This window comes from Bradyrhizobium sp. CCGUVB4N, from assembly GCF_024199945.1.
Lineage (GTDB): Bacteria > Pseudomonadota > Alphaproteobacteria > Rhizobiales > Xanthobacteraceae > Bradyrhizobium.
Window position 1 is genome coordinate 8,913,150 of record NZ_JANADP010000001.1, and the last position, 54,975, is coordinate 8,968,124.

Here is a 54,975-nt window from a genome sequence, read left to right on the forward strand (position 1 = left end):
TCTGCCAGACCGCGGAGTTGAGGATCAGAAGCGATGGCAGCTTCATGTTGCCGGTGCCGCGCAGCACGCCGGCCATGGTGTTGAGCAGCCAGGGCAGCAAGGCGCCGCCGAAAAACACCTGCGTGTAGGCGATCGCATGCGTCAGCACGGTGCCACGGCCGCCGAGCATCGTGAGCACCTGAGGTCCGAAGATCAGCATGCCCAGCATGAAGACGAGGCCGAAGCTGATGCCGATCAGCAGCGCATGCGCGGCCAGTGTCCCGGCGCGTTCGCGATCGCCGGCGCCGAGCGCACGTGCGATGGCCGAGGCGACGGCACCGCCCATGGCACCGCCCGACATCGTCATGGTCAGGATCACTGTCGGAAATACCAGCGCCATCGCGGCCAGCGCTTCGACGCCGAGACGCCCGATATAGGAGGTCTCCGCGATCACCACGCAGGTACCAGCGGACAGCGCGACCACGTTCGGCCAGGCGAGCCCCAGCAGCGTGCGCAGGATCGGCCCGTCGGTCAGCGCGCTCCGTGCAGGGCGCGGTGGCGGCGGCAGCGGACGTTCCTGCTCATCGACCGGGATCTCGGCGATGTCCGTCATTTCCTCTCCCGGGCATAAGCGCCATTTGCGGCGCGGCAATGCTTAGGTGTGCCAATTCATTTCCTCGCGCGGAAAGCGCGGTGGGCATTTGTTAGCACGACGGCTGCCGATTGCTCCTGCGTCAGGTGCAGGCGTGCCCCTGCGGGAGCGCATTTCAGCCCGCGGAATTGTGGTTCTTCCTCTCCCCGTTCTTGCGGGGAGAGGGTTGGGGTGAGGGGCCTTTCTCCGCACGTGAGACTGCCGACGGACCTGTGCCCCCTCACCCGCATCCCATCTGCGATGGGATGCGACCTCTCCCCGCAAGCGGGGCGAGGTGAAGCCGCCGCAGCACCGTTCACCTATTCAATCGTCCAGACCAGCGGCGGCCGGCCGGCTGCCGTCGGTCGCAAATGCACGCCGATATGCCGGCCGCATCCCGCAGCAAGCCCCTCGAACAGCCCTTCCAGCACTTTTGCGCAGGCACTGTGATAATCGGCGACATCGTCCATCAGCTTCCAGCTCTGCTGCCGGATTTCGAAGCTGCCTTCGGACTGTATCGTCTCGGCCGTATCGTCCTGCGCGGCGAACAGCGCGTTGAGGAAGGATACAAACTCGCTCGCGCCGCCGCGGCGCATGGCCAGCGGCTCTGCGATCTCGTCGAAGAACTGCATGCCGATCAGCTTGCCGGTGATGCGCAGGAGATAGCCGGCATCTTCGGGCCCGAACAGTTGCACCATCACCGGAGCAGCCGTGCGGACATATTCCATCGCGTAGTTGCGATAGGCCTTTTCCAGCCGCGGCTTCGGCCAGTTTGCGACAGGCAGAGCCGGTGCCGTCTTCGCGTCGAACAGCGGCGCTTCGAGGTGCCGCGCAAAGACCAGGCGCTGGTCGAGCTCGAGCGGATGATCGTATTGATGGTAGTAGCCTTCGAGCCCGTCCTGGCCATCAACGCTCTGCTTGGTGCAGACGAAGCCCAGGCGGAGATCACCGAGCGCGACACCGTTGTTGGCGTGCCAGCCGCGCAGCATTGCGCGCGAGACTTCGCCCGGCACGCCGCAGATCGCCGGGCCCTTCCAGATCCAGCGCGGCGGCGGATAGCGGATCCAGGCCTTGGTGTCGCTCTCATACATGTATTCGACGTGGACACCGCCGATCCAGTTGGAGAGATAATGATACTGAGCCGCCGCCACCGCCGGCGGCAGATGATCGATCCCGAGCTTCTTGAGCCCCGGCAGGAAGCGCTCCTGCTGCTGGCGACGGAAGACGCGAAAGACAAATTCAGCGGCGTCCGCCGTGCCGCGCCGCGTGACCACGGTGAGGATGAGGCCGGTGAAGTAAGCGTGATAGAGGTCGGCGACCGCGCGCCAGCGTTTCCATTGGGCTTGTTGCGCGGCGTCAGCTGCGGTCATCGTTTGCTCCCGGCTTGTTGTTTTGCGGGAGTGTGTCATCGCGGATCGGGTGACGCAATCTCCGCTGTCATCGCCCGGCGAAGACCGGGCGATCCAGTATTCCAGAGGCGATTGTGATGGAGCCGATAGGCCGCGGCGTACTGGATGCCCCGGTCAAGCCGGGGCATGACAGCGTGTGTGCAGCTACACCCGGAAATGCTTGCTGAGCTTCAGGCCCTGCGCCTGGTAGTTTGAGCCGATGCGCTGGCCGTACATGGCGTCGGGGCGCGCGAGCATCTTCTCGTAGACGAGGCGGCCGACGATCTGGCCGTGCTCGAGGATGAACGGCACTTCGCGCGAGCGCACTTCCAGCACGGCGCGAGATCCCAGCCCGCCCGCGCCGGCATAGCCGAAGCCGGGATCGAAGAAGCCGGCATAGTGCACGCGGAATTCGCCGACCAGCGGATCGAACGGCACCATCTCCGCGGCGTAATCGGGCGGCACCTGCACGGCTTCCTTGGAGGCGAGGATATAGAACTCACCGGGATCGAGGATCAGGCTGCCATCGGGACGGGCCGAGATCGGCTCCCAGAAATCTTCCACCGCGTAGCCGGAGCGGCGATCGACATCGACCACGCCGGTGTGCCGCTTGGCGCGATAGCCGACGAAGCCCGTGCCCTTCTCACCGGAGAGATCGACGGAGACGGCAACGCCGCCGGTGAGATCCGCATCGTCGATATCGACGAGACGCTCGGTGGCATGCAGCGCATCGAGCGCGTCGGCATTGAGGATGGCGTCACCGGTGCGAAAGCGCACCTGCGACAGGCGCGAGCCCTCGCGCACCAGCACCGGAAATGTCTTCGGGCTGATCTCGGCATAGAGCGGACCGTGATAGCCGGCGCCGATCATGTCGAAACGACGGGTGCCGTCGGCGATCACGCGGGTGAAGACGTCGAGCCGCCCGGTCGAGCTTTTGGGGTTGGCGGCCGCGACGATCTCCGGCGGCAGCGCAAGGCTCTCGAGCAGCGGCACGATGTAGACGCAGTTGGTCTCCAGCACCGCACCGTCGGCGAGGCTGAACTCGTGCAGCTTCAACTGATCGATGCGCTCGGCGACGGTGGCACCGGGGCCGGGCAGGAAGCTCGCGCGCACGCGATAGGCGATGTCACCGAGGCGCAGATCGAGGCTCGCCGGCTGGATCTGGCTTTCGACGAAATCGTACGCGGGCAGGATGAGGCCCTCTTCCGCCATCGCCGCGATCATGCGGTCGGGCAGGATACCATTGGCGTCGGCGGCAACCGTGAACGTCAACCGGGGGTCCTCATCGGGGGTCAAATACATCCGGACATGCGGGAAATACTAGCCTTTTACGGCTATCCGATGGACGCCTTGACGAAAAGGGCATTGCGGAATATGAGCATCACTTATCCCGTGGTGATTTGAGCCGGCCGGCTTGCAGCCACGTTAAATAAGTCGCTAAACAGGCCGGGGACCTCTGTGATCCCGGCCCGTGGAGATTTCCAGGCCGGTTTTTTTGTGACCGTTTTCGCGTCAACGGTCATGTCGGAGGGTCCTATGTCGAAGTCGCCTGCCACCTACCGTCCCGAAACCCGCCTGGTCCATTCCGGCACCCTGCGTTCGCAATATGGCGAGACGTCGGAGGCGCTGTTCCTGACCCAGGGCTATGTCTACAACAGCGCCGAGGAGTGCGAGGCGCGGTTCAAGGGCGAGGACCCCGGCTTCATCTACTCGCGCTACTCGAACCCGACGATCGCGATGTTCGAGCGCCGCATGATCGAGCTCGAAGGCGCCGAAGCCGCGCGTTCAGCGGCAACAGGCATGGCCGCGGTGACGACCGCGATCCTGGCGCCGCTGAAAGCCGGCGACCATGTCGTCGCGTCTCGCGCGCTGTTCGGCTCGTGCCTCTACGTCATTCAGGATCTGCTGCCCCGCTACGGCATCGAGACCACGCTGGTCGACGGCGCCAATCTCGACGAATGGCAGCGCGCGCTGAAGCCGAACACCAAGACGTTCTTCCTGGAGAGCCCGACCAATCCGACGCTCGACGTGCTCGACATTCCCGGCATCGCCGAGATCGCGCATAGCGGCGGCGCGCGGCTCGTCGTCGACAACGTGTTCGCCACGCCGATCTGGCAGAGCCCGCTCGCACTCGGCGCCGACGTCGTCGTCTACTCCGCGACCAAGCACATCGACGGCCAGGGCCGCTGTCTCGGCGGCATCATCCTGTCCTCGGAGGCCTTCATCGCCGAGCACATTCATAATTTCATGCGCCAGACCGGGCCGTCGATCTCGCCGTTCAACGCCTGGGTCCTGCTCAAGGGCCTGGAGACGCTCGGCGTGCGCGTGCGCGCGCAGACCGACACCGCGGCGCGCATCGCCGACGTGCTGGCGAGCCATCCGAAGATCGCGCGACTGGTCTATCCCGGCCGCGCCGATCATCCGCAGGCGGCGCTGGTGAAGAAGCAGATGCGCGGCGGCTCGACGCTGGTCGGCTTCGAGGTGAAGGGTGGCAAGGCGGCGGCGTTCCGCGTGCTCAACGAGCTGAAGCTTGCAAAGATCTCGAACAATCTCGGCGACGCCAAGAGCCTCGTCACGCATCCGGCGACGACGACGCATCAGCGGCTGACGCCGGAAGTGCGCGCCGAGCTCGGGATCGGCGAAGGCTTCATCCGCTTCTCGGCCGGGCTCGAGCATGCCGACGATCTGATCGAGGATCTGACCGCGGCGCTGGAGAAGGCGTGAGAGCTTCCTGTCGTCCCGGCGAAAGCCGGGACCCATAACCACAGGATTAGGTTTGGCGAAGACTGGTAGTTAAGCGGTCTCCGGTACTAGCGCCGAAATCCACCGATAGATCACGCGGTATGGGTCCCGGCGTTCGCCGGGACGACAAATCACATCGGCCGGTACGTCCGCACGTCCGCGGGCACGTTCACGCCGAGCTTGATCTGGCCGACCGAGCGGATGATATCGTCGCCGAGCAGCTGGGCGAAGCAGGCATAGCCCCAATCATTCATGTGCAGGCCGTCGGCGATGACGAAGCTCTCGACCGGGAGCGCCTGCTTTTCATGCCAGTCGCGCATCACTTCGAAGCGCGGGAAGATACCAACGTGACGGAGCTCGGCGACCTTGCCGAGCAGCTTCACCATCCTGCTTGCCCTTTCGGGACGCTCGGTGACGCGCGGCGAATATTGCGGGTCGACCAGCACGACGTCGGCATCGCCTGCGGCCTGGATGCGGGTGACGCCGTCCTCGACCATCTTGGCGGTGTCGCCGGGATCGAGATCGCGCAGCACGGCGTTGGTGCCGACCTGCCAGATCACGAGATCCGGATGCACGTCGATCACCTCCTTCTGGAGGCGCTTCATCATCTCGGGCGCGTCCTCGCCGCCGATTCCGGCATTGATGACGGTGATGTCAGCGGTGGGATATTGCCGGCGCAGCTGCGCAGCGAGACGGTTCGGATAGTTGAAGTCGGGCGAGCTCGCGCCGTAGCCCGCCGTCGACGACGAGCCGAACGCGACGATCACGACGGGCTTGCCGGCGATGAGCTTGCTCGCGACATGCGGCAGCGAGCCCATCGTGTTCGCACCGCCCTTCGGCGACAGACACGGCACGCGGCTGAAAATGTCGCCGGCGGATTTCGCGACCTGCTTCACCTTGTCGATGGCGCGCGAGGTGAGGCCACGCTGCTCGGCGGAGGACGTCGCGGCAATCGTGGTCTGGGACGGTAATGCCGGTGCGGGATTAGCGCCCTGCTGCGGCGCCGGCGTCGCCTGGGCAGCCTGAGCGCGCGCAGGGGCCCGCAACACCACGGGCGTCAGCATCAGCAGCGCCGCCGCTGCGGGCGCGGCCAGCCATGTCGTCGGGCCAAAAGGGCGGAGAGAACTCATTAACGCTAGACCTCAATTTTGCTGCTGGGCCGGCCCCAGATGGGCGGCGTCGATCACAAACTGTGCCAACGCCCGGCCGATGCAATCATGGACCTGCTTCGCCAGCTCAGGGCCGCGGGAGGGGCTGAACAGGTCGAACTGACCCTGGTCATTCCACTGCCGCATCATCGCGAAGCGGTCGAACAGCGGGACATCATGCTCCTGCGCCACCACCCGCATGTTATCGAGATAAGGCGGCGCCGAGATCATGGTTTCGGTACGCGGGCTGTACTGCAAATTCATCAAGACGACGTCAGCCCCTGCATTTTGCAACGCAGCGACCCCTTCGGTCACGGCGCCGCGGAAATCATCGGGATCGATGGAGCGGATAGCATCCACGGTCCCGGTCTGCCAGATGACCAAAGTAGGTGTTTTTGCTTCCATCAGCTTAACGAAGGTACTGGCGGCTTCCTCCGCTGTCTTCTTGCTCTGTATTTCTACGGATACGTGCACGGTCTCCGCAGGCGGCAGCTTGTCCTTCAGCATGGCCTGCATCCGCGCCGGATAGGAGCTGTCCTCCGAGGATGGAATGGTGGTGGAGCGGCTGCCGATCACCAGGATCTCCAGCGGCTTGCCGGCCTTGACGGTGTCGGCGACCTTGTGGAGCTGGCTGTCGGTGGCGAGCAAATAAGGCGGTAATTCGCAGGCTGCGGGCGCGGCAGGCACGGCTTCGCCGGCGCGCGCCGAAGGCGCGACGAGACCAGCGCACAGCAGGATCAGGCTCAGGAGAACCTTCGCCTTCATCAGCCCCCTCCCGCCAGATCGGCGTTGCCGGCGGCGGCTTTGGTTTTCGTACCGCTCTTGTCGGCCACCTGCTTGTACCACGAAATCACCCAGGCAACGCCCCACATGATCAGGATTCCGGAGAGACTAATCAGCGCATGCATGCCCGGTCCACCGGAGACCTCGGCCAGGATGAAATGGCCGGCGAAGGCGAGGAAGACGCCGAGGCAGAAGATCTCGAGGGAATGGGAGCCGCACAGGATCAGCGGCCGCAGCCAGGGCGATTTCAGGCCCGGCCAGTCGCGCGGCAGGAAGCGCACGGTGAGCGCGGCCAGCGCCAGGAAGTGCGTGAAGCGCAGTACGTCGAGGTCGGTCTTGTCGATCGGATACATCCACTGCTCGAGCCGCTTCGGCATGAGATGGCCGAGCTGCGGCACGTACCAGGTCAGCGTCACGTAGAACGCCGCGACGAGATAAGCGATCGAGATCCACATCGTGACCGGCGACGCCAGAATGCGGGACATGCGTCGCGCACCTCCGAGCGCACACCATGCCCCGAACACGAACAGCAGCTGCCAGGCCAGCGGATTGAACGCCCAGAAGCCGTTCGGATAGGCCGAGAAGTAGAGGTCGAATTCCCAGGTCACCGCATAGAGGGCGGCCGACAGTGCGAGCGTCACGTCGGGCCGCCACTTCATCGACCACAGGATCAGCGGCAGCGCCAGCATCAAGACGATGTACAGCGGCAGCACGTCCATGTTGACGGGGCGGAAGCGCAACAGCAGCGCCTGCACGATGGTGACATCGGGCTGCTTGAGGAAATCCATGATCCCCATCTCTTCGGTGTAGAGCGGGTTCTCGAAGCTGGTCGCGACGTAGGAGATCTCGGCGAGGAAGATCGTGAACAGGAAGACGTGGGCGACATAGATCTGCCAGACCCGACGCAGGATGCGCGCGGTGGCGATGACGAAGCCGCTCTCCAGCATGGCGCGACCATAGACGAACGCGGCGGTGTAGCCGGAGATGAAGATGAAGATTTCGGTGGCGTCGCTGAAGCCGTAATTGCGGATCGTGAACCAGGTCAGCAAATTCGGCGGCAGATGGTCGATGAAGATCAGCCACAGCGCCAGGCCCCGGAACAGGTCGAGCCTGAGCTCGCGCTCGCCGATCGCCGGCAGCGTGATCGCCGGCGCACGCGCCACGGGTTTGGCCTCCGCGGGCTTGGCACCCGCGGTTCCCGCGATCGTCGATCCCGTCACTTGATCGGCAATGGTCATCGGGGCCCAAAAACCCTTCCGCAAATCGCGACGTATGAGGATTGTACCGGTCCCGTCGCCGCCTCGCAAAGCGGCCGGATCACATACGGGTGTACTTTCCTGTCAATTCTGGCGGGACGATGTCGCGAAAGCCGCCTGCGGCGTTTGGTTCCCGGCAGGGTTTTCGTTATGATGGCAGTCATGTACCGCGCCGTGACCCGCCAGATCGAAGTGACCGTCGAGCCGAACTTTGTTCCGGAACAGTCGTCGGCCGACCGCTCGCGCTATTTCTGGTCCTACACCATCGTCATCACCAATTCCGGCGACGAGACCGTGCAGCTCAAGACGCGGCACTGGATCATCACCGACGCCTCCGGCCGGCAACAGGAGGTCAAGGGCGAAGGCGTGGTCGGCGAGCAGCCGACCTTGGCCCCCGGCGAGCGCTTCGAATACACCTCCGGGGTGCCGCTCTCGACCGCCTCCGGCTTCATGACCGGCCGCTACCAGATGGTCAGCGAAAGCGGCGAACGGTTCGAGATCGACGTGCCGACGTTTTCGCTGGACAGCCCGGACAACAAGCGGGTGTTGAATTAGCGGCGGATGACGGTGCCGTAGGGCGGGCAAAGGCGCAACGCGCCGTGCCCACCATTTCCGTCGAAATGCACGAGATCGTGGGCACGCTTCGCTTTGCCCACCCTACGATACCGCGCTACGCGTCCTCGACGCCTGCCTCATCCGGCGTGAACTCGTACACCGATGAGCAGAACTCGCAGGTCACGACGACCTTGTCGTCCTTGACCATCGCCGAGCGATCGTCCGGCGAGAAGCTCTTCAGCATGGAGGCAACCGCATCGCGCGAGCAGGAGCATTGCGCTTTCAGGACAAGCGGATTGAACACGCGCACGCCGCGTTCGTGGAAGAGGCGATAGAGCAACCGCTCGCCGGAGAGATCGGGATCGATCAGCTCGACGTCCTCGACGGTTTCGATCAGCGAGCGCGCCTCGACCCAGGCATCGTCCTCGGCAACGCTGTGCACCTCGAGGCCATCGGGCGCATCGCCGGGATGCAGATCGGCCTGCCGCGCGCGCTCCGGCGCCTTCGGCAAGAACTGCATCAGCATGCCGCCGGCGCGCCAGCGATGCTTGCCGCCGTCGCTCGAGCGCCACTCCTCGCCGACCGCGAGGCGGACGCGCGTCGGGATCTGCTCGGAGCGCAGGAAATATTCGTGGGCGGCATCTTCGAGGCTGCCGCCGTCGAGCGCGACCAGGCCCTGGTAGCGGCTCATATCGGGACCCTGGTCGATGGTCATGGCGAGGTGGCCGCGGCCGAGCAGCGTACCGGAATCCTTGGTGTCACCGAGGCGTTCGGCGTCGAAACGCGCATAGGCGCGCAGGCGATCCGGCGCCTGATAGTCCACCACCAGAAACGACACCGGCCCGTCGGTCTGTGCCTGCAGGATGAAGCGGCCTTCAAATTTCAGCGCCGAGCCGAGCAGCGTGGTCAGCACGATGGCCTCGCCGAGCAGCTTGCCGACCGGCGCGGGATAATCGTGCTTGGTCAGGATCTCGTCGAGCGCGGGGCCAAGCCGAACCAGGCGCCCACGCACATCGAGCGCATCGACCTCGTAGGGCAACACGGCATCATCGATGGGAACCGCGGATGGTGCGCGAACCGGGCCTTCAGACCCGGTTTTCATGTCAGGGGATTGGGAAACCATGGCGCTTTATCTGGGGTCGGAGGACGGGAAATGGAAGGGGGCGCGAGGTGGTGCGTTCCGGATGCAGGTGTCGTTGTACGAAGCAGCCTCAAACTGGATGTCGTCCCGGAGCGCGCGAAGCGCGAACCCGGGATCCATAACCACAGGATGACGTCATCGTGCGAGATGACAACTCCGAGTCCTCGCAAAACCACGGCCTGTGGTTATGGGTCCCGGATCTGCGCTTACGCTTGTCCGGGACGACAGCGGAGGATGGAGCCGCCAGCGCGGCCACACGCTCGCACGTATCTCTACTTCACCGCGTCAAAGCACCAGGCCAAAATGCCCTTCTGCGCATGCAGGCGGTTTTCGGCCTCGTCGAACACGACCGATTGCGGGCCGTCGATCACCTCGTCGGTGACCTCCTCGCCGCGATGGGCGGGCAGACAGTGCATGAACAGCGCGTCGGGCTTGGCCAGCGACATCAGCTTCGAATTGACCTGGTAGGGCTTGAGCACGTTGTGACGGTGCTCACCTTCCTTGTCGCCCATCGACACCCAGGTGTCGGTGACGACGCAATCGGCGCCCTTCACCGCGGCCTCGGGATCGGTGCCGAGCACGATCGGCGCGTTGGTGGCCTTGATGAAGTCGCGCATCACCTTCTTCGGAGCGAGCTCCGGCGGGGTCGCGACATTGAGGTTGAACTTGAAACGTTCGGCGGCATGAGCCCAGGACGCCAGCACGTTGTTGTCGTCGCCGGTCCAGGCCACGGTGCGACCTTCGATCGGGCCGCGATGCTCCTCGTAGGTCATGAGATCGGCCATCACCTGGCACGGGTGCGAGCGCCGCGTCAGGCCGTTGATCACGGGCACGGTCGCATTCGCAGCGAGCTCCAGCAGCGCCTCGTGATTGAGGATGCGGATCATGATGGCGTCGACATAGCGCGACAGCACGCGCGCGGTGTCGGCAATGGTCTCGCCGCGGCCGAGCTGCATCTCGGCACCCGTGAGCATGATCGGCTCGCCGCCGAGCTGGCGCATGGCGACGTCGAACGACACCCGCGTGCGGGTCGACGGGCGTTCGAAGATCATCGCCAGCGTCTTGCCCTCGAGCGGCCTGACCGGCTGATGTGCCTTCTGCTTCGCCTTCATGGCGGAGGAGGCCGCGAGCATGCTCTTGAGCTCCGACAGCGGCAGCTCGTTGATGTCCAGGAAGTGCTTCGGCGTCTTGCTCATCAGCTTGCCGCCCGCTTGTTGCCGGTCAGCGCAGTGCAGGCGCGTTCGAGCCGCCCGACGCTGTCCTCGATCTCGGCTTCGGTGACGATCAAGGGCGGCAGGAAGCGCACGACATTGTCGCCGGCCCCGACGGTGAGCAGTTTTTCGTTGCGAAGCGCTGCGACCAGATCGCCGGAGGGCACCACGGCCTTGATGCCGATCAGGAGCCCCTCGCCGCGAACTTCGCTGACGACATCGGGATGACGGTCGATCACGGAAGCAAGCTTCTGCTTCAGCAGCAGCGACATCTTCTGCACATGGTCGAAGAAGCCGGGCTTGAGCATGACGTCGAGCACCGCGTTCGCAGCCGAGATCGCCAGCGGATTGCCGCCGAAGGTCGAGCCGTGCGAGCCGGGCCCCATGCCGGAGGCCGCTTCCGCGGTCGCCAGCACCGCGCCGATCGGGAAGCCGCCGCCGAGCGCCTTCGCCAGCGACATCACGTCAGGCGTGACGCCGGTGCGCCGATGGGCGAAGAGATCGCCGGTGCGGCCCATGCCGGTCTGCACTTCATCGAAGGCGAGCAGCAGGCCCTTCTCGTCGCAGAGCTGGCGCAGCGCCTTGAGGAAGCCGGGAGGCGCCGAACGCACGCCGCCCTCGCCCTGGATCGGCTCGATCAGGATACCGGCGGTCTGCGGACCGATCGCCTTCTTCACGGCCTCGATGTCGCCATGCGGGATCTGGTCGAAACCGTCCATCGGCGGGCCAAAACCTTCGAGATATTTTGCCGAGCCGGTCGCGGCCAGCGTCGCCAGCGTCCGACCGTGGAAGGCGCCTTCGAAGGTGATGATGCGGTAGCGCTCCGGATGCCCCTTGGAGAAGTGATGATGGCGGACCAGCTTGATCACGCCCTCCAGCGCTTCGGCGCCGGAATTACAGAAGAACACGAAGTCGGCAAAACTCTCGTTGCAGAGACGCGCGGCGAGCTTCTCACCATCCGGGCTCTGGAACAGGTTCGACATGTGCCAGAGTTTTGTCGCCTGCTCCTGCAGCGCCTTGACCAGCACGGGATGGGCATGGCCGAGCGCATTCACTGCAACGCCCGAGGTGAAATCGAGATAGCGATCGCCATTGGTTGCGATCAACCAGACGCCTTCACCGCGCTCAAAACCGATGTCGGCCCTGGCGAAAACGGGGAGCAAATGCGGTGCTGCGCTGTTGGTCATGATGGTCTCTTTGGATGTTTCGGACGGCCTGAGCGTGCGTTGCGCAGCGCATCATTGGTCCGGAAAACGAAACGTGCCGCCTTTTAAGGGCGGCACGCATCGCCATCTTATGCCTGGCACCAATGGTGTCAATGCCGCCCGGAAAGCCCCGCGAAACGCTGATTCCGTAGTCTTGCGGTGCCGGATTTGCGGGTTTTTGGCCACGGAACATGTGGAAGCGAGTCGTCGGACTCTTGCGCGTGAGTCACGCCATATTGTAGCGTTTGCCTTGTCAGATACGACATCTCGTGCAGCGGTTCTGATCCCAAAAGTCCTCATGTACCGGCGTAAACGTTCGGGCGGCTCATTGCGCCCGGCGAACCTTAAGGGATTCTGGCGGCACGGGTTTTTCGAAGCTTAGGCATTCGTCGTGCCGCCCCAGGATGGCAGGCGCGCGGCGAAGGAAAGGTTACAATGACGGTTTTGACCTGGTCCGACGATCGCGTCGAGCAGTTGAAAAAGCTCTGGGAGGCCGGACTTTCGGCCAGCCAGATCGCCGCTGAGCTTGGGAATGTCACCCGCAACGCCGTGATCGGCAAGGTGCACAGGCTCGGCCTGTCGGGCCGCGCCAAGAGCCCGTCCTCGGCAGCTCCGCGGCCGCGCAAGGCGCGTCCGGCGCAGCACATGATGCGGGTGAGCAGGCCCATCGCGCGTGGCAATACCGCGCTGGCGCAGGCCTTCGAGGTCGAAGTCGAGGCTGAACCGGTCACCTACGACAACGTGGTGCCGATGAGCCAGCGGCTGTCGCTGCTCGAATTGAACGAGGCGACCTGCCACTGGCCGGTCGGCGATCCCTCGAGCCCGGATTTCTTCTTCTGCGGCGGCAAGGCGCTCTCCGGCCTGCCCTACTGCGCCCAGCACTCGCGGGTGGCGTATCAGCCGGCAGCGGATCGGCGGCGCGCGCCGGCGAAGCCGGGCACGCGGTAAGCGCATCCAGTTAACCTCGTCCCGGCACAAGGCCGGGACGACCGGGGAAATAAAAAAGCGCGCCATCCAGCGCGCTTTTTATTTTGTCTGCTTGCAAGAGCCTTAGGCCTGCTCGGCCTTCGCAAACCGGTCATCGAGCGCATAGCCCGCACCGCGCACCGTGCGGATCGGATCCTGCTCGCGACCAAGATTGAGCAGCTTGCGCAGGCGACCGATATGCACGTCGACGGTGCGCTCGTCGATATAGATATCGCGGCCCCAGACGCTGTCGAGCAGCTGCTCGCGCGAGAACACGCGACCGGGGTGCTCCAGGAAAAACTCCAGCAGGCGATATTCGGTGGGGCCGAGATCAATCGGCCGGCCCGAGCGCGCCACGCGGCGCTTTTCGCGATCGAGCTCGATGTCACCGAAAGCGAGCACGGTTGCGAGCCGCTCGGGACTTGCGCGCCGCAGCAGACCCTTCACGCGGGCCAGCAGCTCGGGCACCGAGAACGGCTTGACGATGTAGTCGTCGGCGCCGGTCGCAAGGCCCCGCACCCGCTCGCTCTCCTCGCCGCGCGCGGTGAGCATGATGATCGGCAGCTGCTTGGTGTCGGACCGCGTCCGCAGCCGGCGGCACAGCTCGATGCCGGAAAGCCCCGGCAGCATCCAGTCGAGCACGATCAGATCGGGGATGTGCTCCTTGAGGCGGGTGTCGGCGTCGTCGCCGCGCATCACCGTCTCGACGTCATAGCCGTCGCCCTCGAGGTTGTAGCGGAGGAGCTCGGTGAGAGCTTCCTCGTCTTCAACCACCATTATGCGTGCGCCCATTGGGTCGTCGCTCCTTAAGGATTCAAGTATTGGGGACCGTGGTGGCGAAGGTCGTCATGTCGCCCTTCGGTCGCTTGTCGGTGATGGCCTGGCCTTCGATCATGTAGAACACGGTCTCGGCAATGTTGGTGGCGTGGTCGCCGATCCGCTCGATGTTCTTGGCGCAGAACATCAGATGGATGCAGAACGAGATGTTACGCGGATCCTCCATCATATAGGTGAGGAGCTCGCGGAACAGCGAGGTGCAGATGGCGTCGACTTCCTCGTCGCCCTTCCACACCGCCATCGCCGCCGGCAGATCGTGCGCGGCATAGGCGTCCAGCACCGACTTGACCTGCTGCTGCACGAGGTCGGTCATGTGCTCGAGGCCGCGGAACAGCTTGAGCGGATGGAAATCCGTCTCCAGCGCCGCAACGCGCTTGCCCATGTTCTTGGCGAGATCGCCGATGCGTTCGAGATCGGTCGCGACGCGCATGGCGCCGACGATTTCGCGCAGATCCACCGCCATCGGCTGGCGCCGCGCGATCGTGAGCACGGCGCGTTCCTCGATCTTCTTCTGCAGCGCGTCGAGCTCGGCGTCGATGGTGACGACGCGCTGGCCGAGCGCGATATCACGGCGGATCAGCGCGTCGACGGAATCGACGATCATGCGCTCGGCGATGCCGCCCATCTCGGCGACCAGGCGCGTGAGCTCCTGGAGGTCGGTGTCGAAGGCCTTTGCGGTATGTTCAGAACCCATGTCCTGTCTCCTCAGCCGAACCGGCCGGTAATGTAATCCTGCGTGCGCCGATCGGACGGCGACGTGAAGATCTTGCTGGTGTCGTCGAACTCGATCAACTCGCCGAGATACATGAAGGCGGTCTTGTCGGAGACGCGGGCCGCCTGCTGCATGTTGTGGGTCACGATCGCGATCGTGTAATTCTCGGACAGCTCCTGGATCAGCTCCTCGACCTTCGCGGTCGAGATCGGATCGAGCGCCGAGCAGGGCTCGTCGAACAGGATCACCTCGGGCCGCACCGCGACGGTGCGGGCAATGCAGAGGCGCTGCTGCTGGCCGCCGGAGAGCGACAGGCCGGAGGCGTTCAGCTTGTCCTTGACCTCGTTCCACAGCGCGCCGCCGCGCAGGGCCTTCTCGACGCGATCGTCCATCTCCGACTTCGAGATCTTCTCGTAGAGACGGATGCCGAAGGCGATGTTCTCGTAGATCGTCATCGGGAACGGCGTCGGCTTCTGGAACACCATGCCGACGCGGGCGCGCAGCAGATTGAGGTCGAGCTTGGGATCGAGGATGTTGGTCTGGTCGAGCATCAGCTGACCGGAGACGCGCTGGCCCGGATAGAGGTCGTACATCCGGTTGAAGATGCGCAGCAGGGTCGACTTGCCGCAGCCCGACGGTCCGATGAACGCCGTGACGCGGTTGGTGCCGAGCGCCAGATTGATGTTCTTCAGCGCGTGATGCTCGCCGTAATAGAAGTTGAGGTTGCGCACCGTTACCTTGGCCGGGGCTTCAGGCAGAGGCTGCGAGCCGGGATGAACGGCGGGCGTACTGACGGAAACAGACATTTCGCTCATTTTGCGGTCCTCTCGGCGCTCAGGATGCGCGCGCCAATGTTCAGGGCAAGCACGGTCAACGTGATCAGCAGGGCGCCGCTCCAGGCCAACTGCTTCCAGTAGGCATACGGGCTCTGCACGAAGTTGTTGATGGTGACCGGCAGGTTGGCCATCGTCTTGTTCAGGCCCAGGCTGAAGAACTGGTTCGACAGTGCGGTAAACAGCAGCGGCGCAGTCTCGCCGGCGACGCGGGCGGTGGCCAGCATCACGCCTGTGATGAGGCCCGAGCGCGCTGCACGATAGGCGATGCGCTTGATCACCAGCGAGCGCGGCAGGCCGAGCGCAGAGGCAGCCTCGCGCAGCGCGTTCGGCACCAGCAGCAGCATGTCCTCGGTCGTGCGCAGCACGACCGGGATCACGATCACGGCGAGCGCGAGCGAGCCTGCGATTGCCGAGAAGCCGCGCATCGGCACCACCACCGCGCCGTAAATGAACAGGCCGATGATGATCGAGGGCGCCGAGAGCAGGATGTCGTTGATGAAGCGGATCACCGAGGTCAGCTTGTCGTTGCGGCCGTACTCGGCGAGATAGGTGCCGGCGAACAGGCCGAGCGGCGCGCCGATGCCGACGCCGATCACGGTCATGATCAGGGAGCCGACGATGGCGTTGCGCAGACCGCCTTCAGTCGAGCCCGGAGGCGGCGTGTCCGCGACGAACAGTTCGAGGTTCAACCCGGCGAGGCCGTTATAGAGCAGCGTGACCAGGATCAGCGCGAGCCAGGTGACGCCGAAGGCGGCGGCACCGAAGCAGAGCCCGCGGATCACGATGTCCTTGCGGCGGCGGCGTGAATAAATCGGGTTCATGTTACTTCCCCGCCTTCTTTTCCAGCCGCATCAGCATCAGCCGAGCGCCGGCGAGCACGAAGAACGTCAGCACGAACAGCAGCAGGCCGAGCAGGATCAGGCCGGACTGGTGCAGGCCGTCGCTCTCGGCGAATTCGGAGGCGATCGCCGCCGAGATCGTGGTGCCCGGCGCGAAGATCGATGACGAGATGCGGAACGAGTTACCGATGATGAAGGTCACCGCCATGGTCTCGCCGAGCGCGCGGCCCAGCGCCAGCATGACGCCACCGATGATGCCGACGCGGGTGTAGGGGATCACCACGCTGCGCACGACTTCCCAGGTGGTGCAGCCGACGCCGTAGGCGGCTTCCTTCAGCACCGGCGGCACCGTCTTGAACACGTCGACCGAGATCGAGGTGATGAAGGGCAGCACCATGATCGCGAGGATCAGCGCGGCATTGAACAGGCTGAGATAGGACGGGGGGCCGGCGAAGATCGCGCCCAGCACGGGGACGCCATCGAAGATCTTGATCATGAAAGGCTGGAAGGTGTTGGCGAGGAACGGCCCCAGCACGAAGAAGCCCCACATGCCGTAGATGATCGAGGGAATGCCGGCGAGCAATTCAATCGCCATGCCGATCGGGCGGCGCAGCCATTGCGGGCAGAGCTCGGTGAGGAAGATCGCGATGCCGAGACCGACCGGAATGGCGATCAGCATCGCGATGAACGAGGTGACGAGCGTGCCGTACATCGGTCCGAGCGCGCCGAGCACGGGCGGATCGGCCGACGGCGCCCAGCGCTGCGTCCACAGGAACGCGAAGCCGTATTCCTTCATCGCCGGGAAGGCACCGACGATCAGCGACAGGATGATGCCGCCGAGGATGAGAAGCACCGAGATCGCACTGAGCCGCGTGATCCAGTAGAAGGTGACATCGCCGAGCTTGAACGCGCTCAACGCCTTGGCGCGATCATATGGTCCGGCGTCGTCGACGATATCGCTCTGAACGGCCATTTCTGCCACGCCGATCCCCTATGCCAAGAATATACGCTTTTTATTGGTCTCGTGCCCCGGATGCGGCGCTAGCTGCGAAGCGTTGCGACGTTGATCCGGGGCCTCGTTCTTGTGGGTCCCGGCTCAGCGCAGCAGCGTTTCACGCTGCCGCGCATCCGGGACACGAGAGGAGAGCGCTTAGCTCTTGATCTCGGCAGCCCAGGTCTTCTCGATCAGCTGGACGACGCTGTCCGGCATCGGGATGTAGTCGAGCTCTTCAGCCGCCTTGCCGCCGTTCTTGAAGGCCCAGCGGAAGAACTTGATGGCTTCCTGCGAGGCCGCCTTGTCGGTGGCGTCCTTGTGCATGAGGATGAAGGTCGCCGCCGTGATCGGCCAGGACTTGTCGCCGGGCTGGTCGGTCAGGATGACGTAGTAGCCGGGAGCCTTGGCCCAGTCGGCGTTGGAAGCGGCCGCCTGGAAGGCTTCGACGGTCGGCTGCACCGGCTTGCCGGCCTTGTTGACGAGGCCGGTGTAGGTCAGCTTGTTCTGCTTGGCATAGGCGTACTCGACGTAACCGATCGAGTTCTTGGTCTGGCTGATGTTGCCCGACACGCCTTCGTTGCCCTTGGCGCCGACGCCAACCGGCCACTCGACGGCGGTGCCCTCACCGACCTTGCTCTTCCAGTCGGCGCTGGCCTTGGAGAGGTAGTTGGTGAAGTTGAAGGTGGTGCCCGAACCGTCCGAACGACGGACCACGGTGATCGCGTCCGACGGCAGCTTCACGTTCGGATTGAGCTTCTTGATCGCGGCGTCGTCCCACTTGGTGATCTTGCCGAGATAGATGTTGGCGAGGGTCTCGCCGTCGAACACCAGCTCGCCGGCCTTGACGCCTTCGAGGTTGACGACGGGAACGATGGCGCCCATCACCATCGGCCACTGGGCAAGGCCGTCCTTCTCGAGCTGTTCGGCCTTGAGCGGCGCGTCGCTGGCGCCGAAGGTCACGGTCTTGGCCTGGATCTGCTTGATGCCGCCGCCGGAGCCGATCGACTGATAGTTCAGGCCGTTGCCGGTCTCCTTCTTGTAGGCGTCAGCCCACTTCGAATAGATCGGGAATGGGAAGGTCGCGCCTGCACCCGTGATGTCGGCAGCAAAGGCCGCCGTCGTCGTTGCGGCGACCAAGCCGGCAGCGACGATCGTTTTGATGAAATTCATGCTGGTCTCCATACAGGGGAGCGAAGCGCCATCAGCGCCCGATCGCGCTCCCCGCGCCGCCCCTTTAGGAGCGGTCGGCTGTGCTTTTACGAAGGTTTCGTGACAGTCGGATGACACCTTCAAGCGATTGAAATCGCTTGATTTTCGTCTCTAGACTAAAGTCTTGGCCTGGGGAAAACAGGCTGTGAAAGTGGCCCCCTGTTTAGGGACACTTTCGATCAAAAGACGGCCGCGGTGACGGTTAAGAATATGTTTCACCAGCGATAATCCCAGACCGGTTCCACCCTGGGAGCGGCTGTCGCCGACGTCCACCCGGTAGAACCGTTCGGTCAGGCGCGGCAGGTGCTCGGGTGCGATGCCGGGTCCGAAATCCCGCACCATGACCCGGATTTCCTGAGGTCCGTCAGTCGCCGGGGTCGCGGTCAGCGACACGATGACGCGACCGCCGGAGGCACCGTATTTGAGCGCGTTCTCGATCAGATTTTCGAACAGGCGCAGCAGCTCCTCGCGGTCGCCCGCGATCATGACCGGCGCTTCCGGCAGATGGGTCTCGACCTCGACCTGGCGTTCCCGGGCCAGCGGCTCGAGCCCGTCGGCGACCTGGAAGATGATCGGCAGCAGGTCGACCAGCGTGTCCGGCCGCACATGGGCCGACAGCTCCACCCGCGACAGCGACAGCAGATCGTCGATCAGGCGCGCCATGCGGGTGGCCTGGTTGTGCATGATGCCGAGGAAGCGCTCGCGCGCCTTGGGATCGTCCTTGGCCTGGCCCTGCAGCGTGTCGATGAAGCCGGAGAGCGCGGCCAGCGGCGTGCGCAATTCATGGCTGGCGTTGGCGACGAAGTCAGCGCGCATTTCCTCGACCCGGCGCAGCGGCGTCTGGTCGTGGAAGGTCATCAGCATGCATTTGTCGGCGCCGCCGAACGTGGTCGGCACCGGCACCGGGGTGATGATCAGCTCCATCCAGCGATCGACCGGCACATGGTCGAGATAAGTCGCGCGCCGCGGCTCGGTGGTCGCGATGGACTCGCGCAGCGCCGTGATGATCTCCGGCGAGCGCAGCGCGAACTGGGCGAGCTCGTTCTTGCGCAGCGCCGGCGCGAGCTGGGCGGCAGCGGCATTGAGATGGATGACGCGGCCGGCGCGGTCGAGCAACACGGCCGGATCCGGCATGCCGGCGACGACCGCGGCCACCGCCGCGCTCTCGACCGGATTGACGCGGCGGGTGTCCTCGCGGGAGGCAGCGGTATCATGCAGCCGCCAAGGGATCAGCGCCGCCGCTGCGATGCAGAGGAACACCGTCACCGCCCGCACCACCGACAATTCGCCGAGCGAGACCACTACCGACAGCGCCAGCGCGGCGGCGATCAGGATGATGGTCGAGTGCCGCAGCCGGTCGGACCAGGGCTGCACCGTGGGAGACGAGGGAGCGTCGATCGCCATCGGGGCGGGCTTCTCCTTGTTGCGTTTTGCGCCGGTCAGGCGCCGCTGTCGCTGCGCTTTCTCACATAAGCGGCTTCAGGCGGCGGGCCTGGATCGAGCTTGAGCGCCGCCTGTTGCAGCCGCTTCGATCGGGTACCGATGATAACCTCGCGAAACGTCAGCAAGATTACAGAGATGACGAAGGGCGACAGATAATAGAGGACCCGGAACAGCAGCATGCCGCCGAGCAGTTCCTCGCGGTCCATTTGCCAGAGGCCGACCAGCATGGCGGCGTCGAACACCCCGAGCCCGCCGGGCGAATGGCTGGCGAAGCCGAGCAGCGTCGCCGAGACGAAGATGACCGCGACCACGACGAAGCCGAGATTGGGCTCGTCGGGGACCAGCACATACATCGCGAGCGCGCAGAAGCCGAGATCGATGATGCCGATCGCGATCTGCAGCAGCGTCAGCGGACCGCCCGGCAGCACCACGGTCCAGGGGCCGCGTCCGACCACCCGCGGCTGGGTCCAGACCCAGACCACATATCCGACCAGCGCGACGAGGATCATCATCGCAGCCGTCCGGTTCAGCCAGGCCGGCAACTGGTCGATCGAGGCGGCCGCCTCCGGATGATAGGAGATGCCGAGGCCGAGCACGGCGGCATTGCCGAGCCAGAAGGTGAGGCCGGCGAGGAAGCAGATTTTTGCGACGTCGATCGCGTTCAGCCCATAGGCCGAATAGATCCGGTAGCGCACCGCACCGCCCGTAAAGACGCTGGCGCCGACATTGTGGCCGATCGAATAGCTGGTGAAGGCCGCGAGCGCGTTGATGCGATAGGGCACGTGGGAATGGCCGATCGCGCGTACGGCGAACAGATCGTAGAATGTCAGTGTGAAATAGCCCGCGGCGACGAACAGCGCCGCCATCGCAATCTGGCGCGGCTCGGTGCTCTTGATGGCCTCGACCACCTCGTTCATGTCGATGCCGCGCAACATGTGGTAGAGCACATAGCAAGCGATGCCGATGACCGCGACGCTGATCACAACTCCAAGCTTATGCAGGATTTGCTTCTGGCGCAGAAACGTCATCGCTCTGCGTATGGCTTCCAGCATCTAGACCTCGAACAACGCTGCAACGGCCAGGGTGGCCGGCGAACAGGCGGACGACGCACAGGCACTCAACGAACGAGCACTCAACGAACCTTTGCCGCCTGCTCCGGCCTCGCGCATGCCCCCCGCCCTTCCACTAGCGCGTTTTGAGGCGGAGTGGAATTCGCCAATGTGAACAAAATCACGTGCCTTCAATATTTTAGGCAGGTTTGCGGGCTGAAGGTGCACGGTTTGGCGCTTTCGGCGGCAGGGCTGACGCGAATCTCCATGGCAATCCTGCGCAGGGGCCATGAAGTTTTGATGATTTCGACCGGTCAATGTTCCGTCACGCCTTAAGTCGAAATCAATCTATGGGCGCCGCCGGCCTGTTGAAAGAGGGGTGAGCCGCGACAGTCGGCGGCGGCACAAATGGCCGCGCGGCAATCGCGCGGCTGAGGCCAGGTCCCTGATATTCGGTTGCACCGCGGCATCACGGAGGGAGGCGCGGTCGCGGCGTCCGCCGGCGCGGGGCCGGCGGGGAGCTTGCCGTTCGCAGGGAGCGGCCTGCTCAGGCCGCAAGTTGCGGACGCACCGCCTCGATGCCGGCAATCCAGCCGGCGACGGAGCGGCCGATTGCCTCGGGGTGATCCTCCTGAAGGAAGTGCAGCCCGGCGCCGAGACGAACATGCGCGCAATGCTTCAGCGACGCCGCAAACGTCTCGGCGAATTCCGGCGCGACCAGCGCACCGGGCTCGCCCGAGAACAGCAGCTTTGGATAGGATGATGCGGCCAGCGCCGCATGCGCGGATTGGAGTGCCACATAGACATCGGCGGGCTCGCCGGCGATCGGCAGCTCGCGCGGAAGCGCAAGAACCGGGCGACGGCTCTCCGGCGTCGGGAACGGCGCGCGATAAGGCGCCATCTCGTCATCGCCGAGCTTGCGAACGATGCCGCCGGGCAGCACGCGCTCGACGAACGCGTTGGCCTCGAGGATCATGGCTTCGCCCTCGCCCGGCGTCCTGAACTTGCGAAACGCCGCCCTCGCCGCCTCGGCGTGGTCCTGCTCGTCGGCGCGGTCGGTGTGGTGAAAGTCCTGCCAGCTCGGCATCGGGCGGATGAACTCCATGAAGGCCAGGCCGCGCATGAGGTCCGGCCGGCGCGCGGCGAGATGAAAGGCCAGCGCCGTGCCCCAATCCTGCGCGACGAGATAGGCCGATTTGATGCCGCGCTGTTCGATGAAGGCATCGAGATAGCGGACGTGATCGAAGAAGCGGTAGGCGATGTCGGGCTTGCCGGACTGGCCGAAGCCGATGAGGTCGGGCGCGATGCATCGCGCGACCGGCGACACCAGCGGCAGAATGTTGCGCCAGATGTGCGACGAGGTCGGATTGCCGTGCAGGAACAGCGCGACCGGTGCGTCCTCCGCGCCTGTCTCGCGATAGGCGATTGTGCTGCCCAGCACCGGCGCCAGGCGAATCTCGATCTCGGTCGGCTTGCTCATGTCGTCGTCTCCCTGAACACGGTTTGGAATGCGATGGTCTTGAAGCGCTCGAGTGCCTTCGGATTGCGGTCGACCTTCATGCGCAGGATCGCGCCCTGCCAGGACGCGAGCAGGAAGTCGGCAAGCTCGTCAGGCTCGAAATCGGATGCGATCTCGCCGCTGGTCTGGGCATCCCTGATGCAGGCGGCGAATGGCGCGCGCCATTCGGCGAAGATCGCCGCGAGACGCGCACGCAGCAGCTCGCTGCTGCCTGATGCCTCCAGGCTGAGATCGCCAATCAGGCAGCCGCGGCCGTATCCGTCAGCCTCGAGCCGGCCGGTGATGATGTCGAGATAGCGCCGCAGCCGCGCCCGTGGCGTCAGGGAGGCGTCGTCGAGAGCCTCGGCGACCAGCCCCCTGGTGACGTCGAAATAGCGGTCGAGCACCTCGGAGGCGAATGCCTCCTTGGAGCGGAAATGGTTGGTGAAGGACCCCTGCGGCGCGCCCGCCGCGGCGGTGACGTCGCGCACGCTGGTGCCGTGATAGCCGGTCCGGAACATGACCTTCAGGCCGGCATCGAGGATGGCGTCTTTAAGCGATGGCTTTGGCATGAACAAAATAATACGTACGTACGTATTATTGTCAAGCACTGACTTACTCCCTCGGCGATCTGCTTACCGATCAGTCAGTTATCGGAATTTGAGACGCTCGTTCGCTCCGGCGGCGGACCGCGGTTCAGGCCGCGGGCTGGCTCCGCGAGACCACCCAATAGCGCAGCCATGCGCCGATGGTGCAGCCGACGAGGTAGCAGGCGAACAGGACCAGGCCGAGGTCGAGCCAGTAGCCGAAGCGGCCCGGGACCACATGCGCGAACGAGGCTGCGACCAAGGCCGCGACGAACACCGCGAGCCAGCGCGCGGTCACCTTCGAGGTGCCGTTGCCGCGCTGGACCACCGAGATCCAGCCCATGCAGAAACCCAGCAGTGCCGCGCCGATCAGCCAGCCCATATGAAACGAGACGAGATAGGGCATCGTCACCTCACCAGAAATTCGATGCGGCGGTTTTGCGCCTTGCCGTCGTCGGTGTCGTTGCCGGCGACGGGCTGCGTGCTGCCGTAACCGACCGCGGTGAAGCGGTCCGCGGGAAGCCCGGCTTTGACCAGATAATCGATCACCGCCTGCGCGCGCTTCTCCGACAGCGCCTGGTTGAACGAATCCTCGCCGTCGGCATCGGTGTGGCCCGCGACCTCGATATTGGTGGTGGGACACCGCAGCGCCGTCTCGATCAGATGATCGAGAATGCCGGCGGAGTCGGGATCGATGTCGGCGCGCTTGGTGGCGAAGCGGATCTTGCCCTTGGCGAGCAGCTCCGAGAACAATTGCTGGCAGACGGTGCCGTCGACCGGCCCGGCCGCGGGCTTCACGGTGATTTCGGGCTTGTAGAGCCAGTTTTTCGGAAAGTCCTTGCCGAGCCCCGCGCGGATGTCGTTGGCCGCACCTTCATACAACGCATCGCCCGACAGCTTCACCTCGCGATCCGACACCACCAGCGTGCCGGTCGACAGCCGCGACAGCGCGCCGAGCGCTGCGACCACCGCGGTGTTGAAGGAGCCGGGCGCGCCGATGCTGGCCTTGAGATTGTCGACGACCTTCTCGGTGAAGAATTTTCGCGACGCGCTGGTCGCGATAGCGGCATGCACGCTGTTGTCGGGCACGTAGCCGGTCAGCGTCACGGTGGCGGCGACCGGATCCTTGTAGGCCTGGAAGATGTAGGGCGGCGCCTTGATCTCGTTGGCGGCGATCGTAAAGCCCTCGGGCAGGTTCTTCAGTGCAGCCGCAATCGCTTCGCGGCCGCCGAGATCGCGCGCCATGCCCGACAGATTGACCTTGGTGTCCGTGATCGTGATCTTGCCGTCCTTCAGCTTGCCGATCTGGTCGAGCAGCAGCATCGCGGCCGCCTCGAACCGCGCCGGCGCGCCGCGGGCCAGGCCCATCTGATCGGCGACCTCGGTCCCGTTGACCTCTTTTCGCGCGGCTTCTGTGAGGCGCGCCTTCATCGACGGCAGCGGCGCGGAGCCCGACAGCGTCACCCGCACCACGTCGCGCTCGGCACTCCAGACGAAGGGCTTTGCTTCGGGAACCAGGCGGGTCTGGTCATCGACCAGCCGCACCCCGGGAACCATCTCGACCGTGGTCACGGCGTCGCGGCGGCCCTCCTCGGAGAAGGCGTCGGCGGCCAGGCTGACGTCGCGGCCGTCCACGGCGATCCGGGTCTTGTCCAGGACGGTGTCCTTGAGCGCGGCCGAGCTGCGGGCCGACAGGTCGGCCTCAACCGGCAAAGTGTTATTCCAGGCCGCAAATCCCCACATGACGGCCAGGGGAATCAACCCCGGCCACCATTTGCTGGCCCACCTGAAAAGCATCTGCATTCGACGACCCGAACTCTGGAACCGGAGACAAAACAAACCCTTGGCAGGCTGTCAAACCGGAAATGGGGCGCTTTCGGGGACCCCGCGTGGACAATTGGAATAACTTTTTCTTCAAGGGTCACACCCTAAGTTGAGGGCGGAATGCCCAGGGGTCGGCCAGCCGGTCATGAAACAACTCCGTAACAACGTCATTCGCGCCGGGCTGGGAGCACTCTATTTCAGCGGGGCGCACCATCTGCTGCGCCCGCTGCTGTCGGGCGTCGGCGCCATTTTCATGCTGCACCATGTGCGGCCGGCCCGTGCGGGCGCGTTCCAGCCGAACCGGCATCTCGAGGTTACCCCCGACTTCCTGCGCGCGACGCTGTGCCATCTGCGGTCACGCGAAATCGACATCGTCAGCATGGACGAGCTGCACGAACGGCTGCTGCAAGGCCGCTTCGACCGCCGCTTCGCCGCCTTCACCTTCGACGACGGCTACCGCGACAACCACGACCACGCGTTGCCGGTGCTGCGCGAATTTGACGCGCCCGCGACCATCTACGTGACCAGCGACTTCGCCGAGGGCACCGGGCGGCTGTGGTGGGCCGCGCTCGAGGCCGTCATCGCCAGGGCCGAGCAGGTCGACGTGCAGCTCGGCCATTCCGCGCTGCGGCTCGATGCAAGCACGCCGGCGACGAAGCAGGCGGCGTTCGACCGCCTGCACGACTGGCTCCGCGCCCTTCCTGGCGAGCACGATCTGAAGCGCGAGATCGAAGCACTCTGCGCGACGCATGGTGTCGACATGGAAGCGCTGTGCCGCAGCCTCTGCCTGTCCTGGGACGAGGTGAAGCGGCTCGCGGCCGACCCGCTGGTCACGATCGGCGCCCACACCATCAGCCATTGCAATCTCGCCAAGCAGAGCGAGGCGATCGCCGCACAGGAGATGGCCGTCAGCCGGGTGCGGATCGAGACCGCACTGGACCGCGAGGTGCTGCATCTCGCCTATCCCTATGGCGATCGCGAAGCCGCGGGCGAGCGCGAATTCACGCTGGCCGCATCCGCCGGCTTCAAGACCGCAGTGACGACACGGCCCGGCATGCTGTTCGCAGAGAACGCCGGCCACATGACCGCGCTGCCGCGCGTCTCGCTCAACGGCAACTACCAGGACGCGCGCATTCTGCCGGTGCTGACCTCGGGCGCCGCGACCGCGATGTGGAACGGCCTTCGCCGGTTTGCCGCGGCATAGGCCTCCGCTGTCGTCCCGGCGAAGGCCGGGGCCCATACCGCGGAATTTATCGATTGATGTCGGTAGGCGTACCGAACAACGAGTCTTCGCCAAACCACTCCCTGTGGTTATGGGTCCCCGCCTTCGCGGGGACGACACCGAGTTTTTTTGAACCGCCGCGCGCCACACTCCGATCTCAGCGCATTCCTTGACTCCCCTCCCCACGGCGCTCAAAACGGCGCCAACCAAGGGAGGCACCATGTCCAACGATCTGTTTTCGCTCAAAGGCCGCATCGCACTCGTGACCGGCGGCTCGCGCGGCATCGGCAAGATGATCGCAGCCGGATACCTCGGCGCCGGCGCTGCGAAGGTCTACATCACCGCGCGCAAGGCCGGCCCGTGCGAAGCCACGGCGAAAGAGCTCTCGGCGCAATATGACGGCGAATGCATTGCCCTGCCGATCGACATCTCGACCGTCGAAGGCTGCAACAAGCTCGCGTCCGAAATCATCAGGCTGGAGCCGAAGCTCGACATCCTCGTCAACAATGCCGGTGCGGCCTGGGGTGCGGAGTTCGACGAATTCCCCGAAAGCGGCTGGGACAAGGTGATGGACCTCAATGTCAAATCGCTGTTCTTCCTGACCAAGGCGCTGGCCAAGCCGCTGCGCGCGGCGGCCTCGCACGAGCGGCCCGCCAAGGTCATCAACATCGCCTCCGTCGACGGTATCTTCGTCAATCCGGGCGAGACCTATTCCTACGCCGCGAGCAAGGCCGCGGTGATCCATCTGACCCGGCGCATGGCGACGAAGCTGATCAAGGACAACATCAACGTCACCGCGATCGCACCGGGCGCGTTCAAGTCCGACATGAACCGCGCCGCGCGCGACCATTCGGACGAAGTGGCAAAACGCATTCCGTCGCGGCGCATCGGCACCGACGAGGACATGGCGGGCGTCGCGATCTACCTCGCCTCGCGTGCGGGAGATTACGTCGTCGGCAACACCATCGCGGTCGATGGCGGCGTGGTGTACGCGAATGCGGGATTGGAGATCGCGGGGTAAGGGCTGCGTCACACGCGGTGTCGTCCCGGCGAAAGCCGGGACCCATACCGCGGAATCCATCGATTGCGATCGGTATGAGCACCGAACGACGAACCTTCGCCAATTAACTCCCTGTGGTTATGGGTCCCGGCTTTCGCCGGGACGACAGCGGAATTTTTGGCGCGAGCGTCGACCTGACGCTTACGACTCGATCTTCACGTATTCGAAATCGCCCGGCTTGTTGTCGATACCCACCTTCGGCGGCGAGATCCATGACGCGAACTTGCCGGTCTCCGTGACGGGCTGCATCAGCGACGTGATGAAGTCGCCGTCGGCGGTCGAGGGCAGCCAGTCGTCCTTGCGCTTGGCCCAGGTGGCATCGTCGATCAAAATGCCGTCGGGCGTCGCGTGCACGTCCTTGAACTCGCCGATATGGCGGTGGAAGGCGACGTTCGGCAGCGTCAGCTTGAAGTCGTAGCCGGCGGTCGAGATCACCTTGTTCCAGCGCAGCATGCCCTTGACGCAGTCCTGGCTGTAATCGTCGCGCAGGCGCATGTTGAGCGCGGTCAGCGCCGGCTCGTCGACCAGCTTGATCTCGCCGTTGATGAACTTGAGCACCGGATAGGTGGCGTTCTTGAGCTGGTGATCGTCGTCGATCTGCGTCTCGTGATAGCGCCCCTTGATGCCGGTGTTGAAGGCGTTGGCGGCGTTGGTCGAAACTTCCGAGCCGAACAGATCGAGCGACAGCGTGTAGTGCAGGTTGAGCTTCTTCTGGATGGTCGGCAGATCGATCACGCCAAGCGCACGGACCTTGGCGATGTCGGTCGGGTCCGTGATGCCGGCTTCGCGCATCGCATCGCAAGTGCGCTGCACGACGCGGGTGATGCCGGTCTCGCCGACGAACATGTGGTGCGCTTCTTCCGTGAGCATGAAGCGGCAGGTGCGCGACAGCGGATCGAAGCCCGACTGCGCCAGCGAATGCAGCTGCATCTTGCCGTCGCGATCGGTGAAGTAGGTGAACATGAAGAAGGACAGCCAGTCCGGCGTCGCCTCGTTGAAGGCGCCCAGCATGCGCGGCGCGTCGGCATCGCCGGAGCGACGGCGCAGCAAATCATCGGCTTCCTCGCGACCGTCGCGGCCGAAATATTTCTGCAGCAGGTAGACCATCGCCCAGAGGTGACGGCCTTCCTCGACATTGACCTGGAACAGATTGCGCATGTCGTAGAGCGAGGGCGCGGTCTTGCCGAGATGGCGCTGCTGCTCGACCGAGGCCGGCTCGGTGTCGCCCTGGATCACGATCAGGCGGCGCAGCATGGCGCGATATTCGCCCGGGACTTCCTGCCAGGCCGGCTCGCCATAGTGCTCGCCGAACGGAACGACGCGGTTCTCTTCCTGCGGCGCAAGCAGAATGCCCCAGCGATAGTCGGGCATGCGCACGTAATCGAACTTGGCCCAGCCGCGCGGATCGACCGAATACGCGGTGCGCAAGTACACCAGCGATTCCTGGAAACCTTCCGGCCCCATGTCGCTCCACCAATCCATGTAGCCGGGATGCCAGCCTTCCAGCGCCTTCAGCACCTGGCGGTCTTCGGCGAGATTCACGTTGTTCGGAATCTTGGTCGAGTAGTCGACGTTCATGATGTTCATGTTCATGGCCGTGCTTCTCCTTAAACCCGCGTCATATCGAATTTCGGCTTCTGGCCGCTGCCGTAGCGGCGCAGTGCGCCTTCCTCGCCGACGGCGTTGGGGCGCTGGAAGATCCAGTTCTGCCAGGCGGTCAGGCGCGCGAAGATTTTTGATTCCATCGTCTCGGGGCCGACGAAGCGCAGGCTCGCTTCCATGCCGGTGAGACTGTCGGGCGAGAAGCTGGCGCGTTCCTCGAGGAACACGCGGACCTCGTCGTCCCAGTCGATATCGTCGAGCGCGAAGGTGACGAGACCAAGCTCTTCCGCCTGCTCGGCGTCGAGCGAGGTGCCAAGTGTGGCTTCCGCGCGTTCCACATCCGCCGGGTCGGCCTGGAAGCGCGACTCCAGCCGCGTCAGGCCGTGGCTCATCGGATACGGGCCGAAGTTCATCGCCGACAATTCGATCGACGGCGGCGGCTGGTTGTCGCCCTGGCGCGCGCCGATCAGCATGTAGGAGCGATCTGCCGCGAACACGAGCTCGGCAAGCGTGCCGGCGAAGCACGAGCCGGGTTCGACCAGCGTCACCAGCGTGCGCGAGGTGACGTCGATGCGCTTGAGCACGCGCTTCCAATAGTGCCGGATCTCGTTGACCAGCCAGTGCGCCTTGTTGGCTTCGAGGAAGGCGTCGCTGGCGAGCACATGGGCGCGGTCGCCATGGCTCTTGAACACCAGCATCGCGATCTCGAGTTCGTTGATGCGCAAATGCAGGATGGCGTCGTCGAGCTCGCGCGCCACCTGCAGCGGCCAGAACGACGCGCCCTGCGCCATCATGCCGTCGATGTCGGCGGGGGCTGCCGCCTCCGGCGCCTTGATCGAAATGGTGGCGATGCGCGCGGCGCGGTCGATATCGACGGTGACGAAGCCGTAGCGGATGCTGGTCTCGTCGATCGTGCGCCTGAGCGGGGAAAGCGCGATGCCCTTGCCGCTGCCGGCACGCTTCGACTTGCCTGCGAATTCCTTGGCGCGCTCGACGATCTTGGCCTCGAGCTTGGAGTTCGGCGCGATCTCGTCGACGAGGCGCCACTGCACCGCGCGCTTGCCCTTCACGCCTTCCTCGATGGTGCAGAAGAAATCGGCGTGATCGCGGCGCACCTTGCGCTTGTCGACGACACGCGTCAGCCCGCCGGTGCCCGGCAGCACCGCGAGCAGCGGCACTTCGGGCAGCGCAACAGCAGATGCGCCGTCGTCGGCGAGGATGATGTGATCGGTGGCGAGCGCGAGCTCATAGCCGCCGCCGGCCGCCGAGCCGTTCACCACCGTGATGAAGCGCTGGCCGGAATTCTCGGACGAGTCTTCCATGCCGTTGCGGGTCTCGTTGGTGAACTTGCAGAAGTTCACCTTGTGGGCGTGGGTCGAGCCCGCGAGCATGCGGATGTTGGCGCCGGCGCAGAACACGCGGTTCTTGGCCGAGCGCATCACCACGACCTTCACCTCGGGGTGCTCGAAGCGTAGCCGCTGCACTACGTCGGCCAGCTCGATGTCGACGCCGAGGTCGTAGGAATTGAGCTTGAGCAGATAGCCCTCGAACAGGCCGCCGTTCTCGTCGACGTCCATGGTCAGCGTCGCGACGTCACCATCGACCGCCAGCTTCCAGTGCTTGTAGCGGGACGGTTCGGTCTGGAAATCGATGAATGTCGCGCCGCCTGCGAGGCGCCGATCTTCCCCGGCCATGGGCCACCCTTGAGCTCGTCCTGGTTTTACCGTTAGATGCACAATAGTGCATGTTATTGAGCGCGTCTAGTCCTTAATCGCCCATACATGCACTTTGTTTCATAAAGGCGCCTGGGACCGCACAATGGCGCCGAGCCCGATCCAATCGGCCTTGGTGAGCTGGGCGCGGCCGAGCTTGGCCTGGAGCGAGGCTGCCAGCGCCGGCACTGGAAAGCTCTCGACGAAGCCGTCGCCGGCCGGGGCCGCCTTGCGGGAGGTCAGCGCACGCAGTTCGGTGAGCGCATCCCCAAACAGGCGCGCGGCCGAATGCGCCTTCTGCATGCGCAGCCGCAGATTGGCGTTGGCGACATGGATGCAGGCCCGCAGCAGAATGCGCTCGCGGCCGCCTTGCGGGGCTCCCGCCCACAGCGCCTCCAGCACCTCCTGCGACTCCCAGAAATAGCCGCGGTCGTTCAGCGCGAGGCCGTAACGGAGCGCCGGATGGCGTGCCGGCACGTAACCACGGAACGCCGGGGGCACCAACGCCTTGGCCATGTCGAGCGTCTGGTAATCCGCGTCGACGTGGCCGGTCTCGCCAGGCACATAGGCCCAGCGCGGCCACGGCAATTGGCCGTCCACATGTGAAGGCACATTCATGGATGTGCCTCCGCATGATCATGCGGCGCGGACCCCGAGTCCCTGATCGTCGCGCAGGGCCGCTTTTGCAAATTGCTCAATTGCGTCAAGCGTCGCTCCGGGCGCTTCACGATGCGGGGAATGGCCCGCGTCTGAAATAATTTTCAAATCTACCGGACAATAGCACTCTTCCTGCGCGATTTCGACCTGCCGCAGCGTCCCATATTGGTCATCCCTTCCTTGCACGACCAGGACAGGAACGCGGATGTAGGCCAGATATTCCGAGATATCCCAATCGCGGAATTTCGGGTCGAGCCAGGCGCCGTTCCAGCCGTAAAAGGCGTTGTCGACGTCCTTGTGCCAGCGCGCGAGCTTCGCCTTGAGATCGGTGGTCTCATAGGTGGTCTTGATCGCGGCGATGGACTTCACCGAGACGTCCTCGACGATGAAATGCGGCGCGATCAGCGCGATGCCTTGCAGGCGATTGTCCTGATGTGAACCGGCATAGATCGCCGCAATCGAGCCGCCGTCGGAATGGCCGAGCAACAGGCCGCGCTTGAAGGGAATGGCGTCCAGCACTTTCGGCAGCACCTCGAGCGCCTCGCGCTGCATGTAGTCGAGCGGCCGCGGCAGCGTCACTGGGCTCGACTGGCCGTAGCCCGCACGCGAATAGGCGAAGATGCCGGCACCGGTGGCCTGCTGAAGCTTCTCCGGAAAGTCGCCCCACAAGCCGACGGAGCCGAGGCCCTCGTGCAGCATGACGATGGTGGGTGCGTCGGCTGACTGCGGCGCCAGCCATTTGTACTCGAGGCTGGCGGTGCCGATGCTGAGGAAGCCGGTGGGGGTGAGGTTGGTCATTTGCAATCTTCTTTCAGCGGATCGGACAAGATGCTTCGACGGACTCAGTCGTCCCCTCCCCCCTTGCGGGGGAGGGCTAGGGAGAGGGGTGTCACACGGGGACTCCCAGTGTGACGAAGAAAACGCGCGCGACAATGAAGACCGTTTGCTGGGCTACCCCTCTCCCCCGCCCTCCCCCGCAAGGGGGGAGGGAGCGCAGCGGAGTTTGCCGCATTATCAACTCGCGCCCTCGCGCAATTTGAACCGCTGGATCTTCCCCGTCGCCGTCTTCGGGAGCGAGTCCACCACGTCGATCCAGCGCGGATATTTCCACGGGCCGATCTTCTGCTTGACGTGCTCCTTCAGCATCTCCTGCAGGTCGCTCGTCTTCGCACCGGGGCGCAACACGACGAAGGCCTTCGGCTTCAACAGGCCTTCCGGATCGGCCTCGGGTACCACAGCGGCCTCGAGCACCGCGGGATGCGTGATCAGCGCGCTCTCGACCTCGAACGGCGAGACCCAGATGCCGGAGACCTTGAACATGTCATCGGCGCGGCCGCAGAAGGTGTAGCGGCCATCGGTGTCGCGGACATACTTGTCGCCGGTGCGGGTCCATGGGCCCTCAAACGTGCGCCGGCTCTTGTGGCGCTGGTTCCAGTAGCCCTCGCCGGCCGAGGGCGCATCGACCAGGAGCTCGCCGACCTCGCCGTCGGCCACATCCTGGCCAGCCTCGTTGACGAGCCGCACCGCGTAGCCCGGCACCGGCTTGCCGGAGGAGCCGTATTTGATGTCACCGGGCGCATTCGAGAGGAAGATGTGCAACAGCTCGGTCGAGCCGACGCCATCGAGAATGTCGACGCCGAAGCGCGATTTCCAGCTGTTGCCGACGGACTCGGGCAGCGCCTCGCCGGCCGAGGTGCAGATGCGCAAGGACTTGCCGCCGCGCTCGCTCTTCATGGTCTCGTCGTTCAGCATCGCCGCGAACAGCGTCGGCACGCCGTAGAAGATCGACGGGTTGTAGCGGTTCATCAGGTCGAACATCCGTGCCGGCGTCGGCCGCTCGCTGTTCAGAATGGTCGTGGCGCCGACCGACATCGGGAAGGTCAGCGCGTTGCCGAGGCCATAGGCGAAGAACAGCTTTGCGGCGGAGAGGCCGACATCGTTCTGGCGAATGCCGAGCACCTGCTTGGCATAGGTGTCGGCGGTCGCCTGCATGTTCGAGTGGATGTGGCGCACGCCCTTGGGCATGCCGGTCGAGCCCGACGAATAGAGCCAGAATGCCGGCTCGTCGGGATGCGTCACGGCCGTGGTGAACTGATCGCTCTCGCCCGAGATCTCTTCCGCGAGCTGCTTGTGCCCGTTCTGCTTGGCGCCGGAGACCACGACATGCTCGAGATCGGGCATACGGCCGACGACATCCTTGATGACGGGATAGAGCGCTTCGGACACGAACAGCACGCGCGCGCGGCAATCGGCGAGGATGTAGGCGTACTGGTCCGCGGTCAGCAGCGTGTTGAGCGGCACCGGCACGACGCCGGCGCGGATCGCGCCCAGGAACACGATCGGGAAATCGATCGTATCCAGCATGATCATCGCGACGCGCTCTTCGCGGCGGACGCCGAGCCGGCGCAGCATGTTGGCGGCGCGGCGGGTCTCGCACTGGAGCTCGCCATAGGTCAGCCGCGAGACGGTGTCGTCGAAGACGAGCTTGTCGCCCCGGCCCTCCTCGACGTTACGGTCGAGCAGCCAGGTCACCGCGTTGTAGGATCCCTCGCTCACGGTCGTCTCCCCCGAATTTAGAATTATAATTCATAGAAAGACACTGTGACAGCTTGCTGTCAATGCCAGCAGGCATTATGTTTCATTAAAACGCGCCGCAGGACCTCCTGTAAAGAAGGCTCATGACCGACAGTCCCGACGCAGAATCCCGCTTTCTCGAACAGCTCGGCCAGCGCGTGCGCACCATGCGCGCGCTGCGCGGCATGTCGCGCAAGGTGCTCGCCAAGGTATCAGGAATTTCGGAGCGCTACATCGCGCAGCTCGAAAGCGGCAAGGGCAATGTCTCCATCGTCCTGCTGCGCCGCGTCTCCGATGCGATGGGCGCGCATCTCGAGGACCTGCTTCCTAGCGCCGATCCGACGCCGGACTGGCAGATGTTTCGCGATCTCTTGCGCAAGGCTACACCGGCGCAGATCGCCCAGGCCAAGGATCTGCTCGCCGGCGGCAGCGCCTCGGCGCCGCGGCGCGCGCCGTTCTGCGGCATCGCGCTGATCGGCCTGCGCGGCGCCGGCAAATCGACGCTGGGAAGAATGCTGGCGAAGAAGATCGGCTGGAGCTTTGTCGAGCTCAACAAGGAGGTCGAGCAGCAGAACGGCCTCTCGGTCGCCGAGATCATCGCACTCTACGGCCAGGAAGGCTTCCGCCGCATGGAGCAGGCCGCGCTGCAGCAGCTGCTCGCACGCAACGAGCTGATGGTGCTGGCGACCGGCGGCGGTATCGTCTCGGAGCCGCTGACCTTCGACCAGATCCTGTCGTCGTTCTACACGATCTGGCTGAAGGCCGAGCCCGAAGAACACATGGCCCGCGTCCGGCGCCAGGGCGATCTGCGTCCGATGGCGGATGACCGCTCTGCGATGGCCGAGCTGCGCAACATCCTGCTCAGCCGCGAGCCGCTCTACGCGCGCGCGACGGCAGTGGTGGATACGGCGGGGCTATCGGTCGATGCAGCAGCCGCAAGGCTGATCGATGCGGTGCGGCCGGTGCTGCAGAACGAAGCGCGGAGTTTTGGATTGCGGAGCGTGGCGCTGTAGGGCGATCCAGCGCAACGCATTCCACTGTCGTCCCTGCGAACGCAGGGACCCATACCGCGTGATCCATCGATTGCGCGCGCTGCCAATCCCGAACGACTAATCTTCGTCAAACCGCGCCCTGTGGTTATGGGTCCCGGATCTGCGCTTCGCTTGTCCGGGACGACAGCGGAGTTTGTGGGCGCGCCGCAGTGACACTATATGCAAGCCCGACGGTAAACTTTGGGACCCGCAATGACCTCCAGCGACGTCACCACCTCCATGTTCGAGCGGATCGGCGGCCGTGCCACGATCGACCTGTTGGTCGACCGCTTCTACGACCGCATGGATACGCTGCCGGAAGCAACCATCATCCGCGCGATGCATGCGGACGACCTCGGCCTGATCAGGGACGTGCTGAAGCGCTACCTCACGGAATGGACAGGCGGTCCAAAACTCTACACGCCGGAGAAGGGCCATCCGCGATTGCGGCAGCGGCATATCGGCTTTGCCATCGGCGACGCCGAGCGCGATGCGTGGCTGCTCTGCATGCGCGGTGCGATGGAGGAGACCGTCACTGACGTCGATGCGCGACGGGACCTCGACAAGGCCATATCCGGCCTTGCCGACTGGATGCGCAATCGCGGCTAGTAGCTCGTCACAGTGATTGTGACTCTTTGGACGTTGCGGGATAGGCGCGGCCCATTTTGGCGCGGGCTTTTTCGGTCGTGAACATCCATTTGATGCGGGCGCCAGCGGCATTTCGTTGTTTCTCCCATGCGGCGATTTCGCGGCGGAGCCAGTTTGGGTCGTCGATCCTGCGGTCGAGGCACTGACCGCGGAGCACGCCGATCTCGATCTCGACCATGTTGAGCCAACTGGCGTGCTTTGGGGTGTAGTGGAACTCCAGGCGGCGCAGAATTCGCCGGGCTTCGTCAGGCGCGAATGCCTCATAGAGGGAGCCTACGGAGTGGGTCGACAGATTGTCCTGCACGACGCGGATGCACCCGGCGTCGGGATAATGAACATCGACGAGTTCGCGCATGCACTGGGCGTAATCTTCTGCCGCCCGTCGCTCTGTGACTTTGACTTTGCGCCATGGCCGATGCACGTCGATGCAGACGAAGAGATTGACGGTGCCGTTGCGGCGATACTCGCAATCGTAACGTTCGAGTTGGCCCGGCTCGGCGGGGATCGGCTCGCGAACCTCGCCGATGAGCTGGACCGGGCTCTCGTCGAAGCAGACCACCGGCCGGTCGGGATCAGGCGCCTCGGCATATAGGTCGAGCACGTCTTCCATGCGGGCGACATATTCGCCATCGACCTTTGGAATGCACCACATATCCTTGCGCCACGGCTTGAGGCCGTTTTCGGCCAGCCGCCGGCGCACCGTCTCGCCCGACAGGCTCTCGTGGTCGGTGAGCCTGACCATGGCGTCGGCCAAAAGCTCCAGCGTCCAGCGGGCGCGACCCTCGGGAGGGGTTGCGCAAGCCGTTGCCACCAGCAGGGCTTCCTCCTTGCCGGTGAGCTTGCGCTCCGCGCCTGGACGCGGATCCTCGCTCAGCGCCCGCTCCAGATTGCCTTCCACGAAGCGCCGTTTGGTCCGGTACACGGTGGAACCGCCCACCGCCACGGCGCGGGCAATCTCTTCATCGCTGCGGCCGGCATCGGCCGCCAGCAATATCTGGGCGCGCTTGAGCTTGCGGGCAGCCCGCTTGCCCTTGCTCAACATCGCGGTGAGTTCACAGCGTTCGGCTTGGCTCAATTCGACCCGATAACGTACATTCATCGCGACCTCCTTGTCGGAGGACCGGACGAATCGACAAATGAATCGAAAATCAGGCGCCGCTCGCAGCCTCAGCCCTCAAGGCTTCACCGAAAAGCAGGGCCAGTACCTGGCCTTCATCTACACCTACGCGCACATGTTCCGACGCCCGCCCGCCGAGACCGACATGCAGCGCCACTTTCAAGTCAGCCCGCCTTCGGTCCACCAGATGATCGTGACCCTCGAACGAAATGGTCTCATTCGGCGCCAACCCGGCGTCGCTCGAAGCATCCAAATCCTCGTGGCTCCGAAAGACCTGCCCATCCTGAACTGGCTCGGAATCAACCAGTCATAATCAGTGTGACGAGGTACTAGTCGAGACCGAGCGCGTTGATGTCGGGGGCAAGCTTCACACCCGGGGTCCGCGGCACCAACCCCGTCTTGACCGCGTAGCCGCCAAGCACAATGTCCGGACGGCTCGGCGCCGGCAATGCCTGGACGCGTTCAACGAGGGCGGCGACGGCATCGTACTGATCGGGAAGCGCGATCGAGACCAGCAGCGTCTTGGGCTCACCCTCCATCGCCGACTCGGACAGCGCATCGAGCACCGTACGGTCGTCGACGTGCCGCGTTCGCCACCCCTGGTTCTGGAGCCAGAGGCCGAGAATACGAATGCCCACCACATGGATGTTGCCCGGCGCATTCATCAGAAAGAAGCAGCCGTCACCGCCGGCGCGCGCCGGCCTTGACCAGGCCAAACGCATCCTCGCTTCAACCAGATCGATCACGCGCTCGGCGTAAGCGGTGAATTCATGCTCGCCTTCGACGGTGAGGGTGCCGTTCTCCCAGGCGTTGCCGATCTCGTAGAGCATTGGCGCGATCATGCCGATGAGAATGTCGACCGGCCGGCAATGGGCAGCGATGGCGTTGTCGATCAGCGGCCCCGCCGCAGCGAAATCGTTCCTGCGTCCGGCCGAGAACAGCGACTGAAAGATGTCCCGCAACGCGACCGCATGGGCATATTCATCGCCGCTGAGCAGATCCGGCTGTTCGCCCGCGCACTTCCGGCACAGCCCATGTGTGATGCCGAGATCCGCGTGCGGCGGCATCTCGCCCATGAATTGCTGGCAATGGGCACACCATCTCAGCATGCTGCCACTCCCCCTCGCCGGTTCCCTCAACCTAGCGCAGCATCGCCGCCTGCAAAAGCGATAGCGGCTCGACGCAAGCGGTGACGGCGCAGTGCAGCGAGCATGGGCGGCCTGCAACCAACGAAATTGAGCTAGATCAAAGCCGGCTGCTAAACTCGCGCCATGACCGACATCCTTCCCGATACCCTCCGCCGCCTCTACACCGATCCAGGCGAGTACATCGACAGCGATCATCCCGCCGTGCAGCAATTCGCCGAAACGGCGGTACGCGGGGACGCCAGCGCCCGCGAGAAGGCGAGCGTGCTGTACAAGGCGGTGCGCGACGGCATCCGCTATAACCCTTACGTCAGCATGCGCGTCGCCGAGACGTTTCGCGCGTCGAGCGTGCTTGCCGCGGGTCAGGGCTATTGCGTCGGCAAGGCTTCGCTCTATGCCGCCGCCTGCCGCGTCCACGGCATTCCCGCCCGGGTCGGCTTTGCGGACGTGAAGAACCATCTCACCACGGAAAAGCTGCGGGCGAGCATGGGCACGGACATCTTCACCTGGCACGGCTTTACGGAAGTGCATGTCGACGGCGCCTGGCGCAAGGCGACGCCGACCTTCAACGACACACTCTGCGCCAAGGTCGGCGTGGCGCCGCTCGATTTCGACGGCCACACCGATGCGCTGCTGCATCCCTTCGACGGCGAAGGCCGCGCCTACATGCAATATGTCAACGACCGCGGCACCTATCACGACGTGCCGGCGAAATTCCTCATGCGCGAGATGGCGCGCGACTACGCCAACATGCAGGGCGAGGATCTTTCGGGCCGCGACATGGAGCGCGAGGCGGAAGGACGATAGGGCTAACCAACCCTGCGCCCGCCATCATTGCACGCATCGAACCCCGAGCGATCCAGCACCTCGGCCGCAAAGCCCGCGACATAGATCAACGCCAGGATCGCCGCGGAGATCGCGACCGTCTCCGCATGCGCGAGCGCCCATCGCAACAACTGCTGTAACAGGGACGGCGGCGGGAATCGGTAGATCCGGCCCGCCGGCGTGATCAGGTCATACGACCGAACCGACCGCGAATGCGCGGGGATCTTGCTGGGCAGCATCCGGAACTCTCCTCTCCAGCTCCTCGATCATGCCGCGCGCGATTTCCCGCTCGCCCATGATGACGACGTCAGCCCCCAATCCCCTGAGGTGATCGACCTCGGCATCCGCATGCGCACGCGCGATGATGCGGAGATCCGGATTGGCCGCGCGCGCCTGCTGCACGATCTGCCCCGCCTCGAACGCTTCGGGGATCGCGATGACCAGATGCCGTGCCCGCGCCGGATTTGTGGCGCCGAGGATCTCGGGCTGCGCGGCATTGCCAATGATGGTCTCGATGCCGCCCCGCTTGAGCTTCTCGAGCGCGCTCTCACCGACCTCGGCGACCAGGAACGGCAATTGCCGCTGCTTCAAGGCATCGCCGACCAGGGCGCCGACGCGGCCATAGCCGATCACGATCGTATGGTCGGCAAGATCGGTGGCGCGGATCGGCTCAGGCACGGCGGCCGCGACTTGCAGCGTATCCCGCCTCGGTTCAAGCAGCGGCGCGAGCCAGGTGGCGGCCGCGAACATCAGCGGGTTGAGCATGATGGAGAGGATCGCGCCGGCCATGATCAGGTCGCGGCCGTCGCTCGGCAGGATCTGCGAGGCGACGCCGAGCTCGGCCAGGATGAAGGAGAACTCTCCGATCTGCGACAGGCTTGCGGAGATCGTCAGGGCGGTCGCGACCGGATGCCGGAACAGCACCACAATCAGGAACGCGGCAAGCGATTTGCCGAGCATGATGATCGCAAGCGTCGCCAGCAGCGGCCAGGGCTCGCGGACCACGCTCATCGGATCGAACATCATGCCGACCGAGACAAAGAACAGCACGGCGAAAGCATCGCGCAGCGGCAGCGATTCCTGCGCGGCGCGCGCGCTGAGCGGCGATTCCCGCAGCATCATGCCGGCGAAGAACGCCCCGAGCGCCAGCGAGACGTCGAACAGCTTCGTCGCGCCGAAGGCGATGCACAGCGCGATGGCCAGCACGGCAAGGCGGAACAGCTCGCGCGAGCCGGTATGGGCGATGTAGTGCAGAATCCAGGGAATCACCCGGCGGCCCACCACCAGCATCAGGCCGATGAACGCGACGATCTTGACGATCGTCAGCATCACCACGCCGGCAAGCCCGAGACCGAGCTGCGCGGCCAGCGGCTCGAACGTCGGCTTGCCGCCATGGCCGCCCTGAAGGCTCGCGATCGCCGGAAACAGCACCAGCACGAGCACCATCGCGAGGTCCTCGACGATCAGCCAGCCGACGGCGATGCGGCCGCGATCGGTCTCCATCAGGCGCCGCTCCTGCAGCGCGCGCAGCAGCACCACGGTGCTCGCCACCGACAGAGCGAGGCCGAACACGAGGCCGGCGCTGGCGCTCCAGCCCATCAGCAGGGCAAGGCCGAGCCCCATCAAGGTCGCGACCGCGATCTGCACGACGGCGCCGGGCACGGCGATGTTGCGGACGCTGAGCAGATCCTGCAGCGAGAAATGCAGACCGACACCGAACATCAGCAGGATAATTCCGAGCTCCGACAACTCGGTGGCAAGCGCCTGGTCGGCGACGAAGCCCGGCGTGAACGGACCGACCGCAACACCGGCGAGCAGATATCCGACCAGCGGCGGAATGCGGAACCGCTGCGCGATTGTTCCAAGTACGAAGGCTAGTCCAAGTCCGACGACGATGGTGGCGATGAGAGGTGTGTCATGCGGCATTTTTGCCTTTTGACACAGCAGGCGCGCTCGCGCACCGCGACCAAGTGAGGCGGTCGCGATGTCGCATGGGCACCGGAATTCGCGGCCTCAGATCGACCAGTAGTTCGGATGCTGATACGGCGGCGAGCGGTCGCCCCAGTCGAATTCATCGCCATCAAACTCGCAGGGGCCGCTGCTCAATTGCTCCGGCGTCAGTTCGACCTGGAAGGCCTGACGTCCCGGATCATATTTCAGCGCGCTCCATTGCACGGGATAGTGATGATGCGTCCCGAGCAACCTGCCGGTCTTGATGATGGCGTAGGCGACCGTTCCGCTTACCTTGTCGAGCATCAATCGTTCGATCGTGCCGAGCTTCGAGCCATCGCACCCATAAACGGCGACGTGCTCGACGCGATCACTGGGAACCATGGTGTGTTGCATGGCGTGCTCCCTGATCTGGTGTGTGGAGCAGATTATAGGCCCGCAGCCCGGATCAGCGAAGCGACATCCGGGGGTCCTGCAATACATTCCCGGGTAGCGCGGCGCTCCCCCCGGGCGACCGGTTACGGCACTACAGCAATTGCGAACGCACGGAGTCCGCGCCTTCGCGCAACAGTGGTAAGAAACGCCCGATCAACTCCTGCGCCGGGACGCGATCGACATGGGCGCCCATGTTGATGGCGGCGACGATCACGTCGTCGTAGCGGCGCACCGGAACCGAGATCGAGCGGAAATGCGGTTCGGCCTCGCGGTCGACCAGCGAATAGCCTTGCGCGCGGTCATTGGCGATCCGCGCGAGCAATGCCTTGGGATCGGTCTCCGTCTGCGGCGTCAGTGCCTCGCGCTTCATGGTCTTGAGGCGGGCGGCGAGATCGGCATCGTCGAGCTGGCCGAGCATGGCGCGGCCGACCGAGGTGCAGAAGGCCGGCAGACGGTAGCCGATTTCGAGGCCGCCCGAAAACATCCGCGCCGGGCTGCTGCGTGCGATGAAGACGACATCATCCCCGTCGAGCACCGCGAGCGAGGAGATTTCGTTCGCCGCGGTCGCAACGCGATCGAGCACCGGCTGCAACACCGTGATGAGCTGGTTGGAGCGCAGATAGGATGCCGCCAGCGTCAGCACATGCGGCGTCAGCGAGAACAGTTTTCCGTCGCCACTGACAAAACCGCCGCGCTGGAGCGTGAACAGCATGCGCCGCGCAGTCGCACGCGGCAGCTCGGCAGCGCGAGCGAGATCGCTCAGGGTCATCGGGCCGGAGTTGGTGCCGAAGCATTGCAACAGGCGCAGGCCACGATCGAGGGCTTCGACGAAATCCGTCGCGCGCTCGTCAGTCTCGCTCCGCTTCAGCTTGGGCATGATCCCTGGGACAATCCTGCAAAATAGTGCTTGCTGCCGATCCAAGGCATGTCATAATTCGCCCATTCGTTCAATAGGCGAACAGAACGCCCCTCACGAAAAAGGACGCGACCGCCATGATGAGCCAGGAGCAGAACGACCTGATCACCCGCACCGGCCCGAAAGACCCGTGCGGCAAGCTGATGCGGAGTTACTGGCAGCCGGCGGCGCTGATCGACGAGCTCGAGGGCGAGCGGCCGATCCGTCCCGTCAAACTGCTCGGCGAAAACCTGGTGCTGTTTCGCGACGAGAGCGGTCGCTACGGCTTGATCGATCGTCATTGCGCCCATCGCGGCGCCGACCTCGCCTTCGGGCGGCTCGAACATGGCGGCCTGCGCTGCGCCTTCCATGGCTGGCTGTTCGACGCGACCGGCCAGTGCATCGAGACGCCGGCCGAGCCGAAGGATTCAAAACTCTGCCAGAACATCCGCCAGCGCTCCTATCCCGTGGTGGAGAAGAGCGGCATCCTCTGGGCTTATCTCGGCGAGGGTGAACCGCCGGCTTTCCCGGAGATCGACTGCTTCGTCGCACCGGGCACACATACGTTCGCGTTCAAGGGCCACATGGCCTGCAACTGGCTGCAGGCGCTGGAGGTCGGCATCGATCCCGCGCACGCCTCCTATCTGCACCGCTTCTTCGAGGACGAGGACACGTCGACCGCCTACGGCAAACAGTTCCGCGGCGCCTCGGCCGGCAGCGACCTGCCGATGACAAAAATCCTGCGCGAATACGACCGCCCGATCATCAATGTCGAGCACACCGAATACGGCCTGCGGCTGATCGCGCTGCGCGAGATCGACGAAGAGCGCACCCATGTGCGCGTCACCAACCAGCTCTTTCCACACGGCTTCGTCATTCCCATGAGCACGGAGATGACGATCACCCAGTGGCACGTGCCGGTCGATGACGAGAACTGCTACTGGTACGCAATCTTCACCAGCTATTCGAACCCGGTCGACAAGAAGAAGATGCGCGAGCAGCGGCTCGAGCTCTACGAGCTGCCGGACTACAAGTCGCGCAAGAACCGCAGCAACGATTACGGCTTCGATCCGCACGAGCAGCAGACCGCGACCTATACCGGCATGGGCAACGACATCAACGTCCACGACCAATGGGCGGTGGAATCGATGGGCGCGATCCAGGACCGCACCAAGGAGCACCTCGGTTCGAGCGACAAGGCGATCGTGCAATATCGCCGCCTGCTCCGGCAGGAGATCGAGAAGGTCGGCGGCGGCGAGAAGCCAATGCTGTTCCTGGATGAGGCCAACGCGCGCAGCATCCAGGGTCCGGCGACGATGGACGGCATCGGGCCGACCCGCGGCTGGGAGACCTACTGGATGGAAGTTGATGTCAAGCGCCGCCGCGGCGCGTCCTGGACCGCGCCGGTGCCGAAGGAGATCGCCGACAACGTGCACCGGCTGACGGCGGCGGAGTGACGTTCGTGCACCGCTGCCGTAGGGTGGGCAAAGGCGCAACGCGCCGTGCCCACCATTTCTCCGTGATGGATATAGATCGTGGGCACGCTTCGCTTTGCCCACCCTACGGCAGTTGAGGGAGTGGCCAAGTGACTTTCGTCGCGCGTCATGCGCTGTGGTCGGATGAGCAGACAGACGCCGCGGCGCGCATGCGCCGCATCGTCGAGGACAAGAACCTCGAGGTCATCCGCCTCGCCTTCCCCGACCAGCACGGCATTCTGCGCGGCAAGACCATCATCGCCGCCGAGGCGATCGCGGCGCTGGAGAGCGGCTGCTCCATCACCACCACCATGCTCGCCAAGGACACTTCGCACCGCACGGTGTTTCCGGTGTTCACCGCGGGCGGCGGCTTCGGCATGAAGGAGATGGAGGGCGCGGCCGACGTGCTGATGGTCGCCGATCCCACCACGTTTCGCGTGCTGCCCTGGGCGCCGGCGACGGGCTGGGTGCTCTGCGACCTCTACTTCAATGACGGCCGACCGGTGCCATTCGCGACGCGCGGGCTGTATCGCAAGGCGCTCGACGAGCTCGGCCGCCGCGGCCACGATTTCGTCGCGGGCCTCGAGGTCGAATTCCACATCTTCAAGCTCGACGACCCGCATATGCGCGTCGAAGACGCGGGACAGCCGGGCACGCCGCCGTCGGTGAGCCTGCTCTCTCACGGCTACCAATATCTGACCGAGCAGCGCTTCGACCAGATGGAGCCCGTGCTGGAGATCCTGCGCCGCGACATCGTCGCGCTCGGGCTGCCGTTGCGCTCGGTCGAGGTCGAGTTTGGGCCGAGCCAGTGCGAATTCACCTTTGCGCCGAAGAAGGGCCTGGAGCCCGCCGACAACATGGTGCTGTTTCGTAGCGCCGTGAAGCAGATCGCGCGCCGGCACGGCTATCACGCCACCTTCATGTGCCGGCCGAAACTGCCGAACCTGTTTGCAAGCGGCTGGCATCTGCACCAGTCGATCGTCTCGCGCGCGAGCGGCGAAAACCTGTTCATGGCCAAAGACGGCGGCGAGCCGCTCAGCGCATTCGGCCGCTCATACCTCGCCGGCCTGCTCGACCACGCCCGCGCGGCCACCGTGTTCACCACGCCGACCATCAACGGCTACAAGCGCTACCGCTCCTATTCGCTGGCGCCGGACCGCGCGATCTGGGGCCGCGACAATCGCGGCGTGATGATCCGCGTGCTCGGCGGTGCCGGCGATGCCGCCACGCGCCTGGAAAACCGGGTGGGCGAGCCCGCCGCGAATCCCTATCTCTACATGGCCGCCCAGATCCTCGCAGGTCTCGACGGCGTCGACCGCAAGCTCGATCCCGGCCCCTCCGCCGACACGCCCTACGAGACCAAGGCGCCGCTGCTACCGAAGTCCTTGCGCGATGCGGTCTCCGCGCTGAAGGATGATCCGTTCTTCCGCGAAGAATTCGGCGCGGAGTTCGTCGATTATTACACCCACATCAAGAACGCCGAGATCGATCGCTTCCTGTCGGAGGTGACGGATTGGGAGCATCGCGAATATTTCGAGATGTTCTGACCGCTCCGTTATGGCGCCTTCGGCTTCTGCCTGAGGTAGAGATAGGTCGGCAGCAGGCCAAGCGCGACGATCGCGACCATCACCCACCATCCGCGCTGGAATGCGACGAGGCGCTCCGGCAGGGATGACGGCGAGCCGATCATGGCGACGAAGATCGCAACGCCCACCGCGAGCGAAGCCTGGCGGATCATGTTGATGACGCCGGAGCCCGTCGCGAAGGACGACGGCGGCAGGCCCGCGGCGCTGACGCCCATCAAGGTCGGAAACGTCAAGCCGACGCCAATGCCGGTCGGAATCATGCCCAGGATCACGAAGGCCGGATGCGGCTCGGCTCCAATCAGGGTTGCCCAGGCGACCAGACCGGCCGCGAAGATGACGATGCCGGCGGTCACGACGGGCGCGGCGCCGAAACGCGCGATCAATCGCCCGGCAAACAGCAGCGAGGTGATCGGCACCATCAGTGGACCCGGCGCGATCGCAAGCCCGGTCTGCAACGCCGACCATCCCCACGCTGTCTGCTCCCACAGCGCAACCGACAGCAGCATGGCGCCAAAGGCTGCCGAGTAGGGCGCCATCACCAAGGCGGCCCCGGTGAAGGGACGGATGCGAAACAACGCCGGATCGACGAAGGGATTTTCGAGGCGAAGACAGCGCCAGACGAACAGTGCAAGCAGAACGGCAGCGACCGCAAAGCTGTAGCCGATAGCGGGTGCGCGAAAGCCCCAATCGCTGACCTTGACGATGGCGAAGACGAGCGCGCCGATGCCGCCGGTCACCAGCACTGCATCGACAAATTTGGGCCGGGGCGCGTCATGGCCTTCGATCTCCGGCAGCTTCCACCAGCCGATCACCATGGCAACGAGACCGATCGGGACATTGACGAAGAAGATCCAGCGCCAGTTGACCGCAACGAGCACGCCGCCGACGACTGGTCCGAGTGCCGCGGCGAGGCCGCCGATCGCCGTCCAGGTCCGCACCGCGCCGCCGCGTTTTTCCGGCGCGAACACCGCCAGCAGCAGACCGAGCGAGGTCGGCGTCATCAATGCAGCGCCCGCGGCCTGCACGATGCGAAACGCGGTCAGCACCCCGACGCTGCTGGCGGCCGCGCAGGCGGCCGACGCCGCCGTGAAGAGGCCGACGCCGAGCAGGAAGCTGAGATTTCTGCGGTGACGCTCGGCCAGCCGGCCGAAGAAGACCAGTAGCGCCGCGTAGGCGATGGCGTAGCCGTTGAGCACCCACGACATGTCGTCGAGCGAGGCGTCTTTGAAGTCCTGCCCGATGCTGGGCAGCGCGACGTTGACGATGAAGAGGTCGAGATTGGCAAGGCAAATGCCGACACAGACGATCGCCAGCACCAGGTTTGGCGACGTCGGCGGGCGGGGAGGTTTTGGCCGCAGCGAGAGATCGTCGAGCGGCACCGCACGGGCAAAGGTGGCGCGTTCAATACTGTTCATCGCTTATGCCTTTTGGTGATGCGATTCAGCCCGTTCGGGGACCAGCGACGGATCCCCGGCGATCTCCGCCAACAGGTTTCGCAGCTCGGCGGCGGCACGCTTGCCGAAACCGTTTTCAAACTTCTCCTGCGCCGCGAGCCAGAGCGGTCGTGCATCAGCAAGGCGCGAACGTCCCGCGCGCGTCAGCTTGATCTGGCGGCTTCGGCGATCGGCTTCATCGCGTTCCAGAGTGACGAGACCGTCGCGTTGGAGCGGGCGCAGGTTCTGGCCGATAGTGGACTGGTCCATCACCAGCGCCTCGGCGAGATCGCCGATGGAAGGCGCGGCGTCGCCGCGGCGGTGAATTTCAGTCAACATCGCGAATTGCGTCGAGCGGAGGCCAGATGGCTCCAGCGCCGCATCGTAGAACAGCGTCATGCGCCGCGACGCCTTGCGCAGCGCCGCGCAGTTGCAGCGGTTTCGCTCCATGACAGGAAGCTCTTGCTTGGCCATTTCGCCTCCACTATCGGGATATCCCGGTATATAGGATGCAGGGATATCCCGATATTATTCCGACGTCAACCTCGGGGATTGCCCACGGCGATGGGCTCACACCTCCGTGAGGCGATGTCGTCAAAGCAGTTCCGAAGACATCACGCAGGCCCCGGACGAAGCCATTTTCCCCAAGCCGCGAAAACGGCCGGAAAGACACGAGGGCTAGTGTTGGCCCTCATGATCAACGATGGAGTTCGATCATGTTGGGTCAATTGTTCAGTCTGATCTACCGCTGGTCCTGCCGGACAACCTTGGTCGAGATCGGTACTCATCACCTCGCCCGCTGACGCTGAGTCAGGTCAGAGGGATTGACCAAACAAAGGGGGTTGCCATGCGCAAGCTGATCCTGATCGCAACGATGTCACTGTTGGCCGGCCAAGCCTATGCCGGCGGTGCGCGCAGCCTGAGCCTGTCCGCGACCAATGCGAGCCAGGCGACAGAGCAGCCGGCAACGACGGCTCCCTCGCAGGCGACACAGGCTCCGACGGCAACGCCCCCGGCGACCGTGCAGACGGCGACCACGACACCTGCTTCAACACCACCTGCTTCAACGCCACCGGCACCACCGGCGCAAACCGCGGCAGCGCCGGCCGCAGCGCCCGCGCAGCCGACTGCCGAAACGGCCAGGCCGAAGCACCGCCAGCCGTCGACCGAGGCACGCGTGATCCGTGAGCTGCATCGGCACGGGATTTATTGGTGAGCGCCCCGCTGTCGTCCTGGCTTTCGCCAGGATGACAGCGAGTTTGCGGCGCTGCCTTCCGCCCTCACGCGACGCCTCAAATCCCCAAATACTTATGCTGTAAATCCGGCTCGGCCATCAGCTCGTCCGACGTACCGCTCCACACGGTCTTGCCGCGCTCGATGATGAAGTGACGGTCGCAGATGCGGGCGAGGTGGTCGACGTTCTTGTCGACGACCAGGATCGACTGGCCACGGCTCTTGAGGAGCGACAGGCAGTTCCAGATCTCTTCGCGGATCAGCGGCGCGAGGCCCTCGGTCGCTTCGTCCAGGATGAGGAGTTTTGGATTGGTCATCAGCGCACGGCCGATGGCGAGCATCTGCTGCTCGCCGCCGGAGAGCTGGTTGCCCATGTTGGCGGCGCGCTCGGCGAGGCGTGGGAACAGCACGTAGATCGCAGCGAGCGTCCAGGCATTGGCGCTGTTGAAGCGATCGGCGGCGGCCGCGACCAGATTTTCGCGCACGGTGAGGTTCGGGAAGATCTGGCGTCCCTCCGGCACCAGCCCGATGCCGAGCTTGGCGATCCGGTACGACGGAAGTTGCCGGACTTCGGCATCCGCAAAACGGATGCTGCCGGCGCGCGCCGGCGTCAGCCCCATGATCGAGCGGATCGTCGTGGTCTTGCCCATGCCGTTGCGGCCCATCAGCGAGACCATCTCGCCGGGCTTGATCGACAGCGACAGACCGAACAGCACCTGGCTGAGGCCGTAGCAGGTCTCGATGCCGTCGACGTCGAGCAGTGGATCAGCCATGGTGCGTCACCACGTGCTGGTCGCCGAGATAGGCGCGCTTGACGTCTTCGTTGGCGCGGATCGCGGCCGGGTCGCCGGAGGCGATGACGCGGCCATAGACCAGCACCGAGATGCGGTCGGCGAGCGCGAACACCGCAGGCATGTCGTGCTCGACCAGCACGATCGAGACTTCTTTGCGCAGCTCCTGCAACAGCTTCACCATGCGCTGGGATTCGGTGACGCCGAGGCCCGCCATCGGCTCGTCGAGCAGCAGAAGTTTCGGCTCGCTCGCGAGCGCGACGGCAAGCTCGAGCTCGCGCCGTTCGCCATGGCTGAGCCTGTTCACCACGACGTCGGCGCGATGCAACAGGCCGACGCGGTCGAGCGCGGCATGGGCGGCATCGCGCAGCCCCCTCTCCTTGCGGGCATTGGCAAAGAAGCTGAACGAGGTGCCGGCATGCGCCTGCGCCGCCAGCGCGACATTGTCGGCTGCGGTGAAGTCCAGCAGCAGCGAGGTGATCTGGAACGAACGTGCGAGGCCCAGCGCGCAGCGGCGATAGGCCGGCAGATAGGTGATGTCGCGGCCGCCCAACGAGACGCTGCCGGAATGCGGCTCGAGATGCCCGGTGAGCTGGCTGATCAGCGTGGTCTTGCCGGCGCCGTTCGGACCAATGATGGCGTGCAGCTCGCCGCTGGCAACGTCGAGCGAGACGTTATCCGTCGCGGTGATGCCGCCGAAGCGGCGCACCAGCTTTTCGACGCGGAGCAGCGGTTCAGCCACGATTGAGCCTCCCCAGCAGGCCCATGATGCCGCCGCGGCCGAACAGCACGATCAGCAGCAACAGCGGCCCCATGATCAGCGCCCAGTACTCGGTGATCTGCGACAGGAATTCTTCCAGCAGCAGATACACCACCGCCCCGATGACCGGGCCGAACAGTGTGCCCATCCCGCCCAGGATCACCATCACCATGAGATCGCCGGAGCGGGTCCAGTACATCACGGCCGGGCTGACGAAATCGGTGTTGTTGGCGAGCAGCGCGCCGGCGAGCCCGCACATGGTACCGGAGATGACGAAGCAGACCAGCTGGTAGCGCTTGGCCGGGAAGCCGATCGCCTGCATGCGCTGCTCGTTGGAGCGCAGGCCCTGCACCACGAGGCCGAAGCGCGAATTGACGATGCGCCAGATCAGGAAGATGACGCCAAACAGGCAGGCCAGGCAGAGATAATAGAACTGCGTGCGGTTCGAGAGGTTGATCAGCCCGGAGAAGTCGCTGCGCTTGTAGACGGTGAGGCCGTCATCGCCGCCGTAACGCGCCAAGCCCGAGGCGACGTAATAGGCCATCTGCGCGAACGCGAGCGTGATCATGATGAAGTAGACGCCGCGCGTGCGCAGAGAGAGCGCGCCGATCACAAGCGCATAGATCGCAGATGCCGCCAGCGCGACGGGAAACTGGATGAATCCGCTTCCGACGCCTTCCTGCGCCAGCATGCCGACCGCGTAGCCGCCGATGCCGAGATAGGCGGCGTGACCAAAGCTCATCATGCCTCCGAACCCCATGATGAGGTTGAGGCTTGCCGCCGCCAGCGCCAGGATGACGATGCGGGTGAACAGCGTCAGGATGAAGACGTTGCCGGACAGATACGAATAGAGCGGCAGCAGCACGAGGCCCGCCAGCATCAGGGCCGTGACGGCCTTGTTCACCGAGAAAGCCTTCATCGACGCAAGCTCTTCATCTGCGATGGGCCGGAAACAGCCCCTCCGGCCGCACCACCAGCACGATCGCCATCAGCAGGTAGATCAGCATGGACGACAGCGCGGGCGCGGCGGTGGAGGCAGCGGCGCCGCTCAGCACCTGCCGCAGCAGATTGGGCAGGAAGGCGCGGCCGAGCGTGTCGATCATGCCGACGAAGATCGCAGCGAGAAACGCGCCGCGGATCGAGCCGATGCCGCCGATCACGATGATGACGAAGGCGAGGATGAGGATGTTCTCGCCCATGCCGATCTGCACCGTGAGGATCGGCGCCTGCATCATGCCGGCGAGCCCTGCGAGCGCCGCGCCCAGCCCGAACACCAGCGTGTAGAGCAGCTTGATGTTGATGCCGAGCGCGCCGATCATCTCGCGGTTGGAGGCGCCGGCGCGGATCAGCATGCCGACACGGGTGCGCATCACGCCGAGATAGAGCAGCAGCGCCACCAGCAGCGCGACGACGATGATCGCGAGCCGGTACGCCGGATAATGAATGCCCGGCAGGATCGGCACCGGCACCGTGAGCCAGGCCGGCAGCGGCAGTGCGAGGCCCGCCGGCCCCCAGATCAGCCGCACGGCTTCATTGAAGAACAGGATCAGGCCGAAGGTTGCGAGCACGTGGTCGAGGTGGTCGCGCCCATAGAGATGCCGCAGCGCACTCATTTCGAGCACGATGCCGAGCACGAGAGTCGCACCTAGTGCCAGCAACGCGCCGAGCAGGAAGCTGCCGGTCCACGCCGCGAAGGTCGCGGCGAAATAGGCGCCCATCATGTAGAGCGAGCCGTGCGCGAGGTTGACGAGATCCATGATCCCGAACACCAGCGTCAGGCCGGCGGCGAGCAGGAACAGCAGCAGGCCGAACTGCAATCCGTTCAAGAACTGTTCGACGACGAGCAGCATCAAAACTCTTTCAGGCGCATGCGGACGCGCGCCGATGTTCGAACACAGTCGCCATCAGTGAAAGAGCTCCCCCTGCCTGTTCAAGGCGGAAAAATGGGTAATGGCAGTATCGTTCCGAGGCAAGAGTGATTCCGCGTCAGACATGCACTTTGTTGCATGCCGGTGCATGCGATCAAAAACAGGCCTCGCAAATCCCGCCTTGCACAAAACCGCCTTGCAAGAAGACTGCCGCGCAGGGTGGGGCAGCCTGACGCACCCAAACGATCACCCTCCCCCCGTTGCCGGGGAGAGGGTGCGCAGCTTGTCGGAACGAAGATACGTCTAGTGCGACGTGACCCGTCGAGGGAAATCATCCGGCTCGTTGAGCTCGCTGTTGGCCGTCGAGGCCTCCAGCGCCGCCATCCGGAACAGGTAGGCGAGCGTCGCCAACCCGGTGTCCTCGGCCATCTGCGCCAGCTCGAGCGCCATGTCGGACATGTAGCCGAGATTCTCGTCCTTGGTTTGCGCCATGATTTGGCTGTCTCGCATCATGTTCGACATCTCAGGCGCTCTTTCGTTGCGCGGCGGTACGGCCGCAAAGGTTGGCACGGGCGATACAATCGAGACGCGGCCCGTCCTGGTGGACGAGGTTCTTCATCCCGATCCGTTCGCGCACGATGTTGAGTGATTCCTGGCGGATCTCGATGGTCGCGGCCATGGTCCAGGAGTCCTCGACCAGCGCCGGCAATCCCAGCGGCGTGACGACGAAGCCGATGTCGTGGAAGCGCGGCAGCCACCATGTCTCCATGACGAGGCAAAGCCGCTCAATGCCCTGATCGAGGCAGAACTCCTGCGCCGCCGCCATCAGCTGCAGATTGAACGCACCATCGCGGCGCTCGCGCGTCACGAAGAAGCGCGACCATTCCCAGACCTGCGGATCGACCGGGCAGCCGCGCACCGCAGCGAGATGGGGGAAGACCTCGCTCATCATGGTCGACTTGGTGGTCGGATACAGGCGGGAACCGCCGAGCACGCGGCGATTCTCGAGAGCCAGCAGATAGACCGCGTCCTCGTTGTCGTAGTCGTCGATCTCGCGGCTGTCGGGCTTGCGCAGCGCCTCCCATTTCCGCTCTTCGACGAAAATCTCGTGGCGCACACGGAAATGCTGTTCGAGCACATCCTCGTAGAGGTGCCGGTTGACGGCAGAAATCACATGAATCATGAACTCCCCCATGGCTTGAAATGGGGGCAGCCTCAGCGAAAAAGCCAAAACCGACTATTGGGAAATTTCCCAGTAGGCGAAGATTTCAGGGATTGATGATTCTTTGGCGGATCGCGATCGCGACCGCATGCGTCCGGTTGACGGCGCCGAGCTTGCGCGCAGCGGTTGCAAGATGCTCTTCGGCGGTGCGCTGCGTGATGTTGAGGATCTCGCCGATCTCCCAGGCGGACTTGCCCTGCGATGCCCAGGCGATCACCTCGCGCTCGCGCGGGGTCAGGCGCGCCGACGGATGCGGCGACGGCGCGAGCAGACGGCGAATGTGGTCGAAGCCGTACATCGCGATCAAATGCAGGGCAGGCTTGCTGCGGGCATTGAGATCGAGATGAACGCCGCCGAGCGAGACGCCGGCCTCATAACCGGTCAAGCCGTGGATCGGCACGACGAAACCGCGCGACATGCGGAAATCGGCTGCACGCCGCATCACCTCGACCGCGCCCGGCTCGAGATCCGCGTCATAAGGCGCTTCCGACCATTCGAACGGATTGACCGTGTGGCGGCACTTCCTGATCACGGGATCGACGCGGTCGTAGCTCTTTTCGGTGTAGAGGCTGAACCATTCCGCAGGCCATCTCTTGGCCAGCACCATCTGCGAAAAGCGCTGATCGGGATTCGGCAATCCGGTGACGATGATGTGCTCGAAGCCGTAGCGGCCGAAGGTGATCGCAAGCGCATCCATTGCGTCCGGGACCCTGTCATAGGCTCCCAGCCCTTCGATGAAGTCCAGCGCTTCCCGGCCATAATCAACGGCAGACATCGGTGCGTTTCCTGACCCTCGCCGTTCCGTATAGCACGTCTTTGGGGGCGGCCTCAATTCACCGCTTCCGTAATTTCCCGGTGTGGCTTTCGCACCGAAGATTTAATCTACTTGTGGAGGAAGTGACGCCAAGTTACACCTGAGGTGTCTAGAGCGGGAAAGCCACGATGGAAGACGAGAACATCGCCCTCAACAGCGTGCTCGGCCTGGAATTGAACCGCGTGTTTTTCGCCGTGCGCGATACGGCCAACAAGCAGAAGATCATCGAGTTCGCGCGCGAGGTGCTGCAAAGCGAGCGCCCCAAGCTCGTCGACAGCGCTTCACCGGAAAATCCTGCGAGATAGCCGCAGGTGCAGCAGACGACGCCGATGCAACCGATCGCGTGGCGATATCTTTCGATGTGAGCGCGCTGCTTTTGGTCGAAACACCCTGACCGCGACGTTACCCGTCCTCCTCCCCTCCACTAAAGTCCCACTTGCCGCTGGCTGACGTCACAGCTTCCGTGAGATGATCGCCGCCACGATCGTCTTTCGGATGCCAAGACCATGATGACTCTGCGCCAGGTTGAAGTGATCCGTGCCGTGATGGTGACGGGCACCATTGGCGGCGCGGCGAAGCTGTTGAACGTGTCGGCGCCGGGGATCAGCCGGCTGGTCAAATACACTGAGCGCTCGCTCGGCATCCGCTTCTTCCAGCGCCAGAACGGCCGCTACTTCCCGACGCCGGAAGCCGAGAACATTTTCGAGCAGATCAACGGCGTCTACAAGAAGGTCGACGACCTCTCCGAGATCATCTCCAAGATCGGCCGCGGCGGATTGTCGGAGCTGCGCATCGGCTCGGTGCCGAGCATCTCGCAGGTGATGGTGCCGCGCGCGATCGAGCGCGTCCGGCGCCGCTATCCCGACCTCGGCATCGACATCAACATCCTCAAGCTCGAGGAAGCGATCGACTATCTCATGCTCGGCCGCGGCGAGTGCGTGGCGATGAGCTACCGGCTGGAGCATTCCGGCCTCGATTTCATGCCGCTTGCCTCGGGCGAGCTCTATTGCATCGTGCCGCCCGGCCACGAGCTTGCCGGCCGCAAGCAGGTCTCCGCCGCCGAGATCACCCGCTATCCGCTGATCGGGATCGATCCGAACGACCCTTACGGCCGCATCATGGCCGAGATCTTTGCGCGCAACCGGCTGGAGTACAACATCACCATCCGCGCGCGGTTCGGCACCACGGTCTGCGCGCTGGTGAAGGCCGGGCTCGGCATTGCCATCATCGACCAGTTCACCGTGGCCCATGGCGGCTATCCGGGCATCGAGCTCCTGAAGATCACCGAGCCGACCCGGTTCGACACCTATATTGCGGTGAAGCGCGGCGCCCCGCTGTCGCTCCATGTCGAATATTTCATCGAGTCCCTGCGCGCCGAGATGCGCGCGGTCGAGCCGTCCCGCGGCAACGGCAGGGCCGCCTCGGGGCGCGGGCGCAAGAAATAACATTATGTTAGGTTTGCTGGCTAAATGGGTAATTGTGTTAGGCAGGGGAAAGACTATCGTCCCTCTTGGAATGGTGCGGATTTCCCCGCTAATGGCCGGACCTCAACGCGCCCCAACAGACGATCAAGAGACGATAGTGGATCATGTCTAGCCGCGGACCCATCGCCCCCAAGAAACTCCTGACCGGCCTGATCGGCGCGCCGATCGCCCATTCCGCCTCCCCCGCCATGCACGAGCGCGCCGCCGAAGCGCTTGGCCTGCGCGGCCATTATCAGCTCATCGAGGTCGCCGGCGCGGACGCGACCGGTCTCAGCATGATGCTCGAGGGCGTGCGGCGGCTGGGCTTTGCCGGCGTCAACGTCACCTTTCCCTACAAGGAGGCGGTGGTGCCGCTGCTCGACGAGCTGGCTACGACGGCGGCGACCATGGCCGCGGTCAACACCGTCGTCGTCAAGGACGGCCGCCTGATCGGCCACAACACCGACACCACCGGCTTTGCGCGCGCCGTCAAGCCGTTGCTGGCTCCTGCCGGAAACGCGGTCGCCGTGATCGGCACCGGCGGCGTCGGCAAGGCGATCGCCTTTGCGCTGGCGAGCCTGAAGGTGGCCGACCTCCGCATCTTCGACAGCGAGCCGGCGCGAG

The 54,975-nt window shown here is 64.6% G+C and carries 56 protein-coding genes and 1 riboswitch (2 of these 57 running past the window's edge); of the genes, 15 read left to right on the forward strand and 41 right to left on the reverse strand.

Annotation, left to right across the window (positions count from 1 at the left end; genetic code table 11):
* From NLM31_RS41585 to NLM31_RS41595, 3 genes are all read right to left on the reverse strand, one after another.
* Positions 1-592 carry the 5' end (the start) of an MATE family efflux transporter gene (locus NLM31_RS41585; RefSeq protein ID WP_254195952.1) on the reverse strand. Its footprint begins 851 nt before the window's first position, so 592 of the gene's 1,443 nt are visible here — the first part of the coding sequence; it begins with the start codon at positions 590-592; its stop codon lies off the left edge, out of view.
* A gap of 338 nt (positions 593-930) precedes the next feature.
* Entirely contained in the window at positions 931-1,980 is a 1,050-nt protein-coding gene (locus NLM31_RS41590) for a hypothetical protein (RefSeq protein ID WP_254195953.1), read from the reverse strand.
* A gap of 183 nt (positions 1,981-2,163) precedes the next feature.
* Positions 2,164-3,300 (reverse strand): 2'-deoxycytidine 5'-triphosphate deaminase, encoded by a 1,137-nt coding sequence (locus NLM31_RS41595; RefSeq protein WP_375167524.1) that lies wholly within the window; start codon positions 3,298-3,300, stop codon positions 2,164-2,166.
* 80 nt (positions 3,301-3,380) lie between these two features.
* Positions 3,381-3,460, forward strand: a riboswitch (SAM riboswitch).
* Between the two features lie 74 nt (positions 3,461-3,534).
* Here NLM31_RS41595 and NLM31_RS41600 point away from each other — a divergent pair.
* A complete protein-coding gene (locus NLM31_RS41600) occupies positions 3,535-4,722 on the forward strand; it encodes an O-succinylhomoserine sulfhydrylase (protein ID WP_254195955.1) in 1,188 nt (395 codons plus the stop codon).
* Between the two features lie 149 nt (positions 4,723-4,871).
* Here NLM31_RS41600 and NLM31_RS41605 read toward each other — a convergent pair whose 3' ends face one another.
* Genes NLM31_RS41605 through NLM31_RS41615 form a run of 3 tightly spaced genes read right to left on the reverse strand, consistent with a single transcriptional unit; the run spans position 4,872 to position 7,909 of the window.
* Positions 4,872-5,870, reverse strand: coding sequence for an SGNH/GDSL hydrolase family protein (locus NLM31_RS41605; RefSeq protein WP_254195956.1), 999 nt, complete (start codon positions 5,868-5,870; stop codon positions 4,872-4,874).
* A gap of 12 nt (positions 5,871-5,882) precedes the next feature.
* On the reverse strand, positions 5,883-6,653 hold the full coding sequence (locus tag NLM31_RS41610) for an SGNH/GDSL hydrolase family protein (protein ID WP_254134937.1): 771 nt from the start codon (positions 6,651-6,653) through the stop codon (positions 5,883-5,885).
* Positions 6,653-7,909 (reverse strand): OpgC domain-containing protein, encoded by a 1,257-nt coding sequence (locus tag NLM31_RS41615; protein ID WP_254195957.1) that lies wholly within the window; start codon positions 7,907-7,909, stop codon positions 6,653-6,655. Before NLM31_RS41615 ends, NLM31_RS41610 begins: the two co-directional genes overlap by 1 nt.
* Positions 7,910-8,089: 180 nt before the next feature.
* Here NLM31_RS41615 and apaG point away from each other — a divergent pair, with 180 nt between their 5' ends.
* Positions 8,090-8,482 (forward strand): Co2+/Mg2+ efflux protein ApaG, encoded by a 393-nt coding sequence (apaG, locus tag NLM31_RS41620; protein WP_212302907.1) that lies wholly within the window; start codon positions 8,090-8,092, stop codon positions 8,480-8,482.
* A 115-nt stretch (positions 8,483-8,597) separates the two neighbouring features.
* On the opposite strand, the gene NLM31_RS41625 is transcribed toward apaG, so the two are convergent.
* From NLM31_RS41625 to NLM31_RS41635, 3 genes are all read right to left on the reverse strand, one after another.
* A complete protein-coding gene (locus NLM31_RS41625) occupies positions 8,598-9,605 on the reverse strand; it encodes an Hsp33 family molecular chaperone (protein ID WP_254195958.1) in 1,008 nt (335 codons plus the stop codon).
* Between the two features lie 290 nt (positions 9,606-9,895).
* A complete protein-coding gene (gene argF / locus NLM31_RS41630; RefSeq protein WP_254134941.1) occupies positions 9,896-10,819 on the reverse strand; it encodes an ornithine carbamoyltransferase in 924 nt (307 codons plus the stop codon).
* Positions 10,819-12,021, reverse strand: a complete 1,203-nt coding sequence (locus NLM31_RS41635) for an aspartate aminotransferase family protein (protein ID WP_254195959.1) — start codon at positions 12,019-12,021, stop codon at positions 10,819-10,821. Before NLM31_RS41635 ends, argF begins: the two co-directional genes overlap by 1 nt.
* Positions 12,022-12,474: 453 nt before the next feature.
* Here NLM31_RS41635 and NLM31_RS41640 point away from each other — a divergent pair, with 453 nt between their 5' ends.
* A complete protein-coding gene (locus tag NLM31_RS41640; RefSeq protein WP_018644522.1) occupies positions 12,475-12,987 on the forward strand; it encodes a GcrA family cell cycle regulator in 513 nt (170 codons plus the stop codon).
* A 102-nt stretch (positions 12,988-13,089) separates the two neighbouring features.
* On the opposite strand, the gene phoB is transcribed toward NLM31_RS41640, so the two are convergent.
* From phoB to NLM31_RS41700, 12 genes are all read right to left on the reverse strand, one after another.
* A complete protein-coding gene (phoB, locus tag NLM31_RS41645) occupies positions 13,090-13,797 on the reverse strand; it encodes a phosphate regulon transcriptional regulator PhoB (RefSeq protein WP_254134943.1) in 708 nt (235 codons plus the stop codon).
* Positions 13,798-13,819: 22 nt separating this feature from the next.
* Positions 13,820-14,536 carry a phosphate signaling complex protein PhoU gene (phoU, locus tag NLM31_RS41650; RefSeq protein WP_200296825.1) on the reverse strand — a complete coding sequence of 239 codons (717 nt, stop codon included), beginning with the start codon at positions 14,534-14,536 and terminating at the stop codon, positions 13,820-13,822.
* Positions 14,537-14,547: 11 nt separating this feature from the next.
* Positions 14,548-15,369 carry a phosphate ABC transporter ATP-binding protein PstB gene (gene pstB, locus NLM31_RS41655; protein ID WP_254134944.1) on the reverse strand — a complete coding sequence of 274 codons (822 nt, stop codon included), beginning with the start codon at positions 15,367-15,369 and terminating at the stop codon, positions 14,548-14,550.
* Positions 15,366-16,211: a phosphate ABC transporter permease PstA gene (gene pstA, locus NLM31_RS41660; RefSeq protein ID WP_254195960.1), complete on the reverse strand. Its 846-nt coding sequence runs from the start codon at positions 16,209-16,211 to the stop codon at positions 15,366-15,368. The genes pstB and pstA overlap by 4 nt, the downstream gene beginning before the upstream one ends.
* Before the next feature lies 1 nt (position 16,212).
* Complete coding sequence (gene pstC / locus NLM31_RS41665; RefSeq protein ID WP_254135560.1) at positions 16,213-17,202, reverse strand: phosphate ABC transporter permease subunit PstC; 990 nt, start codon at positions 17,200-17,202, stop codon at positions 16,213-16,215.
* Positions 17,203-17,379: 177 nt separating this feature from the next.
* A complete protein-coding gene (pstS, locus tag NLM31_RS41670) occupies positions 17,380-18,393 on the reverse strand; it encodes a phosphate ABC transporter substrate-binding protein PstS (protein ID WP_234682148.1) in 1,014 nt (337 codons plus the stop codon).
* A gap of 150 nt (positions 18,394-18,543) precedes the next feature.
* Complete coding sequence (locus NLM31_RS41675; RefSeq protein ID WP_254134946.1) at positions 18,544-19,836, reverse strand: ATP-binding protein; 1,293 nt, start codon at positions 19,834-19,836, stop codon at positions 18,544-18,546.
* 35 nt (positions 19,837-19,871) lie between these two features.
* Complete coding sequence (locus NLM31_RS41680) at positions 19,872-20,927, reverse strand: lysylphosphatidylglycerol synthase domain-containing protein (protein ID WP_254195961.1); 1,056 nt, start codon at positions 20,925-20,927, stop codon at positions 19,872-19,874.
* 544 nt (positions 20,928-21,471) lie between these two features.
* Entirely contained in the window at positions 21,472-22,404 is a 933-nt protein-coding gene (locus tag NLM31_RS41685) for a haloalkane dehalogenase (RefSeq protein ID WP_254195962.1), read from the reverse strand.
* On the reverse strand, positions 22,401-22,994 hold the full coding sequence (locus tag NLM31_RS41690) for a TetR/AcrR family transcriptional regulator (protein WP_254195963.1): 594 nt from the start codon (positions 22,992-22,994) through the stop codon (positions 22,401-22,403). Before NLM31_RS41690 ends, NLM31_RS41685 begins: the two co-directional genes overlap by 4 nt.
* Before the next feature lie 124 nt (positions 22,995-23,118).
* A complete protein-coding gene (locus NLM31_RS41695) occupies positions 23,119-23,415 on the reverse strand; it encodes a hypothetical protein (RefSeq protein WP_254195964.1) in 297 nt (98 codons plus the stop codon).
* A 2-nt stretch (positions 23,416-23,417) separates the two neighbouring features.
* Positions 23,418-24,812, reverse strand: coding sequence for an OmpA family protein (locus tag NLM31_RS41700; protein WP_254195965.1), 1,395 nt, complete (start codon positions 24,810-24,812; stop codon positions 23,418-23,420).
* 166 nt (positions 24,813-24,978) lie between these two features.
* Between NLM31_RS41700 and NLM31_RS41705 the strand changes: the two genes are divergently transcribed.
* Together NLM31_RS41705 and NLM31_RS41710 are read left to right on the forward strand one after the other, a co-directional pair.
* A complete protein-coding gene (locus tag NLM31_RS41705; RefSeq protein ID WP_254195966.1) occupies positions 24,979-26,037 on the forward strand; it encodes a polysaccharide deacetylase family protein in 1,059 nt (352 codons plus the stop codon).
* Between the two features lie 238 nt (positions 26,038-26,275).
* A complete protein-coding gene (locus NLM31_RS41710) occupies positions 26,276-27,076 on the forward strand; it encodes an SDR family oxidoreductase (protein ID WP_254195967.1) in 801 nt (266 codons plus the stop codon).
* A 180-nt stretch (positions 27,077-27,256) separates the two neighbouring features.
* Here NLM31_RS41710 and boxB read toward each other — a convergent pair whose 3' ends face one another.
* The 5 genes from boxB to NLM31_RS41735 form a co-directional block, all read right to left on the reverse strand.
* On the reverse strand, positions 27,257-28,708 hold the full coding sequence (boxB, locus tag NLM31_RS41715) for a benzoyl-CoA 2,3-epoxidase subunit BoxB (RefSeq protein ID WP_254195968.1): 1,452 nt from the start codon (positions 28,706-28,708) through the stop codon (positions 27,257-27,259).
* Positions 28,709-28,722: 14 nt separating this feature from the next.
* Positions 28,723-30,411: a 2,3-epoxybenzoyl-CoA dihydrolase gene (boxC, locus tag NLM31_RS41720; RefSeq protein WP_254195969.1), complete on the reverse strand. Its 1,689-nt coding sequence runs from the start codon at positions 30,409-30,411 to the stop codon at positions 28,723-28,725.
* A gap of 99 nt (positions 30,412-30,510) precedes the next feature.
* Positions 30,511-31,047: a DUF309 domain-containing protein gene (locus NLM31_RS41725; protein WP_254195970.1), complete on the reverse strand. Its 537-nt coding sequence runs from the start codon at positions 31,045-31,047 to the stop codon at positions 30,511-30,513.
* 18 nt (positions 31,048-31,065) lie between these two features.
* Complete coding sequence (locus NLM31_RS41730; RefSeq protein WP_254195971.1) at positions 31,066-31,884, reverse strand: alpha/beta fold hydrolase; 819 nt, start codon at positions 31,882-31,884, stop codon at positions 31,066-31,068.
* 216 nt (positions 31,885-32,100) lie between these two features.
* Positions 32,101-33,642, reverse strand: a complete 1,542-nt coding sequence (locus tag NLM31_RS41735; RefSeq protein WP_254195972.1) for a benzoate-CoA ligase family protein — start codon at positions 33,640-33,642, stop codon at positions 32,101-32,103.
* 122 nt (positions 33,643-33,764) lie between these two features.
* On the opposite strand from NLM31_RS41735, the gene NLM31_RS41740 reads away from it, so the two are divergent.
* The gene (locus NLM31_RS41740) at positions 33,765-34,673 is read left to right on the forward strand and encodes a helix-turn-helix transcriptional regulator (RefSeq protein ID WP_200471348.1); all 909 of its coding nucleotides are present in this window, start codon (positions 33,765-33,767) and stop codon (positions 34,671-34,673) included.
* 231 nt (positions 34,674-34,904) lie between these two features.
* Positions 34,905-35,300, forward strand: a complete 396-nt coding sequence (locus tag NLM31_RS41745) for a group II truncated hemoglobin (RefSeq protein ID WP_254195973.1) — start codon at positions 34,905-34,907, stop codon at positions 35,298-35,300.
* 7 nt (positions 35,301-35,307) lie between these two features.
* On the opposite strand, the gene NLM31_RS41750 is transcribed toward NLM31_RS41745, so the two are convergent.
* Positions 35,308-36,438 carry an IS630 family transposase gene (locus NLM31_RS41750; RefSeq protein WP_254191295.1) on the reverse strand — a complete coding sequence of 377 codons (1,131 nt, stop codon included), beginning with the start codon at positions 36,436-36,438 and terminating at the stop codon, positions 35,308-35,310.
* Positions 36,439-36,475: 37 nt separating this feature from the next.
* On the opposite strand from NLM31_RS41750, the gene NLM31_RS41755 reads away from it, so the two are divergent.
* Positions 36,476-36,769: a LexA family transcriptional regulator gene (locus NLM31_RS41755; protein ID WP_254128687.1), complete on the forward strand. Its 294-nt coding sequence runs from the start codon at positions 36,476-36,478 to the stop codon at positions 36,767-36,769.
* Positions 36,770-36,785: 16 nt separating this feature from the next.
* Here the strand turns inward: NLM31_RS41755 and NLM31_RS41760 are convergent, their stop codons facing one another.
* A complete protein-coding gene (locus tag NLM31_RS41760) occupies positions 36,786-37,565 on the reverse strand; it encodes a B12-binding domain-containing protein (RefSeq protein WP_254195974.1) in 780 nt (259 codons plus the stop codon).
* Between the two features lie 162 nt (positions 37,566-37,727).
* Here NLM31_RS41760 and NLM31_RS41765 point away from each other — a divergent pair, with 162 nt between their 5' ends.
* Positions 37,728-38,408, forward strand: a complete 681-nt coding sequence (locus NLM31_RS41765) for a transglutaminase family protein (protein WP_254195975.1) — start codon at positions 37,728-37,730, stop codon at positions 38,406-38,408.
* A gap of 2 nt (positions 38,409-38,410) precedes the next feature.
* Here NLM31_RS41765 and NLM31_RS41770 read toward each other — a convergent pair whose 3' ends face one another.
* The 4 genes from NLM31_RS41770 to NLM31_RS41785 form a co-directional block, all read right to left on the reverse strand.
* Positions 38,411-38,665: a hypothetical protein gene (locus tag NLM31_RS41770; protein WP_254195976.1), complete on the reverse strand. Its 255-nt coding sequence runs from the start codon at positions 38,663-38,665 to the stop codon at positions 38,411-38,413.
* Positions 38,616-40,352 (reverse strand): YbaL family putative K(+) efflux transporter, encoded by a 1,737-nt coding sequence (ybaL, locus tag NLM31_RS41775; protein ID WP_254195977.1) that lies wholly within the window; start codon positions 40,350-40,352, stop codon positions 38,616-38,618. The genes NLM31_RS41770 and ybaL overlap by 50 nt, the downstream gene beginning before the upstream one ends.
* 87 nt (positions 40,353-40,439) lie before the next feature.
* Positions 40,440-40,772 (reverse strand): PRC-barrel domain-containing protein, encoded by a 333-nt coding sequence (locus tag NLM31_RS41780; protein ID WP_254134963.1) that lies wholly within the window; start codon positions 40,770-40,772, stop codon positions 40,440-40,442.
* Between the two features lie 130 nt (positions 40,773-40,902).
* Positions 40,903-41,688, reverse strand: coding sequence for an IclR family transcriptional regulator C-terminal domain-containing protein (locus NLM31_RS41785; protein ID WP_254134964.1), 786 nt, complete (start codon positions 41,686-41,688; stop codon positions 40,903-40,905).
* 116 nt (positions 41,689-41,804) lie between these two features.
* Between NLM31_RS41785 and NLM31_RS41790 the strand changes: the two genes are divergently transcribed.
* Both NLM31_RS41790 and NLM31_RS41795 read left to right on the forward strand, forming a co-directional pair.
* Positions 41,805-43,163 carry an aromatic ring-hydroxylating dioxygenase subunit alpha gene (locus NLM31_RS41790; RefSeq protein ID WP_254134965.1) on the forward strand — a complete coding sequence of 453 codons (1,359 nt, stop codon included), beginning with the start codon at positions 41,805-41,807 and terminating at the stop codon, positions 43,161-43,163.
* Positions 43,164-43,291: 128 nt separating this feature from the next.
* Positions 43,292-44,728: a glutamine synthetase family protein gene (locus NLM31_RS41795; RefSeq protein ID WP_254134966.1), complete on the forward strand. Its 1,437-nt coding sequence runs from the start codon at positions 43,292-43,294 to the stop codon at positions 44,726-44,728.
* 8 nt (positions 44,729-44,736) lie between these two features.
* Here the strand turns inward: NLM31_RS41795 and NLM31_RS41800 are convergent, their stop codons facing one another.
* Together NLM31_RS41800 and NLM31_RS41805 are read right to left on the reverse strand one after the other, a co-directional pair.
* Entirely contained in the window at positions 44,737-46,182 is a 1,446-nt protein-coding gene (locus NLM31_RS41800) for an MFS transporter (RefSeq protein WP_254195978.1), read from the reverse strand.
* Positions 46,183-46,185: 3 nt separating this feature from the next.
* Positions 46,186-46,674 (reverse strand): MarR family winged helix-turn-helix transcriptional regulator, encoded by a 489-nt coding sequence (locus NLM31_RS41805; protein WP_254195979.1) that lies wholly within the window; start codon positions 46,672-46,674, stop codon positions 46,186-46,188.
* Between the two features lie 373 nt (positions 46,675-47,047).
* On the opposite strand from NLM31_RS41805, the gene NLM31_RS41810 reads away from it, so the two are divergent.
* Positions 47,048-47,416 (forward strand): hypothetical protein, encoded by a 369-nt coding sequence (locus NLM31_RS41810; RefSeq protein WP_254195980.1) that lies wholly within the window; start codon positions 47,048-47,050, stop codon positions 47,414-47,416.
* Positions 47,417-47,492: 76 nt separating this feature from the next.
* Here the strand turns inward: NLM31_RS41810 and NLM31_RS41815 are convergent, their stop codons facing one another.
* The 7 genes from NLM31_RS41815 to NLM31_RS41845 form a co-directional block, all read right to left on the reverse strand.
* Positions 47,493-48,206 carry an ABC transporter ATP-binding protein gene (locus NLM31_RS41815; RefSeq protein WP_254195981.1) on the reverse strand — a complete coding sequence of 238 codons (714 nt, stop codon included), beginning with the start codon at positions 48,204-48,206 and terminating at the stop codon, positions 47,493-47,495.
* A complete protein-coding gene (locus NLM31_RS41820; protein WP_254195982.1) occupies positions 48,199-48,966 on the reverse strand; it encodes an ABC transporter ATP-binding protein in 768 nt (255 codons plus the stop codon). The genes NLM31_RS41815 and NLM31_RS41820 overlap by 8 nt, the downstream gene beginning before the upstream one ends.
* Entirely contained in the window at positions 48,959-49,903 is a 945-nt protein-coding gene (locus tag NLM31_RS41825; protein WP_254195983.1) for a branched-chain amino acid ABC transporter permease, read from the reverse strand. The genes NLM31_RS41820 and NLM31_RS41825 overlap by 8 nt, the downstream gene beginning before the upstream one ends.
* A 13-nt stretch (positions 49,904-49,916) precedes the next feature.
* Positions 49,917-50,834 (reverse strand): branched-chain amino acid ABC transporter permease, encoded by a 918-nt coding sequence (locus NLM31_RS41830; RefSeq protein ID WP_254134973.1) that lies wholly within the window; start codon positions 50,832-50,834, stop codon positions 49,917-49,919.
* 321 nt (positions 50,835-51,155) lie between these two features.
* The gene (locus NLM31_RS41835) at positions 51,156-51,374 is read right to left on the reverse strand and encodes a hypothetical protein (protein WP_283047035.1); all 219 of its coding nucleotides are present in this window, start codon (positions 51,372-51,374) and stop codon (positions 51,156-51,158) included.
* A gap of 1 nt (position 51,375) precedes the next feature.
* Positions 51,376-52,035: an acyl-homoserine-lactone synthase gene (locus NLM31_RS41840; RefSeq protein WP_254195984.1), complete on the reverse strand. Its 660-nt coding sequence runs from the start codon at positions 52,033-52,035 to the stop codon at positions 51,376-51,378.
* An 85-nt stretch (positions 52,036-52,120) separates the two neighbouring features.
* Positions 52,121-52,849, reverse strand: a complete 729-nt coding sequence (locus NLM31_RS41845) for a LuxR family transcriptional regulator (protein WP_254134976.1) — start codon at positions 52,847-52,849, stop codon at positions 52,121-52,123.
* Positions 52,850-53,016: 167 nt separating this feature from the next.
* On the opposite strand from NLM31_RS41845, the gene NLM31_RS41850 reads away from it, so the two are divergent.
* The 3 genes from NLM31_RS41850 to NLM31_RS41860 form a co-directional block, all read left to right on the forward strand.
* Entirely contained in the window at positions 53,017-53,193 is a 177-nt protein-coding gene (locus NLM31_RS41850) for a hypothetical protein (protein ID WP_254134977.1), read from the forward strand.
* A 201-nt stretch (positions 53,194-53,394) separates the two neighbouring features.
* Positions 53,395-54,333: a LysR family transcriptional regulator gene (locus tag NLM31_RS41855; protein WP_254134978.1), complete on the forward strand. Its 939-nt coding sequence runs from the start codon at positions 53,395-53,397 to the stop codon at positions 54,331-54,333.
* A gap of 143 nt (positions 54,334-54,476) precedes the next feature.
* A protein-coding gene (locus NLM31_RS41860; protein WP_254195985.1) for a shikimate dehydrogenase crosses the window boundary here: on the forward strand, positions 54,477-54,975 show its 5' portion. Its footprint extends 380 nt past the window's final position; only the first 499 of its 879 coding nucleotides appear in the window; it begins with the start codon at positions 54,477-54,479; its stop codon lies beyond the right edge, outside the window.

What these genes read in the sequence shown, in the direction of transcription:
- NLM31_RS41730 (WP_254195971.1), bottom strand. Translation starts at nt 31,884, where the DNA reads ATGACCAACCTCACCCCCACCGGCTTCCTCAGCATCGGCACCGCCAGC.
- NLM31_RS41610 (WP_254134937.1), bottom strand. Translation starts at nt 6,653, where the DNA reads ATGAAGGCGAAGGTTCTCCTGAGCCTGATCCTGCTGTGCGCTGGTCTC.
- pstC (WP_254135560.1), bottom strand. Translation starts at nt 17,202, where the DNA reads ATGGCCGTTCAGAGCGATATCGTCGACGACGCCGGACCATATGATCGC.
- NLM31_RS41855 (WP_254134978.1), top strand. Translation starts at nt 53,395, where the DNA reads ATGATGACTCTGCGCCAGGTTGAAGTGATCCGTGCCGTGATGGTGACG.
- NLM31_RS41680 (WP_254195961.1), bottom strand. Translation starts at nt 20,927, where the DNA reads ATGCTGGAAGCCATACGCAGAGCGATGACGTTTCTGCGCCAGAAGCAA.
- NLM31_RS41640 (WP_018644522.1), top strand. Translation starts at nt 12,475, where the DNA reads ATGACGGTTTTGACCTGGTCCGACGATCGCGTCGAGCAGTTGAAAAAG.
- NLM31_RS41685 (WP_254195962.1), bottom strand. Translation starts at nt 22,404, where the DNA reads ATGAGCAAGCCGACCGAGATCGAGATTCGCCTGGCGCCGGTGCTGGGC.
- NLM31_RS41805 (WP_254195979.1), bottom strand. Translation starts at nt 46,674, where the DNA reads ATGGCCAAGCAAGAGCTTCCTGTCATGGAGCGAAACCGCTGCAACTGC.
- NLM31_RS41825 (WP_254195983.1), bottom strand. Translation starts at nt 49,903, where the DNA reads ATGAAGGCTTTCTCGGTGAACAAGGCCGTCACGGCCCTGATGCTGGCG.
- NLM31_RS41745 (WP_254195973.1), top strand. Translation starts at nt 34,905, where the DNA reads ATGACCTCCAGCGACGTCACCACCTCCATGTTCGAGCGGATCGGCGGC.
- NLM31_RS41710 (WP_254195967.1), top strand. Translation starts at nt 26,276, where the DNA reads ATGTCCAACGATCTGTTTTCGCTCAAAGGCCGCATCGCACTCGTGACC.
- NLM31_RS41760 (WP_254195974.1), bottom strand. Translation starts at nt 37,565, where the DNA reads ATGCTGAGATGGTGTGCCCATTGCCAGCAATTCATGGGCGAGATGCCG.
- NLM31_RS41840 (WP_254195984.1), bottom strand. Translation starts at nt 52,035, where the DNA reads ATGATTCATGTGATTTCTGCCGTCAACCGGCACCTCTACGAGGATGTG.
- NLM31_RS41740 (WP_200471348.1), top strand. Translation starts at nt 33,765, where the DNA reads ATGACCGACAGTCCCGACGCAGAATCCCGCTTTCTCGAACAGCTCGGC.
- NLM31_RS41810 (WP_254195980.1), top strand. Translation starts at nt 47,048, where the DNA reads ATGCGCAAGCTGATCCTGATCGCAACGATGTCACTGTTGGCCGGCCAA.
- NLM31_RS41845 (WP_254134976.1), bottom strand. Translation starts at nt 52,849, where the DNA reads ATGTCTGCCGTTGATTATGGCCGGGAAGCGCTGGACTTCATCGAAGGG.
- NLM31_RS41615 (WP_254195957.1), bottom strand. Translation starts at nt 7,909, where the DNA reads ATGACCATTGCCGATCAAGTGACGGGATCGACGATCGCGGGAACCGCG.
- NLM31_RS41675 (WP_254134946.1), bottom strand. Translation starts at nt 19,836, where the DNA reads ATGGCGATCGACGCTCCCTCGTCTCCCACGGTGCAGCCCTGGTCCGAC.
- NLM31_RS41780 (WP_254134963.1), bottom strand. Translation starts at nt 40,772, where the DNA reads ATGCAACACACCATGGTTCCCAGTGATCGCGTCGAGCACGTCGCCGTT.
- pstA (WP_254195960.1), bottom strand. Translation starts at nt 16,211, where the DNA reads ATGAACCCGATTTATTCACGCCGCCGCCGCAAGGACATCGTGATCCGC.
- NLM31_RS41815 (WP_254195981.1), bottom strand. Translation starts at nt 48,206, where the DNA reads ATGGCTGATCCACTGCTCGACGTCGACGGCATCGAGACCTGCTACGGC.
- argF (WP_254134941.1), bottom strand. Translation starts at nt 10,819, where the DNA reads ATGAGCAAGACGCCGAAGCACTTCCTGGACATCAACGAGCTGCCGCTG.
- NLM31_RS41770 (WP_254195976.1), bottom strand. Translation starts at nt 38,665, where the DNA reads ATGCTGCCCAGCAAGATCCCCGCGCATTCGCGGTCGGTTCGGTCGTAT.
- NLM31_RS41850 (WP_254134977.1), top strand. Translation starts at nt 53,017, where the DNA reads ATGGAAGACGAGAACATCGCCCTCAACAGCGTGCTCGGCCTGGAATTG.
- NLM31_RS41690 (WP_254195963.1), bottom strand. Translation starts at nt 22,994, where the DNA reads ATGCCAAAGCCATCGCTTAAAGACGCCATCCTCGATGCCGGCCTGAAG.
- NLM31_RS41835 (WP_283047035.1), bottom strand. Translation starts at nt 51,374, where the DNA reads ATGTCGAACATGATGCGAGACAGCCAAATCATGGCGCAAACCAAGGAC.
- phoU (WP_200296825.1), bottom strand. Translation starts at nt 14,536, where the DNA reads ATGGGTTCTGAACATACCGCAAAGGCCTTCGACACCGACCTCCAGGAG.
- NLM31_RS41830 (WP_254134973.1), bottom strand. Translation starts at nt 50,834, where the DNA reads ATGCTGCTCGTCGTCGAACAGTTCTTGAACGGATTGCAGTTCGGCCTG.
- NLM31_RS41695 (WP_254195964.1), bottom strand. Translation starts at nt 23,415, where the DNA reads ATGCCCTATCTCGTCTCGTTTCATATGGGCTGGCTGATCGGCGCGGCA.
- NLM31_RS41595 (WP_375167524.1), bottom strand. Translation starts at nt 3,300, where the DNA reads ATGTATTTGACCCCCGATGAGGACCCCCGGTTGACGTTCACGGTTGCC.
- NLM31_RS41725 (WP_254195970.1), bottom strand. Translation starts at nt 31,047, where the DNA reads ATGAATGTGCCTTCACATGTGGACGGCCAATTGCCGTGGCCGCGCTGG.
- NLM31_RS41800 (WP_254195978.1), bottom strand. Translation starts at nt 46,182, where the DNA reads ATGAACAGTATTGAACGCGCCACCTTTGCCCGTGCGGTGCCGCTCGAC.
- apaG (WP_212302907.1), top strand. Translation starts at nt 8,090, where the DNA reads ATGTACCGCGCCGTGACCCGCCAGATCGAAGTGACCGTCGAGCCGAAC.
- pstS (WP_234682148.1), bottom strand. Translation starts at nt 18,393, where the DNA reads ATGAATTTCATCAAAACGATCGTCGCTGCCGGCTTGGTCGCCGCAACG.
- NLM31_RS41790 (WP_254134965.1), top strand. Translation starts at nt 41,805, where the DNA reads ATGATGAGCCAGGAGCAGAACGACCTGATCACCCGCACCGGCCCGAAA.
- boxB (WP_254195968.1), bottom strand. Translation starts at nt 28,708, where the DNA reads ATGAACATGAACATCATGAACGTCGACTACTCGACCAAGATTCCGAAC.
- NLM31_RS41755 (WP_254128687.1), top strand. Translation starts at nt 36,476, where the DNA reads ATGAATCGAAAATCAGGCGCCGCTCGCAGCCTCAGCCCTCAAGGCTTC.
- ybaL (WP_254195977.1), bottom strand. Translation starts at nt 40,352, where the DNA reads ATGCCGCATGACACACCTCTCATCGCCACCATCGTCGTCGGACTTGGA.
- pstB (WP_254134944.1), bottom strand. Translation starts at nt 15,369, where the DNA reads ATGAGCGAAATGTCTGTTTCCGTCAGTACGCCCGCCGTTCATCCCGGC.
- NLM31_RS41750 (WP_254191295.1), bottom strand. Translation starts at nt 36,438, where the DNA reads ATGAATGTACGTTATCGGGTCGAATTGAGCCAAGCCGAACGCTGTGAA.
- NLM31_RS41590 (WP_254195953.1), bottom strand. Translation starts at nt 1,980, where the DNA reads ATGACCGCAGCTGACGCCGCGCAACAAGCCCAATGGAAACGCTGGCGC.
- NLM31_RS41600 (WP_254195955.1), top strand. Translation starts at nt 3,535, where the DNA reads ATGTCGAAGTCGCCTGCCACCTACCGTCCCGAAACCCGCCTGGTCCAT.
- NLM31_RS41705 (WP_254195966.1), top strand. Translation starts at nt 24,979, where the DNA reads ATGAAACAACTCCGTAACAACGTCATTCGCGCCGGGCTGGGAGCACTC.
- NLM31_RS41700 (WP_254195965.1), bottom strand. Translation starts at nt 24,812, where the DNA reads ATGCAGATGCTTTTCAGGTGGGCCAGCAAATGGTGGCCGGGGTTGATT.
- NLM31_RS41785 (WP_254134964.1), bottom strand. Translation starts at nt 41,688, where the DNA reads ATGCCCAAGCTGAAGCGGAGCGAGACTGACGAGCGCGCGACGGATTTC.
- phoB (WP_254134943.1), bottom strand. Translation starts at nt 13,797, where the DNA reads ATGGGCGCACGCATAATGGTGGTTGAAGACGAGGAAGCTCTCACCGAG.
- boxC (WP_254195969.1), bottom strand. Translation starts at nt 30,411, where the DNA reads ATGGCCGGGGAAGATCGGCGCCTCGCAGGCGGCGCGACATTCATCGAT.
- NLM31_RS41635 (WP_254195959.1), bottom strand. Translation starts at nt 12,021, where the DNA reads ATGACCAACAGCGCAGCACCGCATTTGCTCCCCGTTTTCGCCAGGGCC.
- NLM31_RS41625 (WP_254195958.1), bottom strand. Translation starts at nt 9,605, where the DNA reads ATGGTTTCCCAATCCCCTGACATGAAAACCGGGTCTGAAGGCCCGGTT.
- NLM31_RS41765 (WP_254195975.1), top strand. Translation starts at nt 37,728, where the DNA reads ATGACCGACATCCTTCCCGATACCCTCCGCCGCCTCTACACCGATCCA.
- NLM31_RS41605 (WP_254195956.1), bottom strand. Translation starts at nt 5,870, where the DNA reads ATGAGTTCTCTCCGCCCTTTTGGCCCGACGACATGGCTGGCCGCGCCC.